This is a genomic window from Coprococcus sp. AM100_B19A (assembly GCF_027662015.1).
GTDB classification, from domain to species: domain Bacteria; phylum Bacillota; class Clostridia; order Lachnospirales; family Lachnospiraceae; genus Allocoprococcus; species Allocoprococcus comes.
The window spans coordinates 1-57,671 of sequence record NZ_JAQDKN010000011.1; the positions used below are offsets into that span (position 1 = coordinate 1).

General features: G+C 42.9%; 58 protein-coding genes, 3 tRNA genes and 2 pseudogenes (1 of these 63 running past the window's edge). 38 read left to right on the forward strand and 25 right to left on the reverse strand.

From position 1 onward, the window contains the following. Positions 1–164: 164 nt before the first annotated feature. The 5 genes from PGQ33_RS11310 to PGQ33_RS11330 all read right to left on the reverse strand — a co-directional run bounded on the left by PGQ33_RS11310 (position 165) and on the right by PGQ33_RS11330 (position 3,242). A tRNA-Ser gene (locus tag PGQ33_RS11310) sits at positions 165–252 on the reverse strand. Positions 253–475: 223 nt separating this feature from the next. Continuing rightward, positions 476–1,207, reverse strand: a complete 732-nt coding sequence (locus PGQ33_RS11315) for a lysophospholipid acyltransferase family protein (protein ID WP_117836198.1) — start codon at positions 1,205–1,207, stop codon at positions 476–478. Positions 1,208–1,210: 3 nt separating this feature from the next. After that, entirely contained in the window at positions 1,211–1,762 is a 552-nt protein-coding gene (locus tag PGQ33_RS11320) for a Fe-S-containing hydro-lyase (RefSeq protein ID WP_055158083.1), read from the reverse strand. A gap of 65 nt (positions 1,763–1,827) precedes the next feature. Continuing rightward, a complete protein-coding gene (locus tag PGQ33_RS11325; protein ID WP_022220240.1) occupies positions 1,828–2,268 on the reverse strand; it encodes a C-GCAxxG-C-C family (seleno)protein in 441 nt (146 codons plus the stop codon). 131 nt (positions 2,269–2,399) lie between these two features. Further along, positions 2,400–3,242, reverse strand: coding sequence for a fumarate hydratase (locus tag PGQ33_RS11330; protein ID WP_270205755.1), 843 nt, complete (start codon positions 3,240–3,242; stop codon positions 2,400–2,402). A gap of 195 nt (positions 3,243–3,437) precedes the next feature. Between PGQ33_RS11330 and bioB the strand changes: the two genes are divergently transcribed. Together bioB and PGQ33_RS11340 are read left to right on the forward strand one after the other, a co-directional pair. Next, positions 3,438–4,409 carry a biotin synthase BioB gene (gene bioB, locus PGQ33_RS11335; RefSeq protein ID WP_117559177.1) on the forward strand — a complete coding sequence of 324 codons (972 nt, stop codon included), beginning with the start codon at positions 3,438–3,440 and terminating at the stop codon, positions 4,407–4,409. A gap of 50 nt (positions 4,410–4,459) precedes the next feature. After that, positions 4,460–5,017 carry a biotin transporter BioY gene (locus tag PGQ33_RS11340; protein WP_195250908.1) on the forward strand — a complete coding sequence of 186 codons (558 nt, stop codon included), beginning with the start codon at positions 4,460–4,462 and terminating at the stop codon, positions 5,015–5,017. Between the two features lie 274 nt (positions 5,018–5,291). Here the strand turns inward: PGQ33_RS11340 and gyrA are convergent, their stop codons facing one another. The 6 genes from gyrA to dnaA form a co-directional block, all read right to left on the reverse strand. Next, the gene (gene gyrA / locus PGQ33_RS11345; protein WP_270205756.1) at positions 5,292–7,826 is read right to left on the reverse strand and encodes a DNA gyrase subunit A; all 2,535 of its coding nucleotides are present in this window, start codon (positions 7,824–7,826) and stop codon (positions 5,292–5,294) included. A gap of 10 nt (positions 7,827–7,836) precedes the next feature. Next, positions 7,837–9,753 carry a DNA topoisomerase (ATP-hydrolyzing) subunit B gene (gene gyrB / locus PGQ33_RS11350; protein WP_022220242.1) on the reverse strand — a complete coding sequence of 639 codons (1,917 nt, stop codon included), beginning with the start codon at positions 9,751–9,753 and terminating at the stop codon, positions 7,837–7,839. A gap of 10 nt (positions 9,754–9,763) precedes the next feature. Next, positions 9,764–10,849, reverse strand: a complete 1,086-nt coding sequence (recF, locus tag PGQ33_RS11355; RefSeq protein WP_008371390.1) for a DNA replication/repair protein RecF — start codon at positions 10,847–10,849, stop codon at positions 9,764–9,766. Positions 10,850–10,861: 12 nt separating this feature from the next. After that, positions 10,862–11,071 carry an RNA-binding S4 domain-containing protein gene (locus tag PGQ33_RS11360; RefSeq protein WP_022220243.1) on the reverse strand — a complete coding sequence of 70 codons (210 nt, stop codon included), beginning with the start codon at positions 11,069–11,071 and terminating at the stop codon, positions 10,862–10,864. A gap of 22 nt (positions 11,072–11,093) precedes the next feature. Further along, positions 11,094–12,203, reverse strand: a complete 1,110-nt coding sequence (gene dnaN / locus PGQ33_RS11365) for a DNA polymerase III subunit beta (RefSeq protein WP_008371388.1) — start codon at positions 12,201–12,203, stop codon at positions 11,094–11,096. A gap of 182 nt (positions 12,204–12,385) precedes the next feature. Further along, positions 12,386–13,786: a chromosomal replication initiator protein DnaA gene (gene dnaA / locus PGQ33_RS11370; protein WP_008371387.1), complete on the reverse strand. Its 1,401-nt coding sequence runs from the start codon at positions 13,784–13,786 to the stop codon at positions 12,386–12,388. 239 nt (positions 13,787–14,025) lie between these two features. Here dnaA and rpmH point away from each other — a divergent pair, with 239 nt between their 5' ends. The 8 genes from rpmH to rsmG all read left to right on the forward strand — a co-directional run bounded on the left by rpmH (position 14,026) and on the right by rsmG (position 21,713). Further along, a complete protein-coding gene (gene rpmH / locus PGQ33_RS11375) occupies positions 14,026–14,160 on the forward strand; it encodes a 50S ribosomal protein L34 (RefSeq protein WP_022220244.1) in 135 nt (44 codons plus the stop codon). A 58-nt stretch (positions 14,161–14,218) separates the two neighbouring features. Continuing rightward, positions 14,219–14,563: a ribonuclease P protein component gene (rnpA, locus tag PGQ33_RS11380; protein WP_008371385.1), complete on the forward strand. Its 345-nt coding sequence runs from the start codon at positions 14,219–14,221 to the stop codon at positions 14,561–14,563. A gap of 50 nt (positions 14,564–14,613) precedes the next feature. Beyond that, positions 14,614–14,826: a membrane protein insertion efficiency factor YidD gene (yidD, locus tag PGQ33_RS11385; RefSeq protein WP_008371384.1), complete on the forward strand. Its 213-nt coding sequence runs from the start codon at positions 14,614–14,616 to the stop codon at positions 14,824–14,826. Positions 14,827–14,877: 51 nt separating this feature from the next. Then, the gene (locus tag PGQ33_RS11390) at positions 14,878–16,149 is read left to right on the forward strand and encodes a YidC/Oxa1 family membrane protein insertase (RefSeq protein ID WP_117836210.1); all 1,272 of its coding nucleotides are present in this window, start codon (positions 14,878–14,880) and stop codon (positions 16,147–16,149) included. A gap of 13 nt (positions 16,150–16,162) precedes the next feature. Then, on the forward strand, positions 16,163–17,071 hold the full coding sequence (jag, locus tag PGQ33_RS11395; RefSeq protein WP_270205757.1) for an RNA-binding cell elongation regulator Jag/EloR: 909 nt from the start codon (positions 16,163–16,165) through the stop codon (positions 17,069–17,071). Positions 17,072–17,398: 327 nt separating this feature from the next. Then, a complete protein-coding gene (gene mnmE / locus PGQ33_RS11400) occupies positions 17,399–18,778 on the forward strand; it encodes a tRNA uridine-5-carboxymethylaminomethyl(34) synthesis GTPase MnmE (protein ID WP_270205758.1) in 1,380 nt (459 codons plus the stop codon). After that, a complete protein-coding gene (mnmG, locus tag PGQ33_RS11405) occupies positions 18,744–20,636 on the forward strand; it encodes a tRNA uridine-5-carboxymethylaminomethyl(34) synthesis enzyme MnmG (RefSeq protein WP_008371372.1) in 1,893 nt (630 codons plus the stop codon). Before mnmE ends, mnmG begins: the two co-directional genes overlap by 35 nt. 360 nt (positions 20,637–20,996) lie before the next feature. After that, positions 20,997–21,713: a 16S rRNA (guanine(527)-N(7))-methyltransferase RsmG gene (rsmG, locus tag PGQ33_RS11410; protein WP_008371371.1), complete on the forward strand. Its 717-nt coding sequence runs from the start codon at positions 20,997–20,999 to the stop codon at positions 21,711–21,713. A 542-nt stretch (positions 21,714–22,255) separates the two neighbouring features. On the opposite strand, the gene PGQ33_RS11415 is transcribed toward rsmG, so the two are convergent. Beyond that, positions 22,256–23,209, reverse strand: coding sequence for an alpha/beta fold hydrolase (locus PGQ33_RS11415; RefSeq protein WP_243172308.1), 954 nt, complete (start codon positions 23,207–23,209; stop codon positions 22,256–22,258). Between the two features lie 574 nt (positions 23,210–23,783). On the opposite strand from PGQ33_RS11415, the gene PGQ33_RS11420 reads away from it, so the two are divergent. The 6 genes from PGQ33_RS11420 to PGQ33_RS11445 all read left to right on the forward strand — a co-directional run bounded on the left by PGQ33_RS11420 (position 23,784) and on the right by PGQ33_RS11445 (position 28,764). Further along, complete coding sequence (locus PGQ33_RS11420) at positions 23,784–24,551, forward strand: ParA family protein (protein WP_008371366.1); 768 nt, start codon at positions 23,784–23,786, stop codon at positions 24,549–24,551. A 2-nt stretch (positions 24,552–24,553) separates the two neighbouring features. Beyond that, complete coding sequence (locus PGQ33_RS11425) at positions 24,554–25,450, forward strand: ParB/RepB/Spo0J family partition protein (RefSeq protein WP_195488495.1); 897 nt, start codon at positions 24,554–24,556, stop codon at positions 25,448–25,450. 3 nt (positions 25,451–25,453) lie between these two features. Next, a complete protein-coding gene (locus PGQ33_RS11430) occupies positions 25,454–25,996 on the forward strand; it encodes a DUF4446 family protein (protein ID WP_173690764.1) in 543 nt (180 codons plus the stop codon). Between the two features lie 24 nt (positions 25,997–26,020). Then, positions 26,021–27,301 carry a serine--tRNA ligase gene (gene serS / locus PGQ33_RS11435; RefSeq protein ID WP_008371361.1) on the forward strand — a complete coding sequence of 427 codons (1,281 nt, stop codon included), beginning with the start codon at positions 26,021–26,023 and terminating at the stop codon, positions 27,299–27,301. Positions 27,302–27,316: 15 nt separating this feature from the next. Next, positions 27,317–28,195 (forward strand): DUF3881 family protein, encoded by an 879-nt coding sequence (locus PGQ33_RS11440; protein WP_173690762.1) that lies wholly within the window; start codon positions 27,317–27,319, stop codon positions 28,193–28,195. Positions 28,196–28,690: 495 nt separating this feature from the next. Beyond that, positions 28,691–28,764: transfer RNA gene (locus tag PGQ33_RS11445), tRNA-Arg, on the forward strand. 210 nt (positions 28,765–28,974) lie between these two features. Here PGQ33_RS11445 and PGQ33_RS11450 read toward each other — a convergent pair. The 7 genes from PGQ33_RS11450 to PGQ33_RS11480 form a co-directional block, all read right to left on the reverse strand. Beyond that, positions 28,975–30,483, reverse strand: a complete 1,509-nt coding sequence (locus PGQ33_RS11450) for a tyrosine-type recombinase/integrase (protein ID WP_270205759.1) — start codon at positions 30,481–30,483, stop codon at positions 28,975–28,977. A 21-nt stretch (positions 30,484–30,504) separates the two neighbouring features. Further along, positions 30,505–30,693 (reverse strand): helix-turn-helix domain-containing protein, encoded by a 189-nt coding sequence (locus PGQ33_RS11455; RefSeq protein WP_242991768.1) that lies wholly within the window; start codon positions 30,691–30,693, stop codon positions 30,505–30,507. A gap of 130 nt (positions 30,694–30,823) precedes the next feature. After that, entirely contained in the window at positions 30,824–31,045 is a 222-nt protein-coding gene (locus tag PGQ33_RS11460; RefSeq protein WP_055158116.1) for a helix-turn-helix domain-containing protein, read from the reverse strand. Next, positions 31,026–31,472 carry a sigma-70 family RNA polymerase sigma factor gene (locus PGQ33_RS11465; protein WP_117527800.1) on the reverse strand — a complete coding sequence of 149 codons (447 nt, stop codon included), beginning with the start codon at positions 31,470–31,472 and terminating at the stop codon, positions 31,026–31,028. Before PGQ33_RS11465 ends, PGQ33_RS11460 begins: the two co-directional genes overlap by 20 nt. A 165-nt stretch (positions 31,473–31,637) precedes the next feature. Next, complete coding sequence (locus PGQ33_RS11470) at positions 31,638–32,492, reverse strand: ATP-binding protein (RefSeq protein WP_117527802.1); 855 nt, start codon at positions 32,490–32,492, stop codon at positions 31,638–31,640. Positions 32,493–32,622: 130 nt separating this feature from the next. Further along, complete coding sequence (locus PGQ33_RS11475; RefSeq protein WP_270205760.1) at positions 32,623–32,889, reverse strand: hypothetical protein; 267 nt, start codon at positions 32,887–32,889, stop codon at positions 32,623–32,625. A gap of 643 nt (positions 32,890–33,532) precedes the next feature. Then, complete coding sequence (locus PGQ33_RS11480; RefSeq protein WP_270205761.1) at positions 33,533–34,183, reverse strand: hypothetical protein; 651 nt, start codon at positions 34,181–34,183, stop codon at positions 33,533–33,535. 561 nt (positions 34,184–34,744) lie between these two features. Between PGQ33_RS11480 and PGQ33_RS11485 the strand changes: the two genes are divergently transcribed. The 9 genes and pseudogenes from PGQ33_RS11485 (at position 34,745) to PGQ33_RS11525 (ending at position 40,634) form a co-directional block, all read left to right on the forward strand. Continuing rightward, positions 34,745–35,605 carry a PD-(D/E)XK nuclease family transposase gene (locus PGQ33_RS11485; RefSeq protein ID WP_270205762.1) on the forward strand — a complete coding sequence of 287 codons (861 nt, stop codon included), beginning with the start codon at positions 34,745–34,747 and terminating at the stop codon, positions 35,603–35,605. 146 nt (positions 35,606–35,751) lie between these two features. Further along, the gene (locus tag PGQ33_RS11490) at positions 35,752–36,063 is read left to right on the forward strand and encodes a hypothetical protein (protein WP_270205763.1); all 312 of its coding nucleotides are present in this window, start codon (positions 35,752–35,754) and stop codon (positions 36,061–36,063) included. Positions 36,064–36,590: 527 nt separating this feature from the next. After that, positions 36,591–36,667, forward strand: a tRNA-Arg gene (locus PGQ33_RS11495). Between the two features lie 569 nt (positions 36,668–37,236). After that, positions 37,237–37,440 carry a hypothetical protein gene (locus PGQ33_RS11500; protein ID WP_223385014.1) on the forward strand — a complete coding sequence of 68 codons (204 nt, stop codon included), beginning with the start codon at positions 37,237–37,239 and terminating at the stop codon, positions 37,438–37,440. Then, the gene (locus tag PGQ33_RS11505) at positions 37,437–38,366 is read left to right on the forward strand and encodes a DUF6017 domain-containing protein (protein WP_002304312.1); all 930 of its coding nucleotides are present in this window, start codon (positions 37,437–37,439) and stop codon (positions 38,364–38,366) included. The genes PGQ33_RS11500 and PGQ33_RS11505 overlap by 4 nt, the downstream gene beginning before the upstream one ends. A 6-nt stretch (positions 38,367–38,372) precedes the next feature. Next, a pseudogene (locus tag PGQ33_RS11510) lies at positions 38,373–38,930 on the forward strand (ParA family protein); the annotation flags it as partial. A 61-nt stretch (positions 38,931–38,991) separates the two neighbouring features. After that, positions 38,992–39,390, forward strand: a complete 399-nt coding sequence (locus PGQ33_RS11515) for a hypothetical protein (protein ID WP_173905991.1) — start codon at positions 38,992–38,994, stop codon at positions 39,388–39,390. A gap of 68 nt (positions 39,391–39,458) precedes the next feature. Further along, entirely contained in the window at positions 39,459–40,061 is a 603-nt protein-coding gene (locus PGQ33_RS11520) for a Type 1 glutamine amidotransferase-like domain-containing protein (protein ID WP_055271744.1), read from the forward strand. 54 nt (positions 40,062–40,115) lie between these two features. Next, complete coding sequence (locus tag PGQ33_RS11525) at positions 40,116–40,634, forward strand: ClbS/DfsB family four-helix bundle protein (RefSeq protein ID WP_002304342.1); 519 nt, start codon at positions 40,116–40,118, stop codon at positions 40,632–40,634. Positions 40,635–40,907: 273 nt separating this feature from the next. Here the strand turns inward: PGQ33_RS11525 and PGQ33_RS11530 are convergent, their stop codons facing one another. Both PGQ33_RS11530 and PGQ33_RS11535 read right to left on the reverse strand, forming a co-directional pair. Continuing rightward, positions 40,908–42,203, reverse strand: a complete 1,296-nt coding sequence (locus PGQ33_RS11530) for a tyrosine-type recombinase/integrase (protein WP_270205764.1) — start codon at positions 42,201–42,203, stop codon at positions 40,908–40,910. Positions 42,204–42,289: 86 nt separating this feature from the next. Continuing rightward, the gene (locus PGQ33_RS11535; protein WP_117598208.1) at positions 42,290–42,919 is read right to left on the reverse strand and encodes a helix-turn-helix domain-containing protein; all 630 of its coding nucleotides are present in this window, start codon (positions 42,917–42,919) and stop codon (positions 42,290–42,292) included. Between the two features lie 175 nt (positions 42,920–43,094). Here PGQ33_RS11535 and PGQ33_RS11540 point away from each other — a divergent pair, with 175 nt between their 5' ends. The 8 genes from PGQ33_RS11540 (at position 43,095) to PGQ33_RS11575 (ending at position 49,901) form a co-directional block, all read left to right on the forward strand. Continuing rightward, positions 43,095–43,325 carry a helix-turn-helix domain-containing protein gene (locus tag PGQ33_RS11540; RefSeq protein ID WP_002578307.1) on the forward strand — a complete coding sequence of 77 codons (231 nt, stop codon included), beginning with the start codon at positions 43,095–43,097 and terminating at the stop codon, positions 43,323–43,325. A 145-nt stretch (positions 43,326–43,470) separates the two neighbouring features. Beyond that, the gene (locus PGQ33_RS11545) at positions 43,471–43,785 is read left to right on the forward strand and encodes a DUF3847 domain-containing protein (protein WP_002578306.1); all 315 of its coding nucleotides are present in this window, start codon (positions 43,471–43,473) and stop codon (positions 43,783–43,785) included. A gap of 328 nt (positions 43,786–44,113) precedes the next feature. Continuing rightward, complete coding sequence (locus PGQ33_RS11550; RefSeq protein ID WP_270205765.1) at positions 44,114–45,835, forward strand: MobA/MobL family protein; 1,722 nt, start codon at positions 44,114–44,116, stop codon at positions 45,833–45,835. Further along, the gene (locus PGQ33_RS11555; RefSeq protein WP_270205766.1) at positions 45,774–46,523 is read left to right on the forward strand and encodes a DUF6040 family protein; all 750 of its coding nucleotides are present in this window, start codon (positions 45,774–45,776) and stop codon (positions 46,521–46,523) included. Before PGQ33_RS11550 ends, PGQ33_RS11555 begins: the two co-directional genes overlap by 62 nt. 223 nt (positions 46,524–46,746) lie before the next feature. Further along, positions 46,747–47,658 (forward strand): AraC family transcriptional regulator, encoded by a 912-nt coding sequence (locus PGQ33_RS11560; protein WP_016304806.1) that lies wholly within the window; start codon positions 46,747–46,749, stop codon positions 47,656–47,658. Positions 47,659–48,062: 404 nt separating this feature from the next. Then, on the forward strand, positions 48,063–48,662 hold the full coding sequence (locus tag PGQ33_RS11565) for an HDOD domain-containing protein (RefSeq protein WP_019162948.1): 600 nt from the start codon (positions 48,063–48,065) through the stop codon (positions 48,660–48,662). Between the two features lie 11 nt (positions 48,663–48,673). Continuing rightward, positions 48,674–49,276, forward strand: coding sequence for a sugar O-acetyltransferase (locus tag PGQ33_RS11570; RefSeq protein ID WP_117674858.1), 603 nt, complete (start codon positions 48,674–48,676; stop codon positions 49,274–49,276). Continuing rightward, positions 49,266–49,901 (forward strand): HAD family hydrolase, encoded by a 636-nt coding sequence (locus PGQ33_RS11575; RefSeq protein ID WP_118515955.1) that lies wholly within the window; start codon positions 49,266–49,268, stop codon positions 49,899–49,901. Before PGQ33_RS11570 ends, PGQ33_RS11575 begins: the two co-directional genes overlap by 11 nt. Positions 49,902–50,008: 107 nt before the next feature. Here the strand turns inward: PGQ33_RS11575 and PGQ33_RS11580 are convergent, their stop codons facing one another. Continuing rightward, positions 50,009–50,260 carry a DUF6061 family protein gene (locus tag PGQ33_RS11580; protein WP_118568760.1) on the reverse strand — a complete coding sequence of 84 codons (252 nt, stop codon included), beginning with the start codon at positions 50,258–50,260 and terminating at the stop codon, positions 50,009–50,011. A gap of 347 nt (positions 50,261–50,607) precedes the next feature. On the opposite strand from PGQ33_RS11580, the gene PGQ33_RS11585 reads away from it, so the two are divergent. From PGQ33_RS11585 to PGQ33_RS11605, 5 genes and pseudogenes are all read left to right on the forward strand, one after another. Next, a complete protein-coding gene (locus PGQ33_RS11585) occupies positions 50,608–51,414 on the forward strand; it encodes a CPBP family intramembrane glutamic endopeptidase (RefSeq protein ID WP_270205767.1) in 807 nt (268 codons plus the stop codon). Continuing rightward, positions 51,392–52,204 (forward strand): annotated as a pseudogene (locus tag PGQ33_RS11590) (ATP-binding protein); the annotation flags it as partial. The gene PGQ33_RS11585 and the pseudogene PGQ33_RS11590, both read left to right, overlap by 23 nt. Positions 52,205–52,833: 629 nt before the next feature. Beyond that, positions 52,834–52,992, forward strand: coding sequence for a hypothetical protein (locus tag PGQ33_RS11595; RefSeq protein WP_270205768.1), 159 nt, complete (start codon positions 52,834–52,836; stop codon positions 52,990–52,992). 111 nt (positions 52,993–53,103) lie between these two features. Then, the gene (locus PGQ33_RS11600; protein ID WP_270205769.1) at positions 53,104–54,165 is read left to right on the forward strand and encodes a Fic family protein; all 1,062 of its coding nucleotides are present in this window, start codon (positions 53,104–53,106) and stop codon (positions 54,163–54,165) included. A gap of 97 nt (positions 54,166–54,262) precedes the next feature. After that, positions 54,263–54,538 carry a hypothetical protein gene (locus tag PGQ33_RS11605; RefSeq protein ID WP_270204003.1) on the forward strand — a complete coding sequence of 92 codons (276 nt, stop codon included), beginning with the start codon at positions 54,263–54,265 and terminating at the stop codon, positions 54,536–54,538. A 36-nt stretch (positions 54,539–54,574) separates the two neighbouring features. Here PGQ33_RS11605 and PGQ33_RS11610 read toward each other — a convergent pair whose 3' ends face one another. The 3 genes in view from PGQ33_RS11610 to melB are tightly spaced (at most 33 nt apart) and all read right to left on the reverse strand, a layout consistent with a single transcriptional unit that may run on beyond the window. Next, positions 54,575–55,204 carry a YczE/YyaS/YitT family protein gene (locus tag PGQ33_RS11610; protein WP_117835951.1) on the reverse strand — a complete coding sequence of 210 codons (630 nt, stop codon included), beginning with the start codon at positions 55,202–55,204 and terminating at the stop codon, positions 54,575–54,577. Positions 55,205–55,207: 3 nt separating this feature from the next. Then, a complete protein-coding gene (locus PGQ33_RS11615; RefSeq protein ID WP_270205770.1) occupies positions 55,208–57,451 on the reverse strand; it encodes an alpha-galactosidase in 2,244 nt (747 codons plus the stop codon). A gap of 33 nt (positions 57,452–57,484) precedes the next feature. Continuing rightward, on the reverse strand, positions 57,485–57,671 hold the 3' end of the coding sequence (gene melB / locus PGQ33_RS11620; RefSeq protein ID WP_117835955.1) for a melibiose:sodium transporter MelB. The gene runs 1,232 nt beyond the window's last position; only the last 187 of its 1,419 coding nucleotides appear in the window; its start codon lies beyond the right edge, outside the window; it ends in the stop codon at positions 57,485–57,487.

Here is a 57,671-nt window from a genome sequence, read left to right on the forward strand (position 1 = left end):
TTTTATATTATATCAAAGTGTTTCATGTTTGTCAACAACTTTTTTAAATTATTTTTTGTTGCTTTTTTGAATCTCTCAAACAGCAACTCTGATATATTATCATATATTTTCTTGCTTGTCAATAACTTTTTTGAAGTTTTTTCAAAAGTTATTTTCAAACAAAACGGAGAAAGAGGGATTCGAACCCTCGCGCCGGTTGCCCGACCTACACCCTTAGCAGGGGCGCCTCTTCGGCCTCTTGAGTATTTCTCCTCAGCCCGATCCAAGGTCTGTATTTAACTGTGTGTTTACATACTTTTAATGTAACTCCACAGCGCATTGATAATTATACCTAAGAACCCTTTTTCTGTCAACGGTTTTTTCGATTATTTTTTTCTTTTTTTAAGTTTGTTTTCTAATTATCTATATATAGAAGAAACAGACTCTTTTTCACTATATCTAGCAAAGAGTCTGTCCTTTTTACCTTATCTTTATTTTATGCTTCCTTTGGTTCATATTCAGATATGGTTTCTTCTATTCTTCTTTTTACTTCTTTCGCGATCTCTGTCGTCTTCATATTTTGATATTCTTCATAATAAATCGGTTCCAGGAAATGTACCTGTACCGTTACCGGTGCGATACTATTTGTATCAAACGGTTTAAAAGAATCGATCAACGCAATCGGTATGATCGGGCATTTCGCTTTTGTTGCCGCCTTGAAGCTTCCACCTTTAAACTCAAGAAGCTTGTTCCCCATCTTCGAGCGGGTTCCTTCTGCAAAGATCAGATAGTTCCTTCCTTTCTTTACTTCCTCTGTAACATCCATGATCACTTGCATAGACTGACGGATATCTTCGCGGTCGATCATGTAGGCCTTCATACATTTAAATGTCTGCTTGAGAAGTGGAACATTTGCCACTTCTTTTTTTGCCACCACCGAAAACGGACGCGGGCAGGCATCAACAATTGCGAGTACGTCATAAAGCCCTTGATGATTCGGAAAAAACATAAACCCTCCCTCTTTGGGGATGTTTTCTTTTCCATATGCTTCGATTGTTACATTTCCGCCTTTATTGGCTCTTTTGACAATATATTTCAGAAGCTTATATCGGGTGATCTCCGGATACTTGTCTACGTGCGCGGCATAGTAACACAGCTTGCACCACATAAACGGAACAAGCAGAATATTCCGAATTACCATAAGTGCAATTCTTTTTACACAATTCATTCCCTATTCCTCCGCATACTCTTTGACGGCTGTCTCGTATAAATTATTGCCCTCGGAGTCGATCACAACAATTGCCGGAAGGTCTTCGATCTCTAGGCGGCGGATCGCTTCTGTGCCAAGATCATCATATGCGATCACATCTGCTCTTTTGATACATTTTGAAAGAAGCGCGCCTGCTCCTCCGACTGCTGCAAAATAAACTGCTTTATTTCTCACGATCGCATCCTGAACAGCCTGACTTCTTTTCCCTTTTCCTATCATTCCGCCAAGCCCCAGATCCAGAAGGCGTGGTGCATATTTGTCCATCCTGCTTGCTGTTGTCGGTCCTGCTGAGCCGATCGGTCTTCCTTCTCTCGCCGGAGATGGTCCCATATAATAAATCATCTGATTCTTAATATCAAGTGGAAGCTCTTTTCCTTCCGAAAGCACTTCATCCATTCTTTTATGAGCAGCATCACGGGCGGTATAAATAACTCCCGTAAGATATACATAATCTCCTGCTCTTAAATCCTGTATTTCTTCCTTTGCTACTGGAACTGTAATATGTCTTTCCATATCCTTTTCCTTCCTGATTCTTTTTCTGTATTCTGCTGCGACGTTTTTAACTGCTAACAGGAGTCTTATAATTCTCTTAAAATAATTTCAGCCAGTTTCTCAACTGTAAAGTCTACAAAACTAATGCACTGCGCTTTTCTCTCCGGAGAATTTTTTTCTTTTCCTCTTGTCAGCACACGACAGCAGGTTGCTCCGCAATGTTCTTTAAATGCGTCGTGAAACTCTTTCGTCAGCCGCTGGCATTTCAAAAAGGCTTCATCTCCAGGTGTTCTTCTTCCGAAAAAATAGCCGATGCACATGGTTGCTCCTGCAAGCGCACCACAAATACAGCCACCATCTCCGAGCCCCCACGGGAATCCGGATGACATAGCGATCGCATCATCTGACAGATCAAGATCAAAGCCCTTTTTAATCGCATAGATCACCGACTCTGAACAGGCGAACCCTTTCTGAAAAATCTCAACCGCATCTTTTCGCATTGCGTCTACGTCTACATTTGTATTCATAATTATCCTCTTTTCATTTCCTTTAAATATTACACATCCTCTCACCGGGCAGAAACCATTTGTAACATGCTTCATCTTCGCACGAGTACATATCTTCGGCACGGAAAGTCTTTTCAGGATCCCCCGGTAAATTAAATAGTGCGGATCACATGGCGGTTAACATGACAGCAAATATTTACAGCTACCGGAAGTCCGGCAATATGAGTCGGATAAGTGTTGACACTGACAGCCAGCGCGGTTGTACTTCCCCCAAGTCCGCCCGGTCCGATTCCAATCTTGTTGATCCGCTCCAGTAATTCTTCTTCCAGTTCTTTTACATATGGAATGTCTGAATGGCTTCCGACTTCTCTTGTAAGTGCTTCTTTTGCCATCAGTGCGCATTTTTCAAATGTGCCGCCGATTCCCACGCCGACAACCATCGGAGGACAGGCATTCGGGCCGGCATCTTTTACTGCCGTAAGAACTGCTTCCTTTACTCCTTCGATTCCGTCTGCCGGTTTCAGCATAAATACACGGCTCATATTTTCGCTTCCAAAGCCTTTTGGTGCGACCTTGATCTTCACCTGATCGCCCGGAACAATTTTATAATGAATGATTCCCGGTGTATTATCTTTTGTATTCTCTCTGAGAATCGGATCTTTCACGACGGATTTTCTCAGATATCCGTCAACATAACCCCGACGGATTCCTTCATTTACCGCATCTTCCAGGTTGCCGCCTTCGAAATGTACATCCTGTCCGATCTCAAGAAATACGACTGCCATTCCAGTATCTTGGCAGATTGGGATCATATCTTTTCCGGCGATCTTCAGATTATCCTGAAGCTGACTTAATATCTTTTTCCCCAGTGGTGACTTCTCTGTTGAAACTGCATTTTTCATCGCAATGTCCATATCTTTTGAAAGAAAATGGTTCGCTTCAATGCACATTTCTTTGATATTCTTTGAAATCTCTTCCACGTTCAATGTACGCATTGGTTTTTCCTCCTGCATTTCATAATCTGATTTTTATTATACTATGGTTTTTTTTCATCTGCAATGTAATCATCTTCAAATAAACCTGTATTACCTCCAATTGTTAACCTTATAAAATTTTAAGTTGACATTCTTTCTTTTGCATGGTAAAGTGTGGAATGTATTTGATATTTTTTTACCAAGGAAGGTTTACTTATGATTTCTGAAATTGAAACAACTACAGATCCGGTGCTTTCACGAGAAGATGCGATTGCAATCCTGAATACACCGGACGAAGAACTCGATCAGCTCATTGCACAAGCTGAAAAACTGCGCAGAAAATATAAGGGCAATCATGTAAGTATTCATATTCTTACCAATGCCCGCAGCGGTAACTGCTCACAGGACTGCGCTTACTGTGCACAATCCTGTCGTTCAAAAGCCGATATCGACAAATATAAGTGGGTAGCTGATGAGAAGTTATATAAAGATAATGATTTTGTAAATGAACATCATCTTTCCAGACACTGCATCGGACTCAGCGGTATGAAATTCACCGACGAAGAGATCGAAGAACTGGCTTCTAAGATCCGCAAGATGAAGGAAGACGGAACCCACCTTTGCTGTTCCATCGGATTTCTTACTGAAAAACAGGCTCTAATGTTAAAAGAAGCCGGACTCGACCGGATCAACCACAACCTGAACAGCAGCCGGGCTTACTACAGTCACATCTGTTCTACCCATACTTTTGAGCAGCGCGTTCAGAATATCAAAATGCTTCAGGGACTTGGATTTGAAATCTGCAGTGGCGGAATCATTGGAATGGGCGAAAGCAAAGAGGATGTTGTTGATATGCTTCTGGAGCTTCGTGAGATCCAGCCGGAAGCTCTGCCGATCAACTTCCTGTTGCCAATTCCGGGAACTCCGCTCGGTGATGCTGATATTTCCGAACTCACAACTGAGTATTGCATGAAGGTTCTCTGCCTTGCAAGACTTCTGGTTCCGCAGTCAGATATCCGTTGTGCTGCCGGACGTGAGGTTTATTTTAAAGGTGAAGAAAAGAAGCTTCTCAGCGTTGTAGATTCCATCTTCGCTTCCGGTTATCTGACCGCAGATGGTCAGGGAATCAAAGATACGATCCGGACGATTACGGATGCCGGTTTTACATACGAGATCGAATCTGCTTAATTTATTGACACGCCGAACATTATTAACATTCTAAAAGGAGAATACTTAACATGACTCAGGGAAACACTCAGACACTTAGAACTACCAATACTTACGCAATGGCTGTCACCGCTCTTATGACCGCTGTCACCTGCATTCTTGCACCGCTTTCCATACCGATCGGACCGGTACCGATTTCACTTACCAACTTTGCAATTTATCTTTCTCTCTATCTTCTGGATTGGAAGAAAGGAACGATCAGCTATATCCTTTATCTTCTTCTCGGACTTGTGGGACTTCCTGTATTTTCCGGATTCACCGGAGGAATCGGAAAGCTTGCCGGACCAACTGGCGGATATATCATTGGTTTCATCCCAATGGCAATCATTGCCGGTATTGTAATTGACAAATTCAGTCAGAGATGGATCCAGATTCTTGGAATGATCGTTGGGACTGTAATCTGCTATGCATTCGGAACTGCATGGTTCTGCATTCAGGCAGGTTACACTGTATCTGCTGCCCTTGCAGTATGTGTCATTCCATTTATCCCGGCGGACCTGATCAAGATGGTGATCGCCATGATCATCGGACCTGAAATCCGCAAAAGACTCGGAGCTGTTGCACAGTAAGATGCACGGCATCTGCCAGAACATTTGAAGTCTGGTAAAATAATAATTCAGCCCCCTCTACAAAGCCCGGAAATGCCTGTTTGCCGCAGCGTTTCCGGACTTCTTTGTTTTTTTAATCTGGCTTTTACCAGAGCAAACGTAAGCCATGCCATAACATTTCTTTCCATGCAGCCTCACAAAACAAAGCAAGAGACCAGACAAGGCATTTGCATATTCCCTGTCCAGTCTCTTTATGATTTATCCTACTTCTGTATTTCTACTTTCGCTCAGATCTTTATTCTTCTGTCTGCTCTTCTACAACCGTCTCAACAGTTGCTTCTGTATTTGCTTCTTCTGCAGTCTCTTCTGCGTTTTCCTCCAGTTCACCTGAAGCCCTGCGTACCTTTGCGATACTTGCAACTTCTTCGTGTTCCTTCAGATTGATCAGTTTAACACCTGATGTGATTCTTCCGAGTACGGAAATCCCCGCACATTCCATACGGATCACGATACCATCTGTGTTGATGATCATAATCTCATCATCCGGACCTACTGCCTTCGCACCGACTACATTTCCGGTCTTCTCTGTGATCTTATAGCACTTCACGCCTTTTCCACCACGGTTCTGGGCTGTGAATTCTTCCATGCGGGTTCTCTTGCCCATACCCTTTTCAGATACGATCAGAAGCTCTTCACCCTGCGCATCAAGCTGCATTGCAACAACTTCATCACGGTCACTTAAATTCATACCACGAACGCCCATAGAGGTCCTTCCGGTTGAGCGTACATCAGATTCATGGAAACGGATGCATTGACCATACTGCGTAACGAGAATAACATCTCTTTCATCATCCGTAATCTTAACTTCGATCAGTTCATCATCCTCACGGAGTGTGATCGCAGCAAGTCCTGTCTTTCTTACATTTGCGTAATCCAGGATCGGAGTCTTCTTAACAAGACCTTTCTTGGTTGCCATGAACAGATAGTCACCTTCCTTGAAATCCTTGATCGGAATCATTGCTGTGATCTTCTCATCCGGCTGAAGCTGAAGGATGTTGATAATTGCTGTACCTCGGGAAGTTCTTCCTGCTTCCGGAATCTCATATCCCTTCAGGCGATAGCAGCGTCCGGTATTGGTAAAGAACATAATATACTGGTGAGTATTGGTCATGAACAGCTCTTCTACATAGTCTTCATCCAGAGTCTGCATACCCTTGATACCCTTGCCGCCACGATTCTGGCTCTTGAAAGTATCGTTGCTCATTCTCTTAATGTATCCCATCTTGGTCATGGTGATCACTACATCTTCTCTCGGGATCAGATCCTCTGTAGAAATGTCGTATTCATCAAATCCGATGGCCGTTCTTCTGTCATCTCCATATTTTTCAGAGATCACAAGGATTTCTTTCTTAATTACGCCAAGCAGAAGCTTTCTGTCTGCGAGGATCGCCTTGTACTCTGCAATCTTCTTCTCAAGCTCTGCATACTCTGTTTCCAGCTTCTCTCTTTCCAGACCGGTCAGAGCTCTCAGACGCATATCCACGATAGCCTGGGACTGTGCATCACTTAAGTTAAAGCGGCTCATCAACTCTGCTTTCGCAATCTGTACGGTCTTGGATCCACGGATGCTCTTAATAACCTCATCAATGTTATCCAGGGCGATCAGCAGACCTTCCAAGATGTGTGCACGTTCTTCTGCCTTATTCAGCTCGTATTTTGTACGTCTGGTCACAACGTCTTCCTGATGTTTCAGATAATGGTTCAGGATTTCCAGAAGGCTCATAACCTTCGGCTCATTATTGACCAATGCAAGCATGATCACACCAAATGTATCCTGCAGCTGTGTATGCTTGTAAAGCTGGTTCAGAACGACATTCGGGTTCACATCTCTTCTCAATTCGATGCAGACACGCATACCTTCACGGCTTGACTGGTCGCTCAGGTCTGTGATTCCATCAATCTTCTTATCTCTTACAAGCTCCGCGATCTTCTCGATCAGGCGGGCTTTGTTGACCATATACGGAAGCTCGGTTACTACGATTCTGTGCTTTCCATTCTGCATTGGCTCGATATTGGATACCGCACGCACACGGATCTTTCCACGTCCTGTACGGTAAGCCTCTTCGATTCCTCTTGTTCCAAGGATTGTTGCTCCCGTTGGGAAATCAGGTCCTTTGATGATCTCCATGATCTCTTCGATCGTGGTCTCATCTTTATCTTCAATCTGGTCATCAATAATTTTCACAACCGCACCGATGACTTCTCTTAAGTTGTGCGGTGGGATATTGGTTGCCATACCTACCGCGATACCGGAGGTTCCGTTTACCAGAAGGTTCGGGAATCTTGACGGAAGTACGGTCGGTTCTTTTTCTGTCTCGTCAAAGTTCGGTGCAAAATCAACGGTATCTTTATTGATATCCGCTGTCATTTCCATCGAAATCTTACTAAGTCTTGCCTCGGTATATCGCATTGCGGCAGCACCGTCACCGTCCACAGAACCGAAGTTACCGTGACCGTCTACAAGAATGTAACGGGTAGACCAGTCCTGTGCCATATTAACGAGGGCTCCGTAAATAGAACTGTCACCATGCGGGTGATATTTACCCATGGTATCACCGACGATACGCGCGCATTTACGATGCGGCTTGTCAGGACCGTTGTTCAACTCGATCATCGAATAAAGAATACGTCTCTGAACAGGTTTCAGACCGTCTCTTACATCCGGAAGCGCACGAGAAGCAATAACACTCATGGCATAATCGATATAGAACTCTTCCATGGTTTTTTTCATATCCACTTCATGAACTTTATCAAAAATATTATCTTCCATTGGTATTCTCCTATATATCTAAGTTCTTAACAAATTTTGCATTCTCTTCGATAAATTCTCGTCTTGGTTCTACTTTATCTCCCATCAGGGTTGTAAAGGTAAGATCCAGTTCGGAAGATGTCTCATCGTCCATTGTCACTCTTCTTAAGATTCGATGCTGCGGATCCATTGTGGTATCCCATAACTGCTCTGCGTCCATCTCACCCAGACCTTTGTATCGCTGAATCTTATTGTTCTGATCACGTCCGACTTCGCTGATGATCTTCGCCAGTTCTTCATCGCTGTATGCATACCAGACTTTCTTGTTCTTCTCCAGCTTGTAAAGCGGCGGCTGAGCCAGATATACATAGCCCTGTTTGATCAGCTCCGGCATAAAACGATAGAGGAATGTCAGAAGCAGTGTACTGATATGTGCTCCATCAACGTCGGCATCGGTCATGATGATGATCTTGTGATATCTCAGTTTGGAAATATCGAAATCATCATGGATTCCTGTACCGAATGCAGTGATCATTGCCTTGATCTCGGCATTACCGTAGATCTTATCCAGTCTTGCCTTCTCTACATTCAGGATCTTTCCACGAAGTGGCAGGATTGCCTGGGTCGCTCTGTCACGGGCTGTCTTTGCAGAACCTCCCGCAGAGTCTCCCTCTACGATGTAGATCTCACACTTGGATGGATCTTTGTCTGAACAGTCTGCAAGCTTTCCAGGCAGTGACATGCCTTCCAGTGCGGATTTTCTTCTGGTAAGATCTCTCGCCTTTCTGGCCGCCTCTCTTGCTCTCTGCGCCATAACCGACTTCTCAACAATTGATTTTCCAATAGCAGGATTCTGTTCAAGGAAGATCTGAAGCTGGCTGCTGACGATACTGTCAACCGCACCTCTCGCTTCACTGTTACCGAGCTTCTGCTTGGTCTGTCCTTCAAACTGAGGATCCTCGATCTTAACACTGATGATTGCTGTAAGACCTTCCCTGATATCCTCACCGGAAAGATTCGGCTCACTGTCTTTTAATAATTTGTTCTTTCTCGCATAGTCGTTAAAGGTCTTTGTGATCGCATTTCTGAATCCGACCACATGGGTCCCACCTTCCGGTGTTGTGATATTATTTACAAAACCATAGGTGTTATCTGTATAAGAATCATTGTGCTGCATTGCAACTTCAACTTCTACATTATCTTTTGTTCCTTCACAGTAGATGATCTGCTCATAAAGCGGAGTCTTACTGCGATTTAAGTACTGAACGAACTCCTTGATACCGCCTTCATAGTGGAACACTCTTTCCTTCGGTTCTTCATCCCGGAGATCAGTCAGGCTGATGCGAAGTCCCTTGGTAAGGAACGCCATCTCACGGAATCTCTGTTTTAACGTATCATAATCAAATACTGTATCTTCGAAAATAGTTTCATCCGGAAGGAAGGTTACCTTTGTTCCTGTCTTCTCCGGATCACATTCGTCTACAACCTTCAGCTTGTAAACAACATGTCCTTTTTCATATCTTTGTCTGTACACCTTCCCTTCGTGGCAGATCTCAACCTCAAGCCAGTCAGAAAGCGCATTTACAACGGAAGCTCCTACACCGTGAAGTCCACCGGATACCTTGTATCCTCCACCGCCGAATTTACCGCCGGCATGAAGCACGGTGAATACAACCTCTACCGCAGGGAGTCCCGCTTTGTGGTTGATCCCCACCGGAATACCACGTCCGTTATCTATAACCGTAATTGAATTATCCGGATTGATGAACACCTGGATATGATCACAATATCCTGCAAGCGCTTCATCCACCGAGTTGTCAACGATCTCATAGACAAGATGGTGAAGTCCTCTTGAAGATGTACTGCCAATATACATACCAGGTCTCTTTCTTACTGCTTCCAGCCCCTCCAGTATCTGGATTTGGTCTGCTCCATATTCTGCACTCATATTGATCCTCCTAATTCTCTTTTGATACATGTCCGTTCTGAACATGGAATACTTTATTTATTGAAAATCGATGATTGACAAACTCGTCAAGTCCCGTACAGGTGATCAGAGTCTGTATATCATGAATACTGTCCAGTAAATAGTTTTGCCTGTGTTTGTCAAGTTCAGACAATACATCGTCAAGCAGCAGCACCGGCGTATCCTTTATGATCTGCCGTACCAGCTCGATCTCAGACAGTTTCAGCGAAAGTGCCGCTGTCCTCTGCTGCCCCTGCGATCCGAATCTGCGGATGTCGATCCCACCTGCCATAAAACAGATATCATCCCGGTGAGGTCCCACCGAGGTACTCTTCATCCTGATATCGCGCTCCCTGTTCTTCTCAAGCGCCGCCTCAAGTGAAAGTGCTCCGCATCCAGGTTCATACGAAAGGCCGATCCTTTCCCTGCCTCCCGTCAGTTTATGGTGAATGTCTCCGATTATCGCATTGACCTCCTCGATAAACCGGAGCCTTCTCTGAATAATCTTTTCTCCATACTGAACCAGCTGCATATCCCATACATCCAGTGTGTCCAGTATATCATCTCTGTAATAGGCATCCTTCAGCAGACGGTTCCGCTGATTGAGTGTGCGGTTATAATTTGCCAGGTCACTAAGATACACCTTATCAAGCTGTGAAAGCTCCAGGTCCATGAACCTTCTCCTCTCCGCCGGACCATTTTTAATAATGTTCAGATCCTCCGGCGAGAAAAACACAAAATTCGTCAGACCGAAAAGCTCACTCGCCCTCCGGATCGGGACCTTGTTAATCGCAATCCCTTTCGGACTGTTCTTCTTCAGGTGCATATCGATCTGCCATGGAACGCCATTTTTCTCAATGACAGTCTCAATATGAGCCTCATCCTGCCCGAATCGGATCAGATCCCGGTCCTTCGTCCCTCTGTGAGACTTCGTGGTTCCCGACAAATACACCCCTTCCAGGATATTCGTCTTGCCCTGCGCATTATCACCGTAAAAAATATTCGTGGCATGATCAAATTCAATATTCAATATTTCATAATTTCTGTAATCTTTTAATTTTAATGATTTGATAATCATACCTGTGCCAGCCTATTTTTCAATCTTGATCTCTTCTCCGTTAAATGTAACAACGTCGCCGTCATATAATTTTTTACCACGTCTGGTATCTACTTCTCCATTAACCTTTACCAGACCTTCTGTAATGACTTCCTTGGCTTCCACACCGGATCCTACAAGACCTGCTGCTTTCAGTGCCTGACCAAGCTTGATAAATTCATCTCTGAGTTTGATTGTCTCCATAATTTTTGTCCTCTCTAAATTCCTATACTGCTCCACTGAAGTTCACCGGAAGAATCAGGTATACATAGCTTTCTCCTTCATCCTTGATAAAGCAAGGAGCCTTTGCATTCATAAAGTAAAGATCTGCTTCTTCGTCATCAATGACACGAAGTGCGTCAATGAGGAACTTTGGATTGAAGCCGATCAAGAGGTCTTTTCCCTCTTTAGTGATCATAATCTCTTCATCCATCGTACCCTTCTCTGACTTGATCTTAAGTTCCATCATTTCATCCTGAATGTTGATGATGATCGGCTTCTTATCACCTTCTTTTACAAGAAGAGTTGCACGGTCAATACAGTTCAGGAGTTCTCTTTTATTGATTCTTACCTTTGTCTCATAATCATTGGACAGCATCTGCTCGATACGGAAATATTCTCCTTCAATCAGTCTGGATACTACAACGGTATCATCAAATTCAAATACAATGTGGTTGGCTGTGAAATACAGTCTCACTTCGCTGTCTGCTTCACCTGAAAGGATCTTGCTGACTTCGATCAGGGTCTTTCCCGGAACCACGATCTTCTTCGGTTCATAAGATTCCTTCAGCTCGATCTTGCGGATGGAAATACGGTGTCCGTCAAGGGATACCACTTTCAGAATATCCCCGTTCATATCGAAGAGTTCTCCTGTCATCAGTTTGTTGCTGTCGTTGTCTGCAATTGAGAAAATGGTCTGGCGGATCACTTCTTTCAGTGTGAACTGGGAAATGGAAACCGGATTTTCTCTCTCAATATACGGCAGATAAGAAAAATCTTCACCGGATTTACCGGAAATATTGAATTTTGCTTTTTCACAGGTAATGAGCGTCTGAAAGTTCACTCCACTTTCAATCACGATTTCATTATCAGGAAGCTTTCTTACGATATCTGAGAAAATCCTCGCATCCAGTGCGATCATTCCCTTCTCATCGATCTGCCCTCTGATCACAGTCTCGATCCCAAGCTCCATATCGTTCGCTGTAAGTTTGATAATATCTGTAGTTGCATCTATCAGAATGCATTCCAGGATCGGCATGGTTGTCTTTGTCGGAACAGCCTTTGATACAATGCTGACCCCTTTCACAAGATCTGATTTAAGACATCTGATTTTCATAATGTGTAAAACTCCTTTCGACGCGCAAAATATATATTTATATAAAACAAATCCGTAGTTATCTTAGTAGTGTCTGTTGAATTGTGGACAAGTACTTTAAGGCCTTGATCCGAAAGGATTTAAAGCTTTGACAAGTCCGTGGACAGTTCTTTTTCTTCCCTGGCAGATCATGGAAAACTTTTCTACAGCGGGCTGATTTTCTTCTGAATGATCTCGATCGTATTTCTCAAAGTCTCATCTTTTTCCACATCCCGGGCAATCTTGTCCACACCGTGGTTCACAGTGGAATGGTCACGCCCTCCGAGCAGATCACCGATACTTTGAAGAGACGCATCCGTCATCTGCCTGCACAGGTACATCACGATCTGTCTGGCTCCGGCCGTTCTTGCATTTCTCCGACTTCCCTTAAGTTCAGAAACGGAAACATTAAAATGATCGGAGACAACATCCAGAACCAGCTCCGGCGTCACCTTGTGGCTATCGTCCGGTGCGATCATATCCTTCAGTGCTTCTGCCGCCAGAGAAACATCAAAGTTCTTTCTTCCACCGATCCGGTATAATGCGATCAGCTTGTTAAGTGAGCCTTCCAGTTCCCGGATATTGGTCTTGATGTTCATCGCAATATACTGGATCACCTCATCCGGAATCTGATATCTTTCCAGTTGGTCCAGTTCTATTTTCTTATAAAGAATCGCCATACGTGTCTCGTAATCCGGCACCGAAATATCTGCGATCAGTCCCCATTCAAATCTTGTCCGCAGACGCGCCTCCAGTGTCGTCATATCCTTTGGCGGTTTGTCGCTGGAAATGACGATCTGCTTTCCGGCATTGTGCAGATGATTGAACGTATGGAAAAATTCTTCCTGTGTACTTTCTTTGCCGATAATGAACTGTACGTCATCGATCAGAAGTACGTCATTATTGCGGTACTTATCGCGGAATGCATTCATCGCCAGATCGTTGCCGGTTTTTCCGTTGCGGATCGCCGTGATCAGGTCATTGGTAAATGTCTCACTTGTCACATACAGGACTTTCTTCGATGGTTCCCGGTCCAGTATGTAGTGTGCGATCGAATGCATCAGATGGGTCTTGCCAAGTCCTACCCCACCATATAAAAACAGAGGATTGTAAACCTCACCGGGAGATTCGGCAACTGCCAGTGATGCGGCATGTGCAAAATTATTATTCCCTCCTACCACAAAGGTATCAAACGTATACTTCGGATTCAGATTCGCTTTTTCAGCTATCGGGCTTACCTCTTTATGCTTATGTGTCTTCTCTTTTACGGGCGCAGTCTTCTCCAGATATCTGCGCTGCTGCTCGCGCGGCAGATCTCTGGGAATAAACTTAATCTGATACTCTGTCCCGGTAACTTCCGCGATGCATACTTTAAGCGGAAGAAGATATTTATTCTGAATGTGTTCGATGCTCGCCTTAAAATTAACGGTAAGATACAGAGTGTTACCTCTGATCTCATATACCTCCAGCGGGCGTATCCACGTTTCAAAAGAAATGTTCGATAGAAAATATTCTACTTTTAGCTTTTGAATGATCTCTTCCCATTTTTCTTTTATGACGTCCATATTCCTGCCCCATTCATCTTCAAAATAAGCATAATCATACTCTTATATTCTACCTTAAAACGATTTCAGAATCAATCAAAAACCATAAACTTATTCATAATTTCCTTAAAATAAGGGTCGAAACTTTATTAAAACTGCTTGACGGAGACAGCTTTTTTGATTATAATGAAGTACGATGTCTTAAAAACGTAAATAAGCTTCTATTCATATAAGAAGGAATCGATAGGAGGTGGATATCAATGAAGATGACATTCCAGCCAAAGAAACGTTCCAGAGCGAAAGTTCATGGATTCAGAGCAAGAATGGCCACAGCAGGTGGAAGAAAAGTTCTTGCAGCAAGAAGAGCAAAAGGAAGAAAAGTATTATCAGCATAGGTCACATATATGTGGCCTTTTCTTCTATGCAAATTTATGTAAATCGGGAGAATAAAGTATGAAATTTTCCGAATCATTGAAGAAAAACAGGGATTTCCAGTCTGTATACAGAAAGGGAAAACCTTATGGCAACAAGTACCTTGTAATGTATCTCCTGGCGAATGATCTCGGACGCAACCGCGTCGGAATTTCCGTCAGCAAAAAAGTTGGGAACAGCATCATAAGACATCATTTAACAAGGCTGATCCGTGAGAGTTACAGGTTACACGAAGAACAGTTCCAATGTGGATATGATATCGTGATCATCGCAAGGACGACCGCCAAAGACCGGTCATACCATGAGATTGAAAGCGCTCTCATCCATCTGGGCAAACTTCATCACATTTATTCGGACTGCAATTAGCCAGTTCAGTATATCGAGAAGACGGATATACACTACGAGGCACTGAAATTATGAAAAAGATATTATTATATTTGATTCGTTTTTACAGAAAATATTTATCACCTATGAAGGTATATACCCACTGTATTTACATTCCAACCTGCTCAGAATATGCTTTGGAGGCCATTGAAAAATACGGGGCGTTTAAAGGAGGCCTTCTGACCGTATGGAGAATCCTCAGATGCAATCCATTCGCAAAAGGTGGATATGATCCGGTGCCTTAAACCTATAGGCCGTCCAAATACCGGGACGGAAATGTTTATGGAGGAAAGGTTATGACAGGAATTTTAATGACACAGGTCAGCACACCGATCATCGGACAGGCTGCCTGGCTGCTCGGTAAGATCATGGATGGTATTTACCGGGTAATGGATTTAATCGGCATTCACAACCTGGGTGTATGTATTATTCTTTTGACAATTGTCATCTACACTTTACTGATGCCGCTCACCATCAAGCAACAGAAATTTTCCAAGATGTCCGCTGCAATGAACCCTGAGCTCCAGAAGGTTCAGCAGAAGTACAAAGGAAAAAATGATCAGGCTTCCATGCAGAAGATGCAGGAAGAAACACAATTGGTTTATGAAAAATACGGAGTATCACCGACCGGCGGATGCTTAAGTATGTTTATCCAGTTCCCAATTCTCTGGGCAATGTACTATGTAATCCGCAACATCCCTGCTTATGTTGGGCAGGTTAAAGCGGTATACGCACCGCTTCTTACCTCTATCATGGCACAGGATGGATGGCAGAAGGTCATGGAAAAGATCGGCGAAGCAAAACCGATCCTTATGTCCGCCTCCAAATATGATTACTCTGATAAAAACGTACTGATCGACGTACTGTACAAATTCCAGACTTCAACCTGGGAAACTCTCGGCAAGAAGCTTCCGGATCTGCAGCCTACGATCGACAGCACCGTCGATACATTAAAGTCCATGAATAACTTCCTTGGACTTAACATTGCGGAAACTCCTATGAACCTCATTAGCAACGGTGTAAAAGCCGGCGCATGGGGAATTGTGATCATGGCAGTGCTGATTCCTGTCCTTTCAGGACTTTCCCAGTACCTGAGCGTGAAGCTTTCTCAGCAGACAACTGCAGTTACGAACAATCCGCAGGCTGACCAGATGGCTTCAACCATGAAGACAATGAACGTTACCCTTCCTCTTGTATCTGTATTTATGTGTTTCACATTACCTACAGGTCTTGGAATCTACTGGGTTGCAAGTGCCGTTGTCCGTATGGTACAGCAGTTCTTTATCAACAAACATCTGAATAAGATTCCGATGGATGAACTGATCAAAGAGAATATGGAAAAAGCTGCTGAAAAACGCAAGAACAAAAACGAAGTGGATGCAAGCAATGTAAACAAAATGGCTCACAAGAACGTAAAAAACATTCATGAGCCGGTAAGAACAGCTGCTCAGACAAAAGAACTTGAAGAAAAGCTTGAAGAAGCCAAGAAGAAAAATGAAAATGCAAAGGCAGGAAGCCTTGCAGACAAAGCAAACCTTGTAAAGCGCTTTAACGAAGGCCAGAAATAGGGGGACAAGTCAAATGAATGAGATTACAGTATCAGCAAAAACTTTAGACGATGCCATCACAGAAGCTTCTATCCAGCTCGGCGTAGCAAGTGATCAGATGGAATATGACGTAATTGAAAAAGGAAGTGCAGGCTTCCTTGGAATCGGAAGCCGTCAGGCAGTTATCCGTGCCCGTATCAAAAAAACTGTAACAGAAGAAATCAAAGCCGAAGAAATCAAACCGGAAGAGATCAAAAAAGAATTCAAGAAGGATTTCCGAAAAGACTGCAAGGAATTCGTTGGACACAAAGAACGTAAAGAGTACAAAGAACACAAAGAATACAAAAAAGATTCGAAAAAGGACTTCAAAAAAGAGCCTAAGAAAGAATTTGTAAAAGAAAACAAAACAGAAACAGCCTCTGCCGTAACAGCAGCAGCTCCGGTTTATGAAGAAAAGAAAGAACTTCATGTAGCCGTTGTAACAGAAGCGACACAGAAGATCTGTGAGAAATTCTTACAGGAAGTTCTTCAGGCAATGGGAATGGGCGAAGTAACTATCGTATCCTCCATTGATGAAGAAGGTGCTCTTGCAATTGAGATGAGCGGTGACAACATGGGTATCCTGATCGGTAAGCGTGGACAGACATTGGATTCTCTCCAGTACCTCACCAACCGTGTAGCCAACAAGTCACAGGATGGTTATGTACGTGTCAAACTCGACACAGAAGACTACCGCAAGAGAAGAAAACAGACTCTTGAAAATCTCGCAAAGAATATCGCTTACAAAGTAAAACGAAGCAGAAAGCCGATCTCACTGGAGCCGATGAATCCTTATGAAAGAAGAATCATCCATTCCGCTCTGCAGGCTGATGACAGAGTTTCTACCCACAGCGAAGGCGAAGAACCATACAGACGTGTTGTTGTAACACCGAACCGCCGTTAAACAGTAACGCAAATTGGTTGCATACATCGTTATAACTGAATCGTTCACAGTAAACCGCAGTCATTTAATGGCTGCGGTTTTTTTACTGTTCACTCCCGTGTCAATCACTACGCTGATTGGCACGGAGGATGCACGGTTTATCTTGAATGGCATCTCGCCCATCGCCAAAGGCGATTTAAAATGGCGAGATGCGTTGCTGGTCACAGGTACTGTGAACAGTAACGCGGTTTTTTTCTACTCTTCACAATAGGCACTTCCATTTTGACAGCTTTCGGGGTAAAATGATAACATCGCATTTATTACAAAAGTATAGAAGGAAGCAATAAAATGGGATTTAAAACAGACACAATCGCAGCAATCTCCACAGCAATGACTAATTCCGGAATCGGAATCGTACGTCTCAGCGGAGAAGATGCGTTTTCTATTATTGACAAAATTTACAAAGGCAAAAGCCCGAAGCTTCTGTCCGAACAAAAAAGCCATACCATTCACTATGGCTATATCATGGACGGAGAGCAGACGATTGATGAAGTGCTGGTTCTTTTAATGCGTGGGCCGCACAGCTACACCGGTGAAGATACTGTGGAAATCGACTGTCACGGCGGTGTATTTGTCACAAGAAAGATACTTGAAACCGTGATCAAATACGGTGCAAGACCTGCTGAACCGGGTGAATTTTCCAAAAGGGCTTTTCTGAACGGCCGAATGGATCTGTCACAGGCCGAAGCCGTGATCGATATCATCAGCTCCAAGAATGACTATGCACTACAAAGCTCGGTAAACCAGTTGAAAGGCTCTGTCCACAATAAGATTAAAGAAATCCGTGAAGTAATCCTTTACCATACCGCTTTTATCGAAAGTGCACTGGATGATCCAGAGCATATCAGCGTAGACGGATATGGTGACAGTCTCCTGGGCGTCGTAAAGGATCTGCAGCAGAAAATCCAGTGTCTTCTGGATACTGCCGATGACGGACGTATCATCAAAGAAGGCATCAAGACGGTTATCGTCGGGAAACCGAACGCCGGGAAATCCTCTCTGATGAACGTTCTGGTAGGCGAAGAAAAGGCAATCGTAACCGAAATTGCCGGAACCACAAGAGATGTTCTGGAGGAAAATATCCAGCTTCAGGGCGTTTCTTTAAACATCATGGATACCGCCGGAATCCGCGATACCTCTGATATCGTAGAGAAGATCGGTGTGGATAAAGCAAAAGAAAACGCAGAAAAAGCCGATCTGATCATCTATGTGGTCGATGCATCCAGACCTCTTGATGAAAATGATCACGGGATCATCGAGATGATCCGGGATAAGAAAGCTGTGATACTACTGAATAAGAGTGACTTATCCACAGTTGTTGATAAAAAGGCATTAGAAACGTTGATAACTAAGCCAATGATCGATATTTCCGCAAAAGAGGAGACTGGGATCCATGAACTGGAATCTACTTTAAAAGAGATGTTTTATCACGGTGATATCTCATTTAACGATGAGGTTTATATCACCAATATCCGACACAAAACAGCTCTTGCCGATGCACTTTCCAGCCTGAAAAAGGTAGAAGAGAGTATTGAAAACCAGATGCCGGAAGACTTTTTCACAATTGACTTAATGGATGCATATGAATCTCTGGGAAGCATTACCGGAGAGACGATAGGAGAAGATTTAGTAAATGAAATATTCAGCAAATTCTGTATGGGAAAATAAAGACGCATACGACATCGTTGTAGTTGGTGCGGGACATGCCGGCTGCGAAGCTGCCCTTGCCTGCGCAAGACTCGGTCTGAAAACGATTGTTTTCACCGTAAGTGTAGAAAGTATCGCCATGATGCCATGCAACCCGAATATCGGCGGTACCTCAAAGGGACACCTGGTACGTGAGCTGGATGCACTCGGCGGTGAAATGGGAAAGAACATCGACAAGACATTTATTCAGTCAAAGATGCTGAATAAATCTAAAGGACCTGCCGTTCATTCCCTGCGCGCCCAGGCAGATAAGAACAAATACAGCAATACCATGCGACAGACGCTGGAAAACCAGGAGAACCTGGAGATCCGGCAAGGTGAAGTCGTCAATATCCTTGTGGAAGATGGTTCTGTAACGGGCGTTCAGACCTATTCTGGCGCTATATACCGCTGCAAGGCCGTTGTACTGTGTACCGGAACCTACCTGAAGGCAAGATGCATTTACGGTGATGTCAGCACGCATACCGGTCCAAACGGACTGCAGGCAGCAAATTATCTGACCGACTGTCTGAAGGAGCTTGGTATTAAGATGTACCGCTTCAAAACCGGTACACCGGCACGTATCGACAAGCGCAGCATTGATTTCAGCAAAATGGAAGAGCAATTCGGCGACGAGAGGGTCGTACCTTTTTCGTTCACAACGGATCCAGAAGATGTGCAGATTGAGCAGGCTTCCTGCTGGCTTACCTATACCAATCCTACAACCCATGAGATCATCCGTAAAAACCTGGATCGTTCCCCACTTTATTCTGGTATGATCGAAGGCACCGGGCCACGTTATTGTCCGTCTATCGAGGACAAAATTGTAAAATTTGCCGATAAAGAACGGCATCAGGTGTTCATTGAACCAGAAGGTCTGGAAACCAATGAAATGTACATCGGCGGAATGTCAAGTTCACTTCCAGAGGATGTTCAATATGAAATGTACAGAAGTGTGCCTGGTCTTGAACACGCAAAAATAGTTAAAAATGCTTACGCAATTGAATATGACTGTATCGATGCAAGACAGCTTCATCCGACACTTGAGTTCAAATCTATTCATGGTTTGTTCAGCGGTGGTCAGTTCAACGGAAGTTCGGGATATGAAGAAGCAGCCGCTCAGGGACTTATTGCCGGAATCAATGCCGCACTGGAGGTTCTTGGAAGAGAACAGTTAATTTTAGACCGTTCCCAGGCTTATATCGGTGTTCTGATCGATGATCTGGTTACAAAAGAAAGCCACGAACCATATCGTATGATGACTTCACGTGCCGAATACCGGTTACTCCTGCGCCAGGACAACGCCGATCAGAGACTAACCGAAATAGGGCACAAAATAGGGCTTATTTCAGACGAGAGATACCAGATGTTGTTAGACAAAGAAGAAATCATCCGCAAGGAGATCCACAGGCTTGAGCATACCAACGTTGGAACTTCCCAGGAAATCACGGATTTTCTCACAAATTGCGACAGTACGCCTCTTACTTCAGGATCTACACTTGCTGAGCTTATTAAGCGTCCTGAGCTGAATTACAAGCTTCTCGAACCTATCGACCATATGCGAACAGAACGCTTCAGCCGAGAGATTATGGAACAAATTGATATCAACATCAAATATGAAGGCTATATCAAGCGCCAGTTAAAACAAGTAGAACAGTTTAAAAAGCTTGAAACCAGGAAAATACCGACAGATATCGATTACGATGCTGTTCCGAGCCTGCGAATCGAAGCTGTGCAGAAATTAAAGCAGTTCCGACCGCTTTCCATCGGTCAGGCATCCCGTATTTCCGGTGTCTCACCTGCCGATATTTCTGTATTACTGGTATATCTAGGACATTAGACCACCAGATAACCAGACCTGTATTTTGATCTTTTTTGGGATATTACAGAATCCATTATTTCTGGTTTCTGTTTTTCCCTTTATATAGATGTGTACTTTTGAGGGCATCACCCAAAAAGTACACATCTATTTTCAAAGAAATGGTTTTATCGTGTACTTTATAGGGCAAAAAGTATGTTTTTTCATCTTTTCGTATACCTTTTAGGTGCATGATTGTATTTATTTAAAAACATTATCATTTTATCGTGTACCTTTAAGGTGCTATCTTCTCAGAAATTGTGTACCTATTTGGTGCAAAGCAGTGTAAATTACTGTTTATTTTCCGCAAAGATGTGTACTTTTAGGGGCAAAAGGAGCAATATGAGTAAAAAATTTGAGCAACAGCTTGCAGAATTAGGTATCACATTAACGCAGACCCAGTTTAATCAGTTTGATAAATATTACGAAATGCTGGTGGAATGGAACAAGGTTATGAATCTCACCGGTATCACCGAGTACGAAGAAGTAAACGAAAAACATTTTGTCGACAGCCTTGCATTAGTAAAGGCTCTGGATATCAGTAAAGTTCAAACCGTGATCGATATAGGAACAGGCGCCGGATTTCCCGGAATTCCTTTAAAAATCGCCTTTCCGCACCTGAAAATCACGTTGCTTGACTCTTTAAATAAGAGAATCCGTTTCCTTGACAGTGTGATTGAAGAGTTAAATCTTACGGATATCCATACAATCCACGGCAGAGCAGAAGATTTTGCCCGTCAGGCAGACTACAGGGAACAGTTTGACCTCTGTGTTTCACGTGCAGTGGCCAATTTATCTACATTATCCGAATACTGCCTCCCTTATGTAAAAGTTGGTGGATTCTTTGTTTCTTACAAATCCGGTGATATTGTCGATGAACTTTCCGCTGCAAAAACCGCAGTACATGTCCTTGGAGGTACACAAAATAAACCAGTTGTATTCCAGCTTCCAGGCAGTGATATCAGCCGTTCATTTGTAAAGATCAAAAAAATCAAGCCTACCGGGAAGAAGTTTCCTCGAAAAGCAGGACTTCCTTCCAAAGAACCTATCCACGGATAAACAGCTATACATACCTGTAGTCTGTATATCTCGCAATGGAAATTGAACTTTTTTCTTTATCTTGAACTTCTGCTATTAGTTCTTTTTATAATAGTTCAATTTTAATTGTTATAGTTTATTCTATTTTGTATTTTTGATAGTTCAATTTTTGTATGCTTTGAAAATGTATTTTTATTTTTTGTATGCAGTTCTGCCAGAAATTTGTTTTCCTATTTCATTTCAAAAAGCGGGTAAGTTCAATTTTTTACCCGCTTAAAATCTGATTTTTTATTTTCATTTAGCTTGATTATTTCTGCAAAAAGCCCAATAATCATCCTTCTGTTTTGTTTTTCAGAGAAAGACAATTTCCATAGAAATTCCCAGAATTGCATGTCGGTTTTCATGGTGTTCATGAGCAGAATAAGTACCAGTTAAATACCAGTTCTGTTTGCTATTAGATAATCGCAAAAGTTGATCAAGAGCCATATATAGCCAAATGCGGGATGCACACCGAAGTGTACATCCCGCATTTGGCTATAATGTGTACCTGAACGTACCTTATATTATTCAGCAGAGAAAAGGATATCCAGCTGTTCTGCGAATCCTTCCGGTTGTTCAATTTGCGGAAGATGTCTCGTATCCTTTATGCACATGCATTCTATAGCAGGTACATGCTTCTGATATTGTTTAGCAATCTCAATACTGTTTTCATCATATTGTCCAGAGATAATACAGATACTATTTGTCGCCTTGCGAATACAATGATAAATATTTGTCTTTGTATATCCACCTTTGATGCTTGCAAACAAATATTTTGAATGTGCGTTTTCATTATGAGCAGATTCATGGTATATCTTCGTCATCTGATAATCTATCGTATCTTCGTCATACAGATACTTATCCACAAATTTTTCATCAATCGCTTCTCTTGAATGAATAATGTTGTACAGCAGCGTACCAATAATCGGTATTTCGATAAGGAATTTCAGCGTCTTGGTTCTCTTATTCGGACATTTTGCAAGTTCCGTAAGTGACAGTGGATTCACCATACAAATCTTTCCAATCACATTTTCATCATTTCCGCATGCCATAACTGCAATAGCAGCCGATTCTCCCGTAGCCACAACATCTGCCTTTTCGCCAATGATATGTTTAATAAAATCTGTCAGCATTTGCACATAAAGGAAATTAGTATAAGTAATATTTGGCTTTTCAGATCGTCCACAACCTAGCAGATCCACGGTATAAACAGTATGCTTTTCTGCAAGAATTGCCGCTACTTTTTTCCATTCTACGCCAGAGCTTTCTGCATCCAAATCATGAAGCAGCAGTAGTGGTTTACCATTTCCCTGTTTTCTATAATAGATTTTTCCAAATCTCCAGTCATAATAATTTCCCTCAGATGAGTTTAACAAGCTGTCTTTTGTTGCCATTTCTATAAGTGTTTTATTTATCAGATGGATTGTAATCGCACCAAGTGTTGCTAAAACCGCACAACTTTTCAATTTATTTTTCATCGTTAATTGTCCTTTCTCCGAATCATTTTTGCCCCGATTCAGCAAGATCATACTCGCAAATAGTATCTGTTTTGTGTAATGTTTCACCTTGCAGCTTATAGATAAGTATACCATAATCTCCTTACAGTTTAAAGATTTTCATCATGTTATTGTTCCTTGGTTTTCGACAAAATGTTTCACGTGAAACATTTTGTTTTCTCTTTTTCCAGCTGCTCATAGCCAAATATATTTTAATATATCTAAAATATGATGATACCATGGGCAAAAGGTCAGAAAGCCGATGTAAGCTTGCTTGCAAGAGGATTTTTGACCTCTTGACCCGCCGAAAAATGAGTAAGTAGCCATTTTTTTCAAGAAAAGAACGAGTGGATTACGAATGTTTTTATACATTTTCACATTTCACTTTGTGTAGAATGTTTCGCGCAAAAAATCCCCTTATTTATAAAAAATGCCAAAATAAATGTTTCACGTGAAACATTTAGTAGATTTAGATAAAGTTTAGTGTTACAATTATACCTAGATGTAAATAAAACTTCATATATATTTGCACACTATTAGAAAGGAGGTAATTGCAATGGGACGAATAATTGCCGTTGCCAACCAAAAGGGTGGCGTTGGAAAAACTACAACAGCGATCAATTTATCCTCGTGTTTATCGGCAAAAGGGCAGAAAGTTCTCGCAATCGACATGGATCCACAGGGGAATATGTCCAGCGGTCTTGGTATAGATAAGGATAATGTTGCCTATACTGTATATGATCTTTTAATCGGCGAAGCCACTATGGATCAGGTGCTATGCAAAGAAGCAATTGAAAATCTCGACGTAATTCCCGCAAACATTGATCTGTCTGGTGCCGAAATAGAGTTGCTCGATACTGAGAACAAAGAATACATATTAAGAGATGAGGTGCTTAAGATAAGAAGTAATTACGATTACGTCATTATCGACTGCCCACCTTCACTTAGTATGCTGACAATCAATTCAATGACTACAGCCGATACCGTATTGGTTCCAATTCAGTGTGAATACTATGCACTTGAAGGATTGAGCCAGCTGATTAAAACAATCGAGCTTGTAAAAGAAAGATTGAACGAAAACCTTGAAATGGAAGGCGTTGTATTTACCATGTATGATGCCAGAACCAATCTTTCTCTTCAAGTTGTTGAAAATGTAAAAGATAATCTTGATCAGACAATTTACAAAACTATCATTCCACGTAATATACGACTTGCAGAAGCCCCAAGTCATGGCTTACCAATCAACTTATATGATCCTCGTTCAACAGGAGCTGAAAGTTATATGTTATTAGCAGATGAAGTAATTCATAAAGGAGAAGAGTAAGCATGACAGCAAAACGAGGCGGACTTGGAAAAGGTCTGGATAGTTTAATCAAAGAAAACAAAACCGCAAAACATACTGCACCGGTCAAAAAAGAAGTAGTGAATGCCGGGCCAATTATGATGAAAATCAATGATGTAGAGCCAAACCGTGACCAACCAAGAAAACATTTTGAGGAAGATGCTCTCTTGGAACTTGCTGATTCAATCAAACAGTTTGGAATCCTGCAGCCTCTGATTGTTCAGAAACGGAACGATTACTACGAGATCATCGCCGGCGAGCGTCGCTGGCGTGCAGCAAAGCAGGCCGGTGTCAAAGAGGTCCCTGTTATCATTAAAGAATACACAGATCAGGAAATCGTTGAAATTTCTCTTATTGAAAATATTCAGCGTGAAAATCTGAATCCAATCGAAGAAGCGCAGGCATACAAACGCTTGCTAAATGAATTCCGTCTGAAGCAGGATGAGGTAGCTGAGCGCGTTTCAAAGAGCAGAACTGCTGTTACAAACTCCATGCGTCTTCTAAAGCTGGACGAAAGAGTACAGCAGATGATCATCGATGACATGATTTCAACCGGACATGCACGTGCTCTTCTTGCAATCGAGGATAAAGAGCAGCAGTATATTCTTGCCAATAAAGTATTTGATGAAAAGCTCAGTGTCAGGGATACCGAAAAACTTGTCAAAGAACTGAAGAAACCCAAAAAAGAAAAAGAAAAGCCTGTTATCCAGAATGCATTTGTATATGAAGATCTGGAGGAACGTATAAAGTCAATCATCGGTTCCAAAGTCCATGTCAATCATAAAGCCAACGGAAAAGGCAAAATTGAAATTGAATATTATTCGGACAACGATCTGGAACGTATATTTGAATTGTTGATGTCAATACAGGAAGGAAAATAATATATGGAAAGTAAAATTCTGAAATCAATTGGAATTGATCCGGCGTATATATTTCTTTTTCTTATCATGCTGATCATATTGATGTTTCTTCTTTATATTAATGTTAATATGAAATACAACCGTCTGAAATCAAGCTATAACGTATTCATGCGCGGACAGGACGGTAAAACGCTCGAAGAAAGTTTCAGTGCAAGATTCGATGAACTCGACGAGCTTTCCAACATTGCCCACGAAAACAAAGCGGACATCCGCATATTGTATCGCGCGTTGCGAAGCAGCTACCAGAAAGTAGGTATTGTCAAATACGATGCTTTCGGTGAAATGGGTGGAAAACTCAGCTTCGCCCTCACAATGCTTGACAATGATAACAATGGATGGATCCTCAATTCCATGCACAGCAGAGATGGCTGTTACACTTATATAAAAGAAATTGTGCGTGGTGAAAGTTACATTGAGCTCTCTGAAGAAGAGGCCGAATCACTAGATCAGGCCGTTTACCAGGAAATGTATGATCCGGATGTACAGGATGCAATCAAACCACAGTAATAAAAATAAGACAGGAGAACAGTTATGTTAGATATTAAATTTTTAAGACAGAACCCGGATGTTGTAAAAGAAAACATCAAGAAAAAATTCCAGGATGAAAAGCTTCCACTTGTAGATGAAGTAATCGAACTTGACAAGAGAAACCGTGAAATCAAAGGCGAAGTAGAAGCACTCCGTGCTGAGAAAAATAAAGTTTCCAAAGAAATCGGTGCATGCATGGCTCATGGCGAAAAAGAGAAAGCAGAAGAGCTTAAGAAAAAAGTTCAGGAAAACGCTGCCCGTATGGAAGAACTTTCTGCTGAAGAAAAAGAAGTTGAAGCAAAAATCAAAAAAGATATGATGGTTATCCCAAATATCATCGATCCATCTGTACCGATCGGTAAAGACGACAGCCAGAATGTTGAAATTGAAAAATTTGGCGAACCGGTTGTTCCGGACTTTGAAATCCCATACCATACAGAAATTATGGAAAAATTCAACGGGATCGATCTTGAAAGTGCAGGAAAGGTTGCCGGAAATGGTTTCTATTATCTGATGGGAGATATTGCACGTCTTCACTCAGCAGTTATCTCTTATGCACGTGACTTTATGATTGATCGTGGATTCACATACTGTATCCCACCTTTCATGATCAGAAGCAATGTTGTTACAGGCGTTATGAGCTTTGCCGAAATGGATTCTATGATGTACAAAATTGAAGGCGAAGACTTATATCTGATCGGAACAAGCGAGCATTCTATGATCGGTAAATTCATCGATACCATGCTTGATGAAGCTGAACTTCCAAAGACACTGACTTCTTATTCTCCATGCTTCCGTAAAGAAAAAGGAGCTCATGGAATCGAAGAACGTGGTGTATACAGAATCCATCAGTTTGAAAAACAGGAAATGATCGTTGTATGCAAACCAGAAGAAAGCAAAGAATGGTATGATAAATTATGGAAAAACACTGTTGATCTGTTCCGTTCTCTTGATATCCCGGTTCGTACACTGGAATGCTGTTCAGGTGACCTTGCCGACCTTAAAGTAAAATCTTGTGACGTAGAGGCATGGTCTCCAAGACAGAAGAAATACTTTGAAGTAGGAAGCTGTTCTAACCTTGGTGATGCACAGGCAAGACGTCTTGGCATCCGTGTAAAAGGAAGTGACGGAAACAAATATTTCGCACACACACTGAACAACACAGTAGTAGCTCCTCCGAGAATGCTGATCGCATTTCTCGAGAACAATCTTCAGGCAGACGGTTCTGTCCGCATTCCTGAAGTACTTCGTCCATACATGGGCGGTAAGTCTGAAATCAGATAGAAAACGAGGTAAATTTTGCATAAATATTTAAACGCTATCGGATTCCACGATATCGCATCTGAACGCGAATGGTATCAGATTCTTCTTGAATCCGAAAAGAAATTTTCCGGATATGACCGTATTGCCCTGGACGAGCACACAGATCTCTGTGAGCTTCGCAGGGAATACGGCAACGGGATTGGCATTTCTTCCTGCGGCTTTATCGATGAAAATGATGAAGAGTTCCGCAGAGAATGCTATTTCCCATATTTTTCAGGCAGTGGAGTCAGCTCTTATGCTGATATTGCAGTAGAACAAAAAGCATCCTCACCGACCTATATTGGTGTCTGCGAAGATGTAAAGCTCGGCTGCAGTATCATTTTCCATATCCAGAACGGAATGGAATACATAAAAGAAGCCACTCTCGGTGGTCTGAACAAAAGTTCAATCTCTATAACCTTTTCTGGGCTTGCTTTAAGTGGGAAAATTTTGCTTCCGGTCACAAAGGATGCAGGTGCTGCGGACAAGAGAGCGAAAGATCTCCGCAACCGGATGATGCTTATGAGCGCAGCAAAGGAAGGGAATCCCGATGCCATTGAAAGCCTTACGCTTGACGACATCGACACCTATGCCGCAGTATCAAAAAGAATTCGCGGGGAAGATATTTACAGTATTGTCGATACGCATTTTATGCCAGCTGGTCTTGAATGTGATCAGTATGCGATCCTTGGTGAGATTCTGAATATCGATACCATCGAAAATCTTCTTACCGGGAAAAAACTTTATGTTCTTACAGTTGAAACCAATGAGCTTCAATTTGATGTATGCGTACCGGTTGAAAAGGTGATTGGCGAACCGGCAGTTGGAAGACGACTGAAGGCACAGATCTGGCTGCAGGGGCATATTAATTTTTAGGAAAGATTTTTGACTTATATAAAAAGCATGACCAAATTTCTTTTAATTGAAAATTAGTCGTGCTTTTTTGTATATGTGTTTCAGAACATTCGGCTTTACATAAAAAAGTCCTGTAAAAGCTATTTCACATATCAGATCCCGCTCTGTTACCTCACCATGATCATCCTCTTAGAAAAGCATTTGACATTTTCATGTTCAAACGGTATGATATATGTATATGTTCTATTAGTCAAATGAATATAAGAATCGCCTCCTAAGAGAAAGCCGAGGCATTCCCCAAATTGGGGAACGTTCTAATGTTACCAACTCGAAAAAATCTGTAGATTGACAACTCGAAAAAGAGTTGATAATCTTATATATGGCCGAAGGGAAAAATCCCAGAAACCCAGTAAAATCAAGGGTTTGCGGCATGTGTCGTCATAGCTCAGCTGGATAGAGCACTCGCCTCCTAAGCGGTTGTTGGAACGAAGACTTTTTGCTAACTGAATATGATGTGTCTCAGTACCTCAGTAGGATAGAGGGTTCGCCTCCTAAGCGAAACGCCGCAGGTTCGATTCCTGTCTGGGACGTGTGGTAAAAATCGCCGGAAGCCTGATTTTTCAAGGGTTTCCGGCATTTTTCCTTTTCAGACGGCTACACCGTTTTCGACTGGCATTCCAGTTTTCGGTATAGCCGTCTTTCCGTTTTTCCGTTTCTATTGTTTGCTAACAAAAAACATCTACCTGTGTGTCTGGCACAACATTTGGGACGATTTGCTAACAACTTGCTAACAACCACTGCTAACGGGCAGCGGAGACAAGCGCTGCAAGTTGCGCAGGTGACAGGTTCTTAAGGATAGCTGCCAGAGCTTCGCCGATATCCTCTGTTGCTGATGATTTCCCATTTTTAGCGGTAGGACTGTAGAAGTCGGCTTCCATGCGAGCCGCGTTCTCGCGCCGGTTCTCGTCTTCAATTTCCGAGTAAACGTCTGTCACCATCTGGGCTTCGGCATGACCAGTATCTCCTTGGACGGACTTAATATCGCCCTGTGTCAGTTTGAGTTTGTACTTCGTGGAGAGATGGCGGAGCGAATGGAAGTCCACACGTTCGTATCCTGTCGTGTCACAAAAGATTTGCAGGCGCTTTCGGATGATGCGGCTCTCCACCGGATTTCCGTTTTCAAGGGCAACCGCAAGATTGTAGTCATGGTAATCCGCTCCAAGGAACTCCTTTAGTTCCTCCTGATTTTTCCTATGCTCCACGAGCATGTGCGCCACGGTTTTCGGAAGCCATACCACACGGGTGCTGGTTTCGGTCTTCGGGGTCTTGAGTACGAGCCTAGTGGTGCAGTGTGGTTTCTGAGCGGGAAACGTGACGAGCACGTCCCGCTCGTTGAGTCTCTGCAAGGCTTCAATGGAAACACGAGCAACCTCCTTGTTGATGATGATGCGAGCGTTGCCGTTTTCAATAGATTCCTCGTCTATGAAAATGCACTCCCATGTGAGACCGGTTATCTCCCCCACCCTGAGCGAACAGGAAAAAGCGAGGTTCATGGCGAGAGCCAGAATATCGTCCTCGACTCTTGGAAGTGCTTCGCGAAACGTGCTCACACTCCACACCTTCCGTTTCGTTTTCTTCATCGTCGGCAGGGTGGCAAGTTTTGCCGGATTCTGCATCATCGGGTCGAGATAGTTCCATTTCATTGCCTGATTGAGTGCAGAGCGGATAACGTCATGAATCTTCTTCACGCCGGAAGGCGCGACACATTTGCCGGTCTTTTTTTGGTTGGCAGGCGGAACGCGCTCGACGGAGAGCAGGTCGTTGTAATACTCCGAAAGGCATTCCGTGGTGATTTCAGACAGCTTCTTGTCCCCGATATATGGGTCAATGTAGTTCCTTATTAGCCCGGTCTTTCCGCTGTATGTGCTCATAGACCATTTCGACGTTCCGTACACTTTCACATAGTGCTTTAGGAACTCGCTGAAAGTGATATCGTCCTTTTGCGGCGTTACCGCGCTTTTGGGGGTCGGGGTTCTTCTGCGAACCGGCTTCGAGCCGCTATCGTGCTCATCGGTTCCGCCTTCTTTCCCCGTATTTGCTTTTTCATCAGCTACTCTTTGAAAATACGTCTCCTCGTTAGGAACGATGGACTGTCCGTATTTCTCCTGATAGAACTCTACAAAGACCTTGCGGCTCTTTGCTTCGCCAATCGTATCCACAGTGTCCCATTTTTGTTTCCGTTCTCCTTGTTCATTTACATACCAGTAGATAACGGAATACTTTGTTTTTCTCTGCTTGATTGCTGCCATATCGAATCTTCTCCTTGTCGGTTAATTTGGTTCCAACCAACTGTCGAAGGAGCTTTTGGATACCCGAATGGCTCTGCCGACGCGGACGTACTTGAACTGCCCGCTCTTCACGAGTGTATAGGCCACCTTGTCGCTGATGCCCAGCATTTCGGCGATTTCGCCTACCGTATAGGTTTTCTTCTCTTCGGTTCGATTGTGTTCCGATGCCATAATTTTCCTTTCCGGGAAAAAGGGCACCAGACAACCGCTTGACATTTTTATTATACCATGGCTGGTCAAGTAGTTTTCTGGTATGCTGGTTTTCCCTATTTCTGGTTTTGCTTGTTACAAGTAGCGTCTTTTACGGCTGAAACCTCAACATCGCACGCAAGAGCTTCGCCTGCATAAACGATTTCATCGAGAGGTCGATGCCGTAATCCCAGAAGCCATCCGCGTCGGTGTAGAACCCGGTGCAGAGTCCGTCCATGAAGTCGTTGAAGTAATCGAGCACCGCCCCGGCAGCAAGGGCATCTCCGCCTGTTGCGGCAACGACGGTATCGTAGTCAATCTTTCCCTTTGCCATGCGGGTCACCCCCTTCCGTCAGAATGTCCGCAAGACGGGCGAGCGCACGGGCGCGACGGTTTTGCACCGTGGAGCGCGGGAACCCCATGTCCTCACCGATACGCCTATCCGACCATCCGGCAAAATAGGAGAGCAGGATTATTGCCTGCTCCTCTGGGCAGAGTTTTTCCAGCGCATCCGCGAGGTCTTTATCCGTCACGCCGATAGGCTTTCCGGCGGCATCGAATACGGTTTCCCGCTCCGGCACGTCCTGCCAGTCCGCAAGGCTTTCAAGTTCACTCCTTCTGAGGTCGCAGAACAGCACCTCGCGGTTGCGTCTCCTTTTGCGCTCCCTTAAAACATCCGTCCGCGCGTTCACGAGGGTCTTCCGGCAATAGGTCAGGAACATGCCGACCACTTCGTTACGGTTCGTTTTCTCTTTCGTCATCTTTTTTTCCTCCTTTCGGTATAGGCACGATTTCCGTGCCCTTTCCTGCCAAGAGGAAAAAGAAAGCCCCGCAGCGTCGATACGCTACGGGGCGCGGGGACGGTGCCGGGAAGGAAATCGGCACCAGAATCAGGAAGAAGCGGCTGATGCTTAAAAACCGCTCCGCTACGATTCTATCCCCTCGATTCCCAACTTCCGCTTGAAATCTTTGCGGTTCTTCATTCCGATTTCCCGACGGCGCGAATTGCCGTCGTACTTCACCGGGAACCCGACCTCAACGATGCGGTCGAAGACACGTCCCCACGGGTCATCTGCCGTGGCGTTCAGGATTCTCTCGCGAAAGTCGAAGTTCGTCGTTATCACCATCGGTTTCCCCGCCTTGTAGCGCCCGTCGATAACGTCGTAGACGTGCTCCATGACGTACTCGGTGGAGCGCTGGGCACCGAGGTCTTCAAGGATGAGGAGGTCTGGGGCGAGGATTCTCTCAAGGTTCCCGGAACGCTTCTCGAAGGAGGATTCCATCAGGTTCACGACCTGCTTGATATCGGTCACGAGACAGGAGAACCCGCGCTCGATGACGGCGTTCGCGATGCAGGACGCATGGAAGCTCTTGCCCGTGCCGCGCTTCCCGTACAGGACAAGCCCCTCCGGGTCTTTCGGGTCGAAGGTCGCGGCAAACGCCTTGCAGACGGTGCTCTGAGCCGCGTTCCTGCCGTCATCGGCATCGAAGGTGCAGAAGGCGTACCTGCCGGATGAGGGGAAGCACTGCTTCCTTAGCCGTTCCGTCCTGCGCCTTTTCTCCGCCCGCTCGGTTTCCTCGCGCTGCCTGTCCGCTTCCTCCCTCTGGCAACGGCACATGGTCGGGACAAGGTGCGGCTCCTTGAAGATTCCGCCCGCCGGGAACATCCGCTCGCGTGGCTCCCCGCATTTCCCGCATATGAGGATGCCGTCTGCGTCGCGATAGTCCTCAACCGGCTTTCGTCCGTCCTGCTCCTTGGTTTTCGTTCCGTTCTCGTTCATTTACCTCGTCCTTTCTGCGTCACCCTGTCTGAGAGCCTGTCTACGGGACTTTGCAGTCTTGTTCGGGCAGTTCTGCCACATGACATTTAACGTGTCATAGGCAGGCTCTCAGGCATTCTCAGGGGCATTTCTAGTACATGTTCTCGTCGATATATCCCTGAGCCGTCTCCCGGTCACAGCCCCATTTCGCCATGACCTCCTCGACGGAGGGGATTTTCACGACCGCATCGGCCTTCGGTTCCGTGCGTGCGGGAGGGGTAACGGTTTTCGGGTGCTCGTTCCTGTCCCAGACTGCGGCGAGCTTCTTCCAGTCATCGACGGGCTTGCCGTAGTTCGTGCGCCAGCCGCGCCCCTCGTTCACGTCGAAGAAACGGTCGGGGTCAACTGCGAATCCCATCTTTGCGAAGTGCGAGCGTACTTCCTCCCTTGTCGGGATTCCAGAATCTGTCGCTCCCTCCCCATCAGCCACAGCTGTAGATGTAGATGTATTCTTATATCTATCATCTATATTCTTAGGGCGTGACAGATTTTGTACATCGCCATTTTCGGCTTGTTCAGCCGTGCTACCTGCGGTTTCATTGGTATAACCACTATAGGGCACAGGGCGAAACGAGGAACAGGATGTCCGAGATGCAATGGCAAGAAAACGTCACAGAGGAAAATGAAAGCGGTCGTTTGCGTTGAAACGGGGAAAACCTACGAATCCATCATGAGCGCCGGGAGGGATGTTGAAAGAACAGACGGCGCTATATGTCGAGCTTTGCGCAATGAATCGCAAACATGCGCTGGATACCATTGGCGGTATTTGGACGAATGAACGAGGGCATCCGAAAGGGTGCCCTTCTTTTTTGAACAGAATATGCGGGATATATGGAGTGTACGGTTCACCTGCTTGCTGGTATGCCGGTCTGCTATATCTATAGACAGCAAAAGGGACGGTACCGAGCCGTTCAATGGCAGAAGGGAGCCAAGATGGACAGGAAGATTCGATATTTCGTCAACGGGTGGAGCTTTCGGCTCAGTTTTGCAACGCGCCCGGGTTATGACGGAGACCACGAGGATATCTCGGTAAGCTCCTTGTGGGAGTATCCGGAGAAGAAAATCGAATCGTCGATATTGAGGTTTTCGGTATCCTGCTCGCTAAAGAGCACATCGTAAGTCTTGTCTGGCGCGTCCTTGTAACGGATGGTGACCGGAATGACCGTTACGTCTTCCGCCGGAAGGTCGGGATAGCCTGTCAGCTCCGTGAGGGAATCCATGGTCTTCTTATCCACGGGTTCCGCGTGATTCAGTGCGTCGGTGATACGCTGCTCATCGAGACGCGCCATCACGTCCTTAAATTGCGGGACATACCCTGCGACGGTCTTAGCATCCTCTTTGGCAAAGGCAAGGAATCCGTTTCCCTGTTTGTCCGTGTAGGCGGCGGCATAGGTACCATTCTCGCGGCATACCTGCGCATAGTAGGCGGCTTCCTCGGAAGTACCAAAGGGCACGACCACCTGCTCACGAGAGGATTGCTTCTCAGCCATTGCTTTTGCGGCTTCGGGAGTGTTCCCCTCCTTCTTATAATGGCGCTGCCACCAGTCGAAAGCACGTTCCCTGCCACGTCCGAACCGCAGATAGTTCTCCGTCTGCCTTGTGACGAAGTTTAGGAGGGCGTTTCCCATGTCATCGCCGAAATCCTGAGCCATGTGGCATCATCCTTTCTTTTCCGATTTCCTGCTTTTTGAAGCGGCAAGAATGCCGTCTCCTTGGGGACAGATTATAACGCAGGCTATTTTTCTATCCCTCTGCCCTATACACGAACATGCAGGTAGAAACTGCCAAATGCACGGATGCCGATGATAGAAAAAGACACCATTTAGCATCAAATGAACCCATTTGCGCCTATTTGCGAACGTTGACCCTTTTCTCGTCCGGGTAGAGTGATTCGCCCCTCAACCATCCCGCCCACAAATCTTTCATAAATCCGCAGGCGGATTGACGGAAACATTTGGAACGGAAAAGTTGACCGGCTCCGACTCCCGTGCATTCGCCTTCGCTGCCGCGATGCGCCGGACGCAGGAAAAGCGAGGGGCTTTCCCGCCGGGCACCGCGACCGCTCATTATATGCACGGAGATTGCTAAAATGGGGCGCTGCCCCAAACCCCGGCCACTCCGCGCAAGCCGCAGGATTTTGCCCTTTCGGCGGGGAAAATACAAGTCTTGAATGTTTACCGGCTTTCTTGTAAAATATATATATAGCAAGATGGTTGATACCTTCTTGTGAGTCGAACAGGAGGTGGTCTTCACCGATGAATCAGGAAGAAACGATGCTTAAGCATAAGGAGAGATACAAGAAAACGATTAAGAATCTGACCGTGATGAGCGATATTTTCGCGCGGAATGTATTCAAGGATAAGAAAGCCTGCGAGTACGTTCTTAGAATCATCATGGAGGACAAGGATTTGACCGTCATCGACAATGAGACGCAGGTGGATTTCAGAAACATGCATGGCAGAGGTGTCGTGCTGGACTGTGTGGCAAAGGATGGAAGCGGACGCATCTTCAACGTCGAGATACAGCAAGACGATGAGGGGGCGCACCCGAAACGTGCCAGATACAACCTCGGGATGATGGATTCCAACGTGCTGGATACGGGAAAGAACTTCGATAAGCTCCCGGAAACCTACGTGATATTCGTCACGTTGAAAGACGCACTGGGGCACGGACTTCCGATAGCCCATATCGACCGGATAATCCGCGAGAACGGCAAGGAGTTCGGGGACGAGGAACACTTCATCTACGTGGATTCGAGCAAGGACGATGGCGGCGAGCTTGGAAGACTGATGCACGATTTCCGTGTGAAGGAAGCGAAAGAGATGCAGGCGGGAGCATTGAAAGACCGCGTGCACGAACTGAAAGAGACCGAGAAAGGAGTGGAGCATATGTGCAAGGAAATGGAAGCCCTGCGTCTGGAAGGCGTGGAGGAAGGAAGACTGGAAGAGAAAAGAGAGAATGCCAAAAGCATGGCGGAAGACGGCATGACGGTAGATAGAATCGCAAAAATCTTGAAAGTGAACGCCCAGATGGTGCAGGAGTGGCTTGCAGGTAGTGTTTCTACTGCAAGATAGATAACCACTTAGACGGCTTTACGGTTTCACGGCTCTGCGGGCTTTGGGTTCGCAGAGCCTTTTGATATGGACTCCCGATAGCCCACATCGACCGGATAATCCGCGAGAACGGCAAGGAGTTCGGGGACGAGGAACACTTCATCTACGTGGATTCCAGCAAGGACGATGGCGGCGAGCTTGGAAGACTGATGCACGACTTCCGTGTGAAGGAAGCGAAAGAGATGCAGGCGGGAGCCTTGGCCGACCGCGTACACGAACTGAAAGAGACCGAGAAAGGGGTGGAGCATATGTGCAAGGAAATGGAGCAGCTTTGCGATGAAAGAGAACTTGAAACGAAGAGGAATGTGGCTTATTCCCTCGCTGAAAAGAAAATGAGCGTTGAGGATATTGCCGAGGTTATAAAAGTAAATATTGAAACAGTAAAGAGCTGGCTCGCAAGCACAACAGCGGCAAGATAGTTAGCCGCATAAACAGCTTCACGGTTTTATGGCTCTGCGGGTTGTCAGCTCGCAGAGCCTTTTGATATTGACTCCTTAGTGTCTAGTGTTGATTCATTCGAGTATCCAATTCTCCAACGAGAGCGTTGGAATGACTAGACGATTTTACGAACTTTGAGTTGCTAACATTCTGCTAACAGATAACGTTCCACAAGTGGATATGGAGTACCGGTTAGGACAGAAGGAAGCATCTGCTTAATTCGTAGAATGCCCGTAGTTACAGCGTCAAGCGGTCATTTGGTACCGGAGGATTCCAAGTGCTTCAAAACAACGGGGAGAACTCCTAAGGGTCAGGTGGAGCAATCCCCTTTTGGAAGCGATTTATGAAATAAATTTGAAAATTGCTCCATGAAAATTAAATACGTCTCAGTACCTCAGTAGGATAGAGGGTTCGCCTCCTAAGGTTGCGTTACAACGGCCACCTCAAAAAAAACTAAATAAGGGATTGCAGTTCGACTTTGATCGGGCTATAATCATATATCAGACACGTCCATATAGCTCAGCTGGATAGAGCACACGCCTCCTAAGCGTGGGGTCGGAGGTTCAAATCCTCTTATGGACGCCAGTGAACAACGCCGAAAGCCTTTGTTTTCAAGGGTTTTCGGCTTTTCTTATATAAAAAGCTACGAAAAAGCTCTTTCACTGTATGAGATAAAATTCTACTCCAAAATTTGATTTTTGACAACCCCTCCAGAATCGAACGGTTGTTATAAGACAAAATCGCCAGCTAATTTTTAGCAGAAAACGGGCTGTTCTTGCTAATGAAAATGCCCTTCCTGCTAATCAGCCCCAAAATCGTGCCAAAAATCCAGCTAATCAAAAAAGGCGGATGTTTTGAATACCATGCAGTTATAGCAGATAAAATTAAATATCGTTATGTACATAGAGCGTCTATTTGCCCCGCATTGGGGATGGATAGGCGCTCTTTTTTTATGCCCAAACCCATGGGCAAATACAAGAGATTGGAGGTGTTTTATTTGAGCAAGCCTGTTTATACCGCAGACAAGCCGAGCGACTGTCATTACTGCTACTTCTGGACGAATGGCAGAAAGGGCTGCCGTCTGGGTAGAAATAATTGCTACTACTTAATCTCTTTGCCGCCGAAACCCAAGTCGGAATGTGATGGCTGTCCCTATGGGCGAGATCACCCGTGCATTGGTTGGTGTACGAAGAAGGTTATGCGTGAAGTGGGGCTTCGTTGATATGGATGTGTATGAACAGGAATACCGCTTCTACTATTTTGCCCGATGTCCTTACGAAAAGACGGATACGACTTTCCGCAGCATTCCGCTGACAACAGAAAGTTTTCCGCAGAAAGAAGGTGGTGAAGCCGTGTGAGTTTTGATTATTTTTACGGTCAGCAATCCGATCTATTCACATTCTATCGAGTTCCGAAGGTGTTGTTCACGAACGAGAGGTTCTGGAATATTTCTGCCGATGCCAAGATGCTGTATGGCATTTTGCTTGACCGCATGAGCCTGTCTGCCAAGAATGGTTGGATAGATAAAAACGGTAGAGTGTATATCATTTTTACAATCGACGAAGCGAAGATGGCTCTGAACTGTGCTGAACAAAAGGCTATCAAGCTGCTCAGTGAACTTGAGAAGAAAGCAGGATTGATTGAACGTAAGCGCCAGGGTTTGGGAAAGCCCAACCTGATCTATGTGAAGAACTTTATCTCTGCTGTGGATTCACAACTCTTGAATTGTGAAAATCACAATTCTGGAACAATGGAAATCACAACTCAAGAACTTCCGAAATCACAATGTAATAATACTGATATTAAAAATACTGAATTTAGTGATACTGATTCTATCTTTCCTTCCGGAAATGGTGGAATGATGGACGAGAATGACCGGTATCAAGAATACTTTGATTATTTCTCGGATCAGCTCAGTATGGATTTGTTGAAGAAGGATTACCCTTACGATTCCGAAATGCTGGATAACATTCTGGAGTTGATCGTTGAAACAGTTTGCACGAAGCGACCGTTGATTCGCATTGGTGCAGAGGAGCGTCCGGCAGAAATTGTCCGCAGTCGGTTTATGAAACTGAATGCCGAACACATTCGATATGTTATGGACTGCTTCAAGGAGAACACCACAAAGATTAGAAATATCCGTCAGTATATGCTGACTACGATATACAATGCGCCGACGACAATAGACACCTACTACGATGCTCTTGTTCGGCACGATATGTCACACGGATATTTGGAAGGAGGATTTAAGAAATTGAAAATGAAGCGAGAGGAAGGAGAGTGACGATAAATGTCGAAAAAAGCAACCATCATTGCGGTGGTCAATCAGAAAGGAGGCACTGGAAAGACCACCACCACCGAGAATCTGGGCGTTGGCTTGGCTCTTGAAGGAAAAAAGGTGCTTCTGGTAGACACCGATCCCCAGGCTTCCCTGACGGTCAGTTTGGGCAATCCCTGCCCGGATGATCTGTCTCCGACACTTTCCGATCTGATGGGAAAGATTATGATGGAAAACCCTATTACTCCCGATGAAGGGATTCTTCATCATCCGGAGGGCGTTGATTTGGTGCCGTCCAACATCGAACTCTCAGGTATGGAGGTAGCACTGGTCAATGCCATGAGCCGGGAAACCATTCTCCGGCAATACCTGGATACAGTCAAACAGAATTATGATTACATTCTTCTTGACTGTATGCCGTCTTTGGGTATGCTGACCGTCAATGCGTTGGCAGCTGCCGACAATGTGCTGATACCGGTTCAGGCAGCATACCTTCCTGCAAAGGGTCTGGAACAGCTGCTTGGAACCATCAACAAGGTCAAGAGGCAAATCAACCCGAAACTGAGGATTGTACTGGACATGACAAGAGAACGTATTATTGATTTTATTATATCGTGAGGAGAATATGAAAATGAGTGAAAACAATGATTTTATTCAGTTACCACCGATCAAAAAAGACACACCTTCCGAAGTGGTCTCAATGATCTGGCAATATTTGAAATTACCCGAGGAATCCAGAAAAAGGGTGAAAGCAGAGTTGATTAATGTACATGAGAACTGTGGGAAAGAAGATTTTCAGATTCCTAATCTCTATGACATCGTTTCAAAAGAGGAAATCGCAGAATTTGAGGGCATCATGCGTAAGATCATAACAGGAATTATTTCTGAGGCCAGTGGTATAGCCACCTGGGTGTATGTGCAGAAATATGAGAAACACAAAACTCTGGATGAAATGCTGCAAGAATGGCAAGGCGCAGGCCAGTTTATTATTGTCATGGATACCTGGTTCGAAAAATTGATGGCGGAATAATATGATACTGTGATAGAATGAAGAAAACGATTTGATGGGCAAATCGGTATTTATAAAGGAGAATATTGATGAAACTATTTTTATGTTCGCACTTTTCAAGTGTGGGAAGTCTGATAAAGGAAGAAATTGAAAATAAGAAAGTCGCATTTATTCCAACAGCTTCACTGCGTGAAGGCTACACCGGTTATGTCGGCTCGGCTCGAAAATTATTCAAAAAGTTGGGAGCAATCGTAACTGAAATTGATATTTCAACGGAGGCTTATTCAACGATACAGTCTGTTTTTGAAGAAGCAGATGTGATATATTTTACCGGCGGAAATTCTTTCTTTCTTATGGACCAGCTCCGTAAAACGGGAACTGATGGGCTACTGAAAAAGGAATTGGCAAATGGAAAATTGATGATCGGCGAGTCGGCAGGCGCAATTATATGCGCTCCAAGCATCCAATATATCGAGCAAATGGATGAAAAGCCAGAGGACTACTCACAAGAAGATGATGCAGGGCTTGATTTGATTGATTTCTATGTTCTTCCGCATTATCTTACAGCACCATTTAAGAAAGTTACCGAGAAAATAATGACTGAGTTTTCGGATTTGAATCTATGCCCGATTAACAACCGTCAGGGAATTGTAATTGATGGTGAAGGTTCAAAGGTTATTTGCAAAGACTAATTTGAAAATTCCTGTTTTTGAAACTGGAAAATCGGAAGCTGAGGAGATAGACTATTGAGAACATATGAGAATAAAGACGAGCTTAAAAACGAGATAAATAAAAGCTTTGCAAAATATATTTCAGAATTTAATGATATTCCGGAGCATTTAAAAGATAAGAGAATTGATGAGATCGATCGAACTCCGGCAGAAAATCTTGCTTATCAGGTTGGCTGGACAACTCTTGTTATTAAATGGGAATCAGACGAAAGAAAGGGTATTCCTGTTAAAACTCCTTCGGATAATTTTAAGTGGAATCAGCTTGGCGAATTATATCAATGGTTCACAGATACATATGCTCAGCTGTCACTGCAAGAATTGAAAGACAGATTGAATGAGAATATCAACTCTATTTATGCAATGATTGATTCTCTGAGTGAGGAAGAATTATTTAAACCACATATGAGAAAATGGGCTGACGAAGCAACTAAAACAGCTGTCTGGGAAGTATACAAATTCATACATGTTAATACAGTTGCTCCGTTCGGAACCTTTAGAACCAAGATTAGAAAATGGAAAAAGATTGCACTATAACTTCAAGTTTACAGAACTGAATCAAAAGAGCTCGAAGGAGCTCTTTTTCCTTTTTTATAATAGTATCATTATGGTATAATAGAGACATTAAAATCGGAATTTGTGGAGAGATTTCCTGAACTTTCCTTATTTTACAGGCTTTCCAGCCCCTTAGATAGTGAAATGATATGTATTTTCCCTTATTTTTGCCCTTGTGAGGAATCCGCAAGGGAAATAAGGGAAATTTTATGCCAAAGTATGCAAGGGAAGTTGCCAGTGGCAAGTTCTCTGTATTTAAGCATTGCTCGCTACTTTATCAAGAAGTCTTGCGGAATCCCGTTTAGCTTTTCTTGTTGAGTGAGCGTAAATATTCATTGTGGTACTGACGTCAGAATGTCCTAACAGTTCCTGTACATCTTTCGGAGCCGCCCCATTCGAGAGCAGGTTGCTGGTGTAGGTGTGCCGTAACTGGTGAAAGTGAAAATCTTCAAATCCTTCCAGCTTCTTTGACACTGACCTGCATACAATGCCGAGTGTACTCGGCAGTTCCAGACTACCATCCGGTCTGAGGCAGACAAAGGATATTTCTTTATAATCTGCCGGGACTTCCTGCGTTCCGTCAAGGTGATAGTATTCATAATACACCCTGTTTTTTACATGCACCTCTTTGTAGTAGTTGCGGTGGTAAAGTTCCCCGTACTGCATCCGGCTTTTCAGTTGTTCCCGTCTTGCTGCTTTCAATATTTCAGTCAGTGTATCTCCAAAATCAACAATCCTTACTTTCTTTCGCTTGGTTGTTCCAATCACATTTTTATGCTTCGTTCCGTCATAACGGATACTGCGTTTTATGGTCAGGCATTGTTCTTCAAGGTTGATGTCCTGCCATGTAAGACCACAGGTTTCCCCGATACGAAGTCCTGCATAATATGCGATCTGAATCGGCAGAATTGCAGGTGGATTTTTCTTTTCCAGATACTTGATAAGCCGCTCGTAATCCTCATGTGAAATCGGCTGTGTACCTTCTTCTACCTCATCATCAGAAAAGAGGTCAACTTCCTCTGCCTGTCGTTTCAGCTTGATATATTGCATCGGATTGAAACTGATTAGTTGTTTTGGAAATACTGCAAAACGGAATGACTGCTGTAACACTGCGGAAAAAGAATGGATATAATCTTTGCTGTATCCCTTTCTTACTTTCCCGTCTGGAAACTCACCACCGAATGTAAGCAGATCAAGAAATGCCTGTAAATGTTCGGCAGTAACTGTTTTCAGTTTGCGGTCTGCAATCGGGTGTTTTTTGATACAGCGGATTGCACCAAGATAATTTTCCACTGTGCCGTTGCTGAGTGTCCCGGTTTTCAGTTCTTCTTCCGCCCACATATCCAGAAGCTCTCCTACCGTAAGGCTGTCTGCCTTTGCGACAAACTTCTTATTTTCGTAATCTTCCAGTGCTTTGCGGAGAAGTTTTTCCGTCTCACTTTTACTTTCGGTTCCAGCATATTCTTTCTGAACCATTTTACCGCTTGCATCTTCTACATAGAAGCGATAGTACCATTTTTTTCCTTTTTTTCTAACAGATCCTTTTGCCATAATCGTATGTCTCCTTTCGATATCCGACAATCAGAACTGTTGAAATGCTTCTAGCGTGTAAGTATATCACAACTCCGGTTGTCTTACTATACCGATTCAGAATCCTCATACATAACTTCGGATAAAAGATTGGCAAGCCTTTGTTCTGCTGCTTCCGGTTTCTTTGAATAGAGCCTTACAACATCCGCCATATCATTAAATGCGTTGACAGTATGTGTGATCTCCCTAAGAAACATAATCTCATTATATTCATCTTTCGATTCAAATCCCATTACTTTGGCAATGTCCGCATCTTTGGTACTGCCTTTGTAATTTTTGCAGGCGAACTGAAACGAATCCAGAAACAGTTCATATTGCTTTAACATTAACAGCAGTAAGTCTTTAGAAAAAGCGTCTTCTGTTTTATTGAGGTCAAGAGGTAACTGTTTGAGAATGTTGCCCATCGCATCACGAATCTGCAATTCTTTCTTATCCGTAATATCAGTTTCATATTCATCGGTTTCCCCTTTGAGCCATTCGATTGATACATGAAGTGCTTCCGAGAGACCTTCCAGTACCATCTTTTTGGTATTGTCAATCGAACCGTTCTCATAACGCAGGATTGTGGAAGCGGTAACTCCCATCTTCTCTGCGACATAAGGCTGTGTCAGATTTAATTCCAGACGGCGCTGTTTTGCCCTGCTACCGATCAGCTTGCGTAGTTCTTTATCTTTCATGCTGATGTGCCTCCTTTTTCGGTATGTCATTACTATACCACGCAACAAAATATATTGCAATATGCAATTTATAGAAAATGAATGAAATTTCATAATGCTTGACAAAGCAATATAAACACGCTATACTGACAGCACAAATAAAATTGCATAATGCAATTTAAAAGGAGGTGGTCATATGACACAAAGAAAGATTGCCTTATCTATTGAAGAAGCTGCTGATTATACGGGAATCGGCAGGAACACCCTGAGAAAACTGGTGGAATGGAAGAAACTTCCGGTATTAAAGGTCGGGAGAAAAGTCCTGATCAAAACGGATATGCTGGAACTTTTTATGGAAGCCAACGAGGGCAGAGACTTGAGGGATAAGGGAAATGTGAAAGCAGTCACAAGAAACGGTTCAACTTAAAAAAGCGGTTCCCGAAGAAACCGCCAAAGGTTCTATCAGACCGGAGTCATGATATACCTACACGCAAACAGATTATACCATGTACTTCGTCTGACAGACAACAGGAAACTTATGTTTGGAAGAAAAAGAAAGGACGATGATATTTATGGCAAGATCAACAAAGAGTTATGAGGAGCGTATGCTCCAGTTGGAAAAGAAAGAACAGGAAAGCCTTGAGAAAGCAAAACAGTATGCAGCACAGAAACGGGAACTGAAGAAACGTCAGAAAGATGTGGAAACTAAAAAGCGGACACACAGGCTCTGCCAGATTGGTGGTGCGGTGGAATCGGTGCTGGGTTCTGCGATTGAGGAAGATGATATCCCAAAGCTGATCGGCTTCTTAAAAAGGCAGGAAGCAAATGGGAAATTCTTCTCAAAGGCAATGCAGAAAGAGCCAGTTGCGAATACGGAGGAAGTGTAATGCCGGAGGGAGTGGATTTTCCATTCCCTTCATTGCTTTTTCATGAAGGGCGCACTTATGGACAACCAGAGGTCGTCCGTATAAGTTTGCCACAGGTGGCAACCGGTCTGCGCTTACGCTTGCCGGGCTCGTTCCGTCGGCGGGCATTTCATGCAGACCTGCTCATGCCGCAGGAGGGACTCTTCGCCAGAGGGGCACATTCCATGCAGGCTGTTATGCACAGGGCACTCTTACGCAGAGGGCGTTCCGGCAGATACCATTTTCTTTTTGGGAAAACGTTACCTGCCGGAAATCAAAGCCGGATACAGCAGAAAGGGGGAAACGGAGCATGGCGATTTTTCATTATACAGTAAAGATTGTTGGACGCAGCAAAGGGAAATCCATCATATCAGCATCTGCCTATCTCAATGGTGATGTGATGAAAAATGAAGAAACCGGCAGAATCAGCTACTACACTTCCAAAAGAGAAGTTGTTTATACCAGCCTGTTGATGTGTGAAAATGCACCACAGGAATGGCTGAATGTACCTGCTGAAAATATCAGACGGTTCCAGAAATCTGTCCGATATAAAAGGGCAGATAACAAAGAAGCCGCACTGAAAAAATTTAAACTTACTTTTCAGAAGCAGCGTTTATGGAATGAAGTTTTGAGGATAGAAAAAAGTTCAGACGCACAACTTGGCAGGTCATTTGAGTTCTCACTTCCGAAAGAATGGAGCCGACAGGAACAGATAAATTATACAACTGAATATATCCAAAAGACCTTTGTAGATAAGGGAATGTGTGCGGACTGGAGTATCCACGATAAAGGAGATGGGAATCCCCATGTGCATTTACTTGTGACGATGCGACCACTCAATCCAGACCACTCATGGGGGAACAAGGAAGTCAAGGACTGGGATTTTGTCAGAGATAAAAATGGAAATATCGTGGAGGATGAATCCCATCCGGACTGGTGGCAGGATAAAAAGAACCCTAACCGTCATGGAATCCGAATCCCGGTATTGGACGAAAATGGCAATCAGAAAGTCGGTGCAAGGAACCGTAAACAGTGGAAACGTGTATTAACCGATGCTACCGGGTGGAACAATCCACAAAATTGTGAGCTATGGCGGAGCGAATGGGCAAACGTCTGTAATGCACATTTGAAAACGGAAAATCACATTGACCACCGTTCTTATGCAAGGCAGGGAAAATTAGAGATACCGACGATCCATGAGGGTGCGGATGCCAGAAAAATTGATGAGAAATTTCAAAACGGACAGACATCCTCCGCTTCATGGAAAGTGGAGGAAAACCAGATCATAAAAAGACAAAATGCACTGCTGGGTAAAATAAAGATTTCTTTTGGAAAAGTATCCGGTGCATTGACACAATGGAAGGAGCGATTGGATGACATTAGAAGAAAGCCGGGAAGTCATTCCCATGATGGAGACAATGATAAATCAGATAGAGGAACAGCAGAAGCTTATGGCAGAGATGATACAGGAATTGCAGGAACGGGATCGACAGCTCCTGTCTTTTCAGGAGCAGAACCAGAGTTTAAAAAACTTAAACAGCGAATTATCCGGGCTGCTGAATCTTTTGCCAGATACAGAAGAACTGCTCTCACAGATCGAGCAACAGAAAACCAGAATCGAACAGTTGGAAAACGAGAATCAGCAATGGCAGGAATTAACGCAGAAGCTGAACAGCGAGAACAGCTTATTGCAGAAACAGAACAGCGAATTGCTGACCTTAAACAGCAGATAGAGAAAGCGAGGGAGATTGATGAGCGAATGCAGAAACTTAGAGAACGTCGGGCAGGTGGAAGAACTTCTGCTGATGACCGAACAGATGCAGGACGAACTGGATCAGAAAGACCAGACAATCCAGAAACTGAACAGACAGCTAAGAGAATCGCTGACCTTGAACGAGAAATTGAACAGCGAAAACAGAGCCGAGAATATCGAAGCATTGCGGACAAGATTAAGGCAAACAGAGGAACGATTGACCAGCGAGACAGACAGCAGGAAAAGAGCCGACGCAGAAGTCGTGGCATGGAAATTTAAGTATGAAAAAGCAGAGCAGGAAAAACTTTATGCACAGACACACCAAAAGACAACAGAGGTAGCTGTTGAGAAAAAAGTGCCCTATGAGAAATGCGATAACTGTGACCGCACTGCTTACCAAAAAGCAAAAGAAAAATGCGATAACCGTAAAATTCAGTTAGAGAAAAAATATAAAAATATGACGGCTGGTTATGAAAGTATCCTGTTTCTGCTGGCATGGTACAGTATAGCCATTACACTATTCACTGCTATCCTTTCTCCAGTTTTCTTTAGTGACTGTATTAGCTTTTTCAGTATGTTTGCTAAAGGAATCTTAAGCCTGTTTCAAAAATTTGTTGCAGGTGCAGATTCTTTCGGACAGTTAAGCAGTGGAATCTCAAATAGTATCATTTCAGGGATTGTGTACTGGCTGATTGTAAGTATTGTTATGGGAATTTTATTTATCATAACGGGATTGCTGATAATCGGGACTGGCTATCAGGTGGGGAAAATCTACCGGAAATATTGCTGGGATATTATCAGCATCATGGTGGTGATAATGAGTACAGCTATCATAATCTATTTCGGAAAATGGATAAAATCAATTATTCCGATAAACCTCATTATGTTGCTACTTCTGGTACATGCGGTTTATATCGGAATCCGATGTTATGTGAAAAACTGGCGAGAAAAACGAGGATATTTTTAAAGTAAAATGGGCAGGTAAAACTGCCTGTTTTTCACAAAACAAATATACTTATTTTTAGTTATCCAGATTTTTAGAGTCTGTGAAAACTGTTCTTTGATTTTTAACACTATTTTTTATAATCTTCCAAATGAATCTGTTTTGATTGATTGACAATTACCGAGCTATTCTAGTATATTTAATCCATAAAGCAGATACAAAATCGCAGATGTACAGGTGAACAGACATGAAAAATATCCATAGCATTGAATTTTATACTGGAAGCAAGGAAGAACTGCTTCCCGGTTTTGAAAAAGATTTTCCCTATATCGCTTCAAGGGCAGAACTTGACAAGTATATCGGACATTATGTACCGTGGCACTGGCACAAGACAGTGGAACTTTTTTATATGGAAAGTGGTAGCATTGAATATGATACGCCGGGAGGAAAACTGTTGTTTCCGGCTGGAAGCGGCGGCATAGTAAATTCCAATGTACTCCATATGACAAAAGCAATATCGCAGAAAGAAAAGAATATACAGCTACTTCATATTTTCGATGTTTCCCTACTTGCCGGGGAACAGGGAAGCAGGATTGAACAAAAATATATTGCGCCTATCATAACAGCCCCACAGATTGAGGTAATTCCGCTTTTTCCAGGCAATGCAGAAGAAGAAAGGATTTTGAAACTGCTTGCCGCTTCATTTCGTTTATCCAGTGATGAATTTGGATATGAAATAAAACTGCGGGAAACCCTAACAGAAATATGGCTCATGCTTTTTGAACTATCCCGTCCTATGCGTGAAAAAAAGGGGGAACATAATAAAAGCAACGATAAAATAAAGCTGATGATGATATATATTCACGAACATTACAGAGAGAAAATCTCTATCCCGGAACTTGCGGCAGCAGCATACCTAAGCGAAAGGGAGTGTTATAGAGTGTTCCATGACTGTCTGCACATGACACCCGTAGAGTATATAAAGGCTTACCGTCTGCAAGCTGCCTGTCAGATGCTAGCAAAGGGGCAGGAAGCAGTTACCGTTATCAGCCATGAGTGCGGTTTGGGGAGTAGCAGTTATTTTGGAAAGGTTTTTCGAGAATACACACATTGTTCACCCACAGAATATCGGAGAAAATGGCAGAATAGTGATAGATAAGGGCAGAAAAGAAATATTTTTTCTATTCCTTTTGCATTATAATGATACCTGTAAAGTAAATCCGTCATTTACAGGAGGTGAGTGCAAAGTGGTAAAACTGAACATTCTGAACATGAAAAATTTTTTAGATACGGTCAATAGCTGTTCCGGCAAAGTAAATATGCTCTGCCCGTATGGTAAAAAACAAAACATCAATGGGGAAGAAAAGATACAGGGCAGTTTGTGGCGGCAATACTCCCAAAACAAAAACTGTTTGCGGCTTGTTTTAGAAGTTCCGAATCCAACGGACTATATGAACATTGTTTCGTACTATGCCGGGGATTGCTGATTTATCTGTAAATATTTCATCATAAAGGGGCTGGACAGTTTATCTTCCAGCCCCGCCCTTTTGAAAGGAGTTAAAAATGGAGTTGAACATTCAGACCGCAGAACTGGCATTAAGGGAAGCGGCAGAATCCAATCCGGGAGCATGGGCAGAACATTCCCGGTATGTAGCCGAAGCCTGTAAAAACATTGCGTCACACTGTAAAGATTTATCTTCTGAACAGGCGTATATTTTCGGGCTGTTACACGATATTGGACGTTATGCCGGAGTGAGTTCGGAAAGGCATCTGATAGACGGCTATCGTTACTGTATGGAGCGTGGGTGGGGAAAAGCCGCACAAATATGTATATCCCACGCATTTATGATACAGGATATTGCCACATCTATCGGAGAGTTTGATGTCAGTGATGAGGATTACCTGTTTATGAAAGAATTTGTTGCAAATGCGGTATATGATGATTATGACCGTCTTGTACAGTTATGTGACGCATTGGCTATGCCTTCGGGGTTCTGTCTTTTGGAAAAGAGATTTGTAGACGTGACAATGCGATACGGCGTTCACCCAGCGACAATAGACAGATGGAAAAAGATTTTAGAGATTAAAGAACGGTTTGAGGATCAGATTGGCTGTTCTATCTATGCCCTGCTTCCGGGCGTTATGGAAAACAGTTTTCGTTAAGGGGGGATATTGTGTATTACGAATCCAGTGATTTTTTGGAAACAGCGGACAGCGATACGTTAAAGCAGATTGCCCGCACAAGGGAATTAACACGGAAATATTATTTTTCTGATTATAGAGATACAGAAAAACGCACTTCCATTCTTCGGGAGCTGTTGGGCGGAATAGGGGAAAATGTGGCAATCGACACGCCTTTTCATTGCGACTATGGAAAAAATATTTTTTTGGGAAATGATGTGATCGTCAATATGAATTGTACCTTTGTGGATAACAAAACTATCCGAATTGGCGACAGGGTATTGATTGCGTCAAATGTGCAGATTTATACATCTTCACACCCTGTCTTACCACAGGAAAGGTTTGTGCCGGATTGGAGGGAACGTCAGACAACATTTTTTAGAACCTATGCACGTCCGATAGAAATAGAAAGTAATGTCTGGATTGGCGGCGGCTGTATTCTTCTGCCCGGAGTCACTATAGGAAAAAACAGCGTGATAGGGGCTGGAAGTGTAGTTACCCGCCCTATCCCGCCTAATTGTGTTGCAGTAGGAAATCCATGCAGGGTGATACGTTATTTTGATACAGACAGGGAAAGGTGGCAGCATGAAGTATAAGCATATCGTTTTTGACATTGACGGCACTCTGATTGATACGGAATATGCTGTATTACATTCTTTACAGGAAACTATAAAGGGATTGTCCGGGAGAGAGATAACATGTTCTGAACTAAGATTTGCGTTAGGGATTACAGGAACAGATGCTTTGAAAAAACTTGCGATAAAAGACACTTCCTATGCGATAGAATTATGGGATAAAAATATGCGTAACTATACAAATAACATTAAAGTATTTGACGGAATCGTTGAATTATTGAAAAATCTTCTAAGTCTGGATTATGAAATGGGGATTGTCACATCAAAGACAAGGGAAGAATTTACACATGATTTTTGTCCGTTTGGTATCAGTCATTATTTCAAAACAATCATATGTGCAGACGATACACAGGAACATAAACCCAATGCCGCACCGATTTTGAAATATGTGGAATTATCAAAAACAGACCATAGGAAAGTACTTTATATCGGAGATAGCAAATATGACAGTAAATGTGCGGAAAATGCGGGAATTGATTTTGCTTTAGCAGTATGGGGCAGTCATAATAAGCACATAAAAGCAGATTATTTTTTAGAAAAACCTGCCAATCTGTTATCTGCTATCACTTCAGAGAAATTTTATTAGCGATGAAAGATCGAACGAAAATGACTCCGAGGTATATTAAAAAAACTTGCTTGATCAATTATGGTGATTTTGATTAAGTAGCCTGTATGTAAAATAAAGCATACAGGCTACTTGTGGTTTACAATTCTCTCCAAAGAATCTTCTGCATCTACCCACATTTGCATATTTCCATCAAGATATAATCTTGCATATTCCAGTGGTTCGTCAATAGCAAGTGTATTTAATGCACAGTCTGATCCAGGCGTGGTTTTTAAGTCCTTCTCAGCTTCCCAGCAGTCAATGCGAAGCATATAGCCGGCACTGGTATAAACATCAATACTGTTGCATTGTGGATTATATTCTGCAAATATTGTTCTCATCGTATCTTATCTCCTTATCGATCAATAAATCATCAGTTACAAAAATCAGAAGCATTTCAATCAGTTCACCATGTCACTTTTATTTTGTGTTATACTGTTTTATATGATTTTCTTGCCCTTGTATTTTCCCTTATCAGAGTTTGTAAACACTGGCGGGACGATATAACACAAGGGAAACAATAAGGGAAAGCTCACCTGCGACAAATCCAGTGTTTTCAAGGGTTTACAGAGAATTTAATAACAAAATATAACAGTTATTAAATCTCTTAAAACAGGTGAAATCTCAATCGGAATTTGTTAAGTTGGTAGTAAATTTTTGCAATAATGAAGGTAAAGGAGAACATTTTATGAGTACAAGAAAGACGATAGGAGGGGCTTTGGGAGCCATCATTGTATTGATAGTAGCTCAAATATTAGCTCAGTTAGTGGCAAGTTTGTTTGTTTTGGTTAAAATTCCAGAAGGTATATGCAATATTATAGCAGGAATTATATATGTTGGATTAGCATTTGTTTTAAGTGAATTATTTTCAAAAAGACTACTTAAAATAAAAATAGAAAATTTGGGAATGCCAAAATTTTCAATTAAAGCTAAATGGATTATTGTAGGTGTATTATTACCTGTGACAGTAAAAGCGGTTTATCTTTTTTTCTTTTCTGGAAAGTACGTTTTTTCTGGAATGAATAGTAATCAGATTTTTTCAACACTGAGTGCTGGTATTGTTTTTACAGGCATAGCCGCTGGTTTTGTTGAAGAAATGGTTTTTCGAGGAGTTATTCTAAATCTGTTAAAAGAGAAATGGAATATTAAAGTAGCTGTATTAATTCCATCAGTTTTATTTGGATTAGTACATATTATAGAAATGGATTTTTCCATTATAAGTAGCCTGTTGGTTCTTATTGCTGGAACAATGGTGGGAATAATGTTCTCAATGGTTGCTATTGAAAGTGGTTCTGTTTGGAACAGCGGAATTGTCCATTCACTTTGGAATATTTTAATTATTGGCGGCGGTTTATCAATAAGCGAAAAGGCAGATGAATATTCGGTTATGACATATGTACTTGATTCAAAAGACTTTGTTTTCACTGGTGGAGAATTTGGAATTGAATCATCAATTATTGCACTATTAGGTTGCAGAGTTTTATTCTGTCTATGACGGCGATTATGATGATGCCTGGGATGACTACATGATCTACGGAGGATTGCCGCAGATCGTAAGTTTCCAGAGCGAACGACAGAAAGCGGACTATCTGAAGAACATCTTTGCAAATGTCTATCTGAAGGATGTTATTGAAAGAAATAAGATTCAGAACGTGGATGAGATTGGGATTCTGATTGATGTGCTTGCATCTGCAATCGGCGCACCGACCAACCCTTCAAAGATTGCCAATACCTTTGCCAGTGAGCGCCAGATGACTTATGCTAATAAAACCATCTCCAAGCATATCGACCATTTGACAGATGCCTTTTTGATTTCCCAGGCAAGCCGATACGATATTAAGGGCAGAAAGTATATCGGTGCAAATCTGAAATACTACTTTACTGATCTGGGACTGAGAAATGCACGTCTGAATTTCAGACAGCAGGAGCCTACTCATATCATGGAGAACATTGTTTATAACGAGCTGCTGATCCGTGGCTACAATGTTGATGTGGGTGTCGTGGATATCTTCGATAAGGATAAAGAGGGCAAACGTGTTCGCAAGCAGTTGGAGGTTGACTTTGTGGTGAATCAAGGAAACCAGAGATACTATATCCAGGTTGCATATGACATGACTTCGGAAGAAAAACAGACGCAGGAGTTCAATTCTCTGCGTAATATCCCGGACTCTTTCAAGAAGATCGTCATTGTAAATGGCAGCAAAAAGCCTTGGAGAAATGATGAAGGTTTTGTCATCATGGGAATGAAGTATTTCTTGCTGAATGCGAATAGTCTGGAATTTTAAGTCGATTTGAGTTGTTGCTGTGGTGTTGTTCTATTTCAAAAAAGAGTGAAATGATATAAATAAGGCCACGGCTGATTTCATATTGGAACAGCCGTGGCTCAGTTTATTTTTTTATCCGTACAAACGAGACTGTTCCGCAGATTATGTAGAACAGACAGAGTACGATTCCGATAGTGAGAACATACGAGAATAAAGATGAACTTAAGAACGAGATAAACAAAAGTTTGTTGAATTAAAAATGAAATAAAGTTCCAGTAATCATAGAGTGTATGGATTCAATTCCATATGCTCTTTTTCTTTACTGAAAAATCTAATGTTACGAGTTTCTTACGAGTGGTATTAAAAAAACTCGCAAGAAGACTCAGTTCAATGATTCTATCAAGATATTTTGCTCTCGTGATTGTTTTTATATAGTCACCCACTTTCAAAAATGGAAGTTTTTTCATTTTTCGAAAGTGGAAACTATGTAAAGGCAACCCGATTCTTTACTGAATTTCAAGAAAAATGCAGAAATTTCAAAAAATTTGCTTTTGACCACTGTAAAACATGCTCTGAGCGTTTCGTTATATGAAGGGATAATTTTTCTTTCATATTTCAAAGAAAAGAGAATAAAGAAATGTCAGAAAAAGATGTTATACAGTTCAAGAGTTACAGGAAATCTTAGGAAGCAGCAGGAAAATAATAATACTTCTGTTGCTGATGAAGTTGATTCGGAACTTCTGGCAAAAGTATTGGCAAATCCAGAGATGCGGGCGTTGCTCAATTCGCTGGCAAAGACGATGAAGTAATAAATTCTATATCCAAATGAGTATATTTATTGTGCATATGGAGAATTTATCTCCATCAAATCTATTGAAATCTCCATCATTTAGCATTAAAATGATGGAGATAAATTCAAAATGAAGGAGATTTCAATGAAAAATTTTGATTATATTACAAATCCTGCGAAGTTGCTGACACCTGAAATTGTTCAGATGGTTGGCAGTATTCATGAGCATAAAGGTAAACAGGAATTATTTCTGGAAGCAAACATAGATGAACTGAAAACACTTCTGGAAGTTGCTTTAATTCAAAGTACGGGAGCATCTAACCGAATTGAAGGTATATTTACAAGTGATAAACGTTTGGAAGAACTGGTAAGTCAGAAAGCAGAGCCACGTAATCGGTCTGAACAGGAAATTGCCGGCTACCGTGAAGTGCTGGCTACGATTCACGAAAGTTATGAATATATCACTCCAAGACCAAACATTATTTTACAGTTACATCGTGATTTATATTCTTATTCCCAAGGAAACATCGGTGGTACCTATAAGAATTCAGACAATGTAATTGCAGAAACCGATGCCGAGGGACACCAGAAAGCTCGTTTTATTCCAGTTCCAGCTTTTCAGGCTGCAGAAGCAATAGACGAACTTTGCGCTCATTTTCTTGAAGCATGGGAAGCAAATCTCATTGATAAACTGATTTTAATCCCCATGTTCATTCTGGATTTTCTGTGTATTCATCCCTTCAATGATGGAAATGGTAGAATGAGCCGTCTGTTGACTTTATTGTTGTTCTATAAAGCTGGATATATCGTTGGAAAGTATGTCAGCATGGAAATGCTGATTGAAAAAACGAAAGAAACATATTATGAAGCTCTTCAAGCAAGTTCTGTCGGTTGGCATGAGGATAAAAACAGTTATGAGCCTTTTGTTAAGTATTATTTAGGTATTATGCTAAAAGCATACAATGAATTTGAAAACCGTGTAGAACATTTGAAGTATCATAATCTTTCCAAGCCGGATAGAATTAAGGCGGTGATTGATAATAAGGTCGGTAAGATAACGAAGAAGGAAATTATGGAACTATGCCCTGACATAAGTAAGGTTACCGTTGAAAGAACACTGACGGATTTAGTTAAAAGTGGGTATATCGCAAAGGTCGGTGCAGGTCCATCCACCGGTTATGTCCGTATTTGAAAAATTATTTTCAAATAAATTACTTGTTTTGCTTTTAATTTCGATAAGAAGCATGTTCTTCTTTTACGGCCTGTAATTCGTCAGGATGCGATGCTAAATGAATGATAGCATTTATAACAAAAACGGACGCTTACTTTATGGAACGATTCCAACCCAATTTCCAGAAGAAACTATCCTCATGTCGAATACACCGCGAATGATAACCGGATCAAATCGAAAATGGATGATATATGACAGCGTTTACACTTACGGTGATGATAAGGAAATGTTCGAGCGCTTGGAATTTTCGTTTGAGAAGGATTCATTATTCAATATGAAGGTTTGGATGAAGCTACTGGTGAAAAAGAAAGGCCCGTATCCGTTCTGGATATGAGCCTTGCAAGAATTGGAGAATTGTAATCCTTAGATTTTACAAGTAAAATCTCTCCAGTTTTGTTTTAAAAAATTGAATTAATGGACCGTTGAAGCAGGCATTTATAATTGTACCAATCCCTACTACCGACCAGATTCCCGCCCCAGATGCAGTGGCAAATATGATTCCGATAATCACGACAACAACATCTGAAAGAATCCTTGCTTTATGGAATGGGATTTTTTGATGTGTCAGTTTCTCGATTATAATTGCGACACTGTCATATGGAGCGATTCCCATATCTGCGACCATATATAATGCCACTCCCATGGATGCCATCAGCTGAGCAATCAGCAGTGCAAGGATACGCAGTGGCAGATTCATCTGAATCTGCACTACATCATTTGCTACATAACAGATAAAATCTGCAATATATCCGACAAATACCATATTGATAATGGTTCCCGCACCAATGCAGGATCTTGCCTGAAAGAATACAACTACAAGAATGATCGCATTGACAAGCAACTGCCACGTTCCAAAGCTCCATCCGATAAATCCGCTGATTCCGAGATTCATTGCACTGAATGGATCCACGCCAAATTGTGAAAGTCGTAAGAAAGATACACATAATCCAATAAACAATATTCCCAGTACCATTCCGCCAGTTCTTTTTGTCTTTGTCATGACCTATCTTCCCTCCTGAACTTTTTTGCCTTTCAGCATATAGATTCTGGATTCAAAATCGGTACAAGGAGTCACATTTCCTGGCACTTCACCAGCTGTCACATCAGATGTGATCAATCCATAATTCATCAATTCATCTCCGTAATTTTCTGTATGATTCCATACATTTTCATAAACCATATCCGGGTCCAATCCCTGTAATCTAACACGGCTATACGGCTGATTCACTCCATTTAAAACACGATAGTAGCCTACGATTGCAAGCGTGCGGTCTTCATTTGTCACCATCCATACCGTCTCATTTCCTTCAAATGGACTTTTCAGACGATAAAATGTTCCAAACTGTAACACTTCTCTGTATTCTTTCATAAATGCGATTTGTTCTTTTACTTCTTTGATCTCTTCTTCTGTCAATTTGTTAAGATCCAGTTCATATCCAAAAGTTCCAAAGTATGCTACATTCGCTCTTGTATGTAATGGAGTATTGCGAAATACCTGGTGATTCGGGACAACAGACACATGGCTTCCCATACTGCTGAGCGGATAACACATAGAAGTTCCGTACTGAATCTTCAGACGCTCAATTGCATCCGAATCATCGCTTGTCCATCCCTGCGGTGCATAATACAGCATTCCCGGATCAAATCTTCCGCCACCGCTGGCGCAGGATTCAAATAATACTTCTGGAAACTCATTTGTCAACCGCTCGTACAGATCATATACACCCAAAATATAACGATGGAACACTTCTCCCTGTCTGTCTGAAGGAAGTTTGTTACTATAGCATTCCGTAATGCTTCGGTTCATATCCCATTTAATATATGAGATTTTCGATTCCGATAATAACTTTGTCATCATACCATAAATATAATCTACTACTTCTTTTCTTGCGAAATCGAGTACATACTGATATCTGCCGTGTGATGTATTTCTTCCAGGTGTCTGTAAAATCCAGTCTGGATGTGCTCGATAAAGATCAGAGTCTTTATTTACCATCTCCGGCTCAAACCAAAGGCCGAATTTTAATCCAAGTGCTTCAATTCTTTCTGACAGACCTTTGATGCCATTTGGCAGAAGCTCTTCATTTGCCACCCAGTCGCCAAGACCGGCTCTGTCATTTCTTCTCGCACCAAACCATCCGTCATCTAAGACAAACAGTTCTACTCCACATTCTTTTGCTTTCCCGGCAATCTCTACAAGGCGATCTTCTGTAAAGTCAAAATAAGTTGCTTCCCAGTTGTTATTTAAAATCGGTCTTGCCTTATCGCGCCAATACCCTCTTGCGAGTCTCTTTGCATACAGCTTCTGGAATGTCTGACTCATGCCATTTAATCCATTTTCACTGTAAACCAGAACTGCTTCCGGTGTCTGAAAGCTTTCTCCCGGTTCTAATTTCCAATCGAATCCTTCTGGATTGATCCCGGCTGTAATTCGTGTCACATTATGTGTATCTACCTCTGCCTGCATACGGAAATTTCCACTATATACAAGGCTTATTCCAATTGCTTCTCCTGCATTCTCATCTGTGTTGTGACGTTTTAAAGCAAGGAACGGATTATGTTCGTGAGAAGAATTTCCGCGCATGCTGTCGATAGCTGTTATGCCTTGCTCCAATGTTCGATTCTTAATATAGCGCTCTCTGGACCACGCACCGGACAACTGCATCCATTCATAATCCTTATCCGGAAGATCCAGGCTTAAGCTCATCATATTTAATACATGCAGATTTTTCTCACCAGCATTTTCAATATAAGCACTTCTTGCAATTGCACTATATTCATCAAAAATCGTATATAAAAGTGCCAGTTTTGCACCAGTCAGAGCATCTTTCAGAAAGATGCGCAATGTCTGTGCTTCCCCTTCGGACTCCGTATATGTTGCCGGCAATCCGGGAAGCTTTGGTTTTCCATCAATGATCTCATAACTGTCATATTGGAACTCACTAATCCTGCTGCCGTTTTCCTGCAACAATTCAATTGCCGGATGTCTGTAATCTGTCGTACCGTAAACCGGATATTCCTGTCGGATATGTTCCAATGAAAAAGTACGATCCCACTCATATATATACGATGTCATTGGGCGTTCACATTTCTCAACCAGATAAGAAAAATCTGCTTTATCATGAAGTCGTTTTCCAAAATATAATTGTCCCAGATGTCCATTTTCTAATACACATAAGATATAACTGATTTTTTCATTGTATAAATGGAAAGTTTTTGTTTCCTCGTGAAAAATAATCTGTCTCATATACTACCTCTTTTACAATTGAATTGTTGTCTCTTAAGCTGTCTGCTTTTTCGCATGCATTTCATTTACTTTTCTTGTGATTTCTTCCATCTTCTCACCTTTTAAAGTGTAGTATTTTTTGTAAATACCAAAGCTTGCACATGCAAGAATGATTGGAATCACAAGCATTAACACGCGAATACCCATTACGGTCGCTGCGCTCTGAGTTACCGCTTTTGCG

Coding starts and splice junctions, on each gene's coding strand:
- mnmE (WP_270205758.1), top strand. CDS start 17,399: ATGGGATTTAAAACAGACACAATCGCAGCAATCTCCACAGCAATGACT.
- PGQ33_RS11330 (WP_270205755.1), bottom strand. CDS start 3,242: ATGCGTACATTGAACGTGGAAGAGATTTCAAAGAATATCAAAGAAATG.
- PGQ33_RS11605 (WP_270204003.1), top strand. CDS start 54,263: ATGAATGATAGCATTTATAACAAAAACGGACGCTTACTTTATGGAACG.
- PGQ33_RS11540 (WP_002578307.1), top strand. CDS start 43,095: ATGACACAAAGAAAGATTGCCTTATCTATTGAAGAAGCTGCTGATTAT.
- PGQ33_RS11515 (WP_173905991.1), top strand. CDS start 38,992: ATGAGTGAAAACAATGATTTTATTCAGTTACCACCGATCAAAAAAGAC.
- PGQ33_RS11415 (WP_243172308.1), bottom strand. CDS start 23,209: ATGAAAAATAAATTGAAAAGTTGTGCGGTTTTAGCAACACTTGGTGCG.
- PGQ33_RS11430 (WP_173690764.1), top strand. CDS start 25,454: ATGGAAAGTAAAATTCTGAAATCAATTGGAATTGATCCGGCGTATATA.
- PGQ33_RS11520 (WP_055271744.1), top strand. CDS start 39,459: ATGAAACTATTTTTATGTTCGCACTTTTCAAGTGTGGGAAGTCTGATA.
- PGQ33_RS11460 (WP_055158116.1), bottom strand. CDS start 31,045: ATGGCAAAGGGAAAGATTGACTACGATACCGTCGTTGCCGCAACAGGC.
- gyrA (WP_270205756.1), bottom strand. CDS start 7,826: ATGGAAGATAATATTTTTGATAAAGTTCATGAAGTGGATATGAAAAAA.
- PGQ33_RS11465 (WP_117527800.1), bottom strand. CDS start 31,472: ATGACGAAAGAGAAAACGAACCGTAACGAAGTGGTCGGCATGTTCCTG.
- PGQ33_RS11530 (WP_270205764.1), bottom strand. CDS start 42,203: ATGGCAAAAGGATCTGTTAGAAAAAAAGGAAAAAAATGGTACTATCGC.
- rnpA (WP_008371385.1), top strand. CDS start 14,219: ATGAAATTTTCCGAATCATTGAAGAAAAACAGGGATTTCCAGTCTGTA.
- PGQ33_RS11455 (WP_242991768.1), bottom strand. CDS start 30,693: ATGGCATCGGAACACAATCGAACCGAAGAGAAGAAAACCTATACGGTA.
- PGQ33_RS11360 (WP_022220243.1), bottom strand. CDS start 11,071: ATGGAGACAATCAAACTCAGAGATGAATTTATCAAGCTTGGTCAGGCA.
- PGQ33_RS11580 (WP_118568760.1), bottom strand. CDS start 50,260: ATGAGAACAATATTTGCAGAATATAATCCACAATGCAACAGTATTGAT.
- PGQ33_RS11600 (WP_270205769.1), top strand. CDS start 53,104: ATGAAGGAGATTTCAATGAAAAATTTTGATTATATTACAAATCCTGCG.
- gyrB (WP_022220242.1), bottom strand. CDS start 9,753: ATGAGTGCAGAATATGGAGCAGACCAAATCCAGATACTGGAGGGGCTG.
- jag (WP_270205757.1), top strand. CDS start 16,163: ATGAATGAGATTACAGTATCAGCAAAAACTTTAGACGATGCCATCACA.
- PGQ33_RS11585 (WP_270205767.1), top strand. CDS start 50,608: ATGAGTACAAGAAAGACGATAGGAGGGGCTTTGGGAGCCATCATTGTA.
- PGQ33_RS11550 (WP_270205765.1), top strand. CDS start 44,114: ATGGCGATTTTTCATTATACAGTAAAGATTGTTGGACGCAGCAAAGGG.
- PGQ33_RS11575 (WP_118515955.1), top strand. CDS start 49,266: ATGAAGTATAAGCATATCGTTTTTGACATTGACGGCACTCTGATTGAT.
- PGQ33_RS11450 (WP_270205759.1), bottom strand. CDS start 30,483: ATGGCAGCAATCAAGCAGAGAAAAACAAAGTATTCCGTTATCTACTGG.
- serS (WP_008371361.1), top strand. CDS start 26,021: ATGTTAGATATTAAATTTTTAAGACAGAACCCGGATGTTGTAAAAGAA.
- dnaA (WP_008371387.1), bottom strand. CDS start 13,786: ATGGACGTCATAAAAGAAAAATGGGAAGAGATCATTCAAAAGCTAAAA.
- PGQ33_RS11420 (WP_008371366.1), top strand. CDS start 23,784: ATGGGACGAATAATTGCCGTTGCCAACCAAAAGGGTGGCGTTGGAAAA.
- PGQ33_RS11425 (WP_195488495.1), top strand. CDS start 24,554: ATGACAGCAAAACGAGGCGGACTTGGAAAAGGTCTGGATAGTTTAATC.
- yidD (WP_008371384.1), top strand. CDS start 14,614: ATGAAAAAGATATTATTATATTTGATTCGTTTTTACAGAAAATATTTA.
- PGQ33_RS11610 (WP_117835951.1), bottom strand. CDS start 55,204: ATGACAAAGACAAAAAGAACTGGCGGAATGGTACTGGGAATATTGTTT.
- PGQ33_RS11535 (WP_117598208.1), bottom strand. CDS start 42,919: ATGAAAGATAAAGAACTACGCAAGCTGATCGGTAGCAGGGCAAAACAG.
- PGQ33_RS11565 (WP_019162948.1), top strand. CDS start 48,063: ATGGAGTTGAACATTCAGACCGCAGAACTGGCATTAAGGGAAGCGGCA.
- PGQ33_RS11480 (WP_270205761.1), bottom strand. CDS start 34,183: ATGGCTCAGGATTTCGGCGATGACATGGGAAACGCCCTCCTAAACTTC.
- mnmG (WP_008371372.1), top strand. CDS start 18,744: ATGAAATATTCAGCAAATTCTGTATGGGAAAATAAAGACGCATACGAC.
- PGQ33_RS11595 (WP_270205768.1), top strand. CDS start 52,834: ATGTTATACAGTTCAAGAGTTACAGGAAATCTTAGGAAGCAGCAGGAA.
- PGQ33_RS11615 (WP_270205770.1), bottom strand. CDS start 57,451: ATGAGACAGATTATTTTTCACGAGGAAACAAAAACTTTCCATTTATAC.
- PGQ33_RS11470 (WP_117527802.1), bottom strand. CDS start 32,492: ATGAACGAGAACGGAACGAAAACCAAGGAGCAGGACGGACGAAAGCCG.
- recF (WP_008371390.1), bottom strand. CDS start 10,849: ATGATTATCAAATCATTAAAATTAAAAGATTACAGAAATTATGAAATA.
- bioB (WP_117559177.1), top strand. CDS start 3,438: ATGATTTCTGAAATTGAAACAACTACAGATCCGGTGCTTTCACGAGAA.
- PGQ33_RS11545 (WP_002578306.1), top strand. CDS start 43,471: ATGGCAAGATCAACAAAGAGTTATGAGGAGCGTATGCTCCAGTTGGAA.
- dnaN (WP_008371388.1), bottom strand. CDS start 12,203: ATGAAAATCAGATGTCTTAAATCAGATCTTGTGAAAGGGGTCAGCATT.
- PGQ33_RS11500 (WP_223385014.1), top strand. CDS start 37,237: ATGGGCGAGATCACCCGTGCATTGGTTGGTGTACGAAGAAGGTTATGC.
- PGQ33_RS11340 (WP_195250908.1), top strand. CDS start 4,460: ATGACTCAGGGAAACACTCAGACACTTAGAACTACCAATACTTACGCA.
- rsmG (WP_008371371.1), top strand. CDS start 20,997: ATGAGTAAAAAATTTGAGCAACAGCTTGCAGAATTAGGTATCACATTA.
- PGQ33_RS11390 (WP_117836210.1), top strand. CDS start 14,878: ATGACAGGAATTTTAATGACACAGGTCAGCACACCGATCATCGGACAG.
- PGQ33_RS11325 (WP_022220240.1), bottom strand. CDS start 2,268: ATGAATACAAATGTAGACGTAGACGCAATGCGAAAAGATGCGGTTGAG.
- rpmH (WP_022220244.1), top strand. CDS start 14,026: ATGAAGATGACATTCCAGCCAAAGAAACGTTCCAGAGCGAAAGTTCAT.
- PGQ33_RS11315 (WP_117836198.1), bottom strand. CDS start 1,207: ATGAATTGTGTAAAAAGAATTGCACTTATGGTAATTCGGAATATTCTG.
- PGQ33_RS11320 (WP_055158083.1), bottom strand. CDS start 1,762: ATGGAAAGACATATTACAGTTCCAGTAGCAAAGGAAGAAATACAGGAT.
- PGQ33_RS11560 (WP_016304806.1), top strand. CDS start 46,747: ATGAAAAATATCCATAGCATTGAATTTTATACTGGAAGCAAGGAAGAA.
- PGQ33_RS11475 (WP_270205760.1), bottom strand. CDS start 32,889: ATGGGATTCGCAGTTGACCCCGACCGTTTCTTCGACGTGAACGAGGGG.